The sequence below is a fragment of the Pseudoduganella buxea genome (assembly GCF_009720835.1).
GTDB classification, from domain to species: Bacteria; Pseudomonadota; Gammaproteobacteria; order Burkholderiales; family Burkholderiaceae_D; genus Rugamonas; species Rugamonas buxea.
Genome location: NZ_WNKZ01000006.1, coordinates 57,085 through 112,610, shown reverse-complemented (window position 1 = coordinate 112,610; position 55,526 = coordinate 57,085). Strand labels below are relative to the sequence as shown.

55 protein-coding genes (2 of these 55 only partly in view) are annotated in these 55,526 nt (G+C 65.8%); 33 read left to right on the top strand and 22 right to left on the bottom strand.

What is annotated here, in order from left to right; genetic code table 11:
* Window positions 1-304, bottom strand: partial view of a DNA topoisomerase IV subunit B gene (locus tag GM672_RS04125; protein ID WP_155469252.1) — the beginning only. Its footprint begins 1,691 nt before the window's first position; 304 of the gene's 1,995 nt are visible here — the first part of the coding sequence; the start codon lies at window positions 302-304; its stop codon lies off the left edge, out of view.
* Between the two features lie 380 nt (window positions 305-684).
* On the opposite strand from GM672_RS04125, the gene kdpF reads away from it, so the two are divergent.
* The 7 genes from kdpF to GM672_RS04090 all read left to right on the top strand — a co-directional run bounded on the left by kdpF (window position 685) and on the right by GM672_RS04090 (window position 9,384).
* Window positions 685-774 (top strand): K(+)-transporting ATPase subunit F, encoded by a 90-nt coding sequence (gene kdpF / locus GM672_RS04120; RefSeq protein WP_155469251.1) that lies wholly within the window; start codon window positions 685-687, stop codon window positions 772-774.
* Window positions 771-2,501 (top strand): potassium-transporting ATPase subunit KdpA, encoded by a 1,731-nt coding sequence (gene kdpA / locus GM672_RS04115; protein ID WP_170299920.1) that lies wholly within the window; start codon window positions 771-773, stop codon window positions 2,499-2,501. The genes kdpF and kdpA overlap by 4 nt, the downstream gene beginning before the upstream one ends.
* A 9-nt stretch (window positions 2,502-2,510) precedes the next feature.
* A complete protein-coding gene (gene kdpB / locus GM672_RS04110) occupies window positions 2,511-4,580 on the top strand; it encodes a potassium-transporting ATPase subunit KdpB (protein WP_155469250.1) in 2,070 nt (689 codons plus the stop codon).
* Window positions 4,581-4,591: 11 nt separating this feature from the next.
* Entirely contained in the window at window positions 4,592-5,167 is a 576-nt protein-coding gene (kdpC, locus tag GM672_RS04105; RefSeq protein WP_155469249.1) for a potassium-transporting ATPase subunit KdpC, read from the top strand.
* A gap of 1 nt (window position 5,168) precedes the next feature.
* Window positions 5,169-7,859 carry an ATP-binding protein gene (locus GM672_RS04100; RefSeq protein ID WP_229417544.1) on the top strand — a complete coding sequence of 897 codons (2,691 nt, stop codon included), beginning with the start codon at window positions 5,169-5,171 and terminating at the stop codon, window positions 7,857-7,859.
* Window positions 7,856-8,563 (top strand): two-component system response regulator KdpE, encoded by a 708-nt coding sequence (gene kdpE / locus GM672_RS04095; protein WP_155469248.1) that lies wholly within the window; start codon window positions 7,856-7,858, stop codon window positions 8,561-8,563. Before GM672_RS04100 ends, kdpE begins: the two co-directional genes overlap by 4 nt.
* Before the next feature lie 77 nt (window positions 8,564-8,640).
* Window positions 8,641-9,384 carry a TorF family putative porin gene (locus GM672_RS04090; RefSeq protein ID WP_155469247.1) on the top strand — a complete coding sequence of 248 codons (744 nt, stop codon included), beginning with the start codon at window positions 8,641-8,643 and terminating at the stop codon, window positions 9,382-9,384.
* A gap of 3 nt (window positions 9,385-9,387) precedes the next feature.
* Here GM672_RS04090 and GM672_RS04085 read toward each other — a convergent pair whose 3' ends face one another.
* The 5 genes from GM672_RS04085 to GM672_RS04065 form a co-directional block, all read right to left on the bottom strand.
* Window positions 9,388-9,888 (bottom strand): P-loop NTPase family protein, encoded by a 501-nt coding sequence (locus tag GM672_RS04085; RefSeq protein WP_155469246.1) that lies wholly within the window; start codon window positions 9,886-9,888, stop codon window positions 9,388-9,390.
* On the bottom strand, window positions 9,885-10,178 hold the full coding sequence (locus GM672_RS04080) for a hypothetical protein (RefSeq protein ID WP_229417543.1): 294 nt from the start codon (window positions 10,176-10,178) through the stop codon (window positions 9,885-9,887). Before GM672_RS04080 ends, GM672_RS04085 begins: the two co-directional genes overlap by 4 nt.
* A 145-nt stretch (window positions 10,179-10,323) precedes the next feature.
* Window positions 10,324-11,493: a vWA domain-containing protein gene (locus GM672_RS04075; protein WP_155469245.1), complete on the bottom strand. Its 1,170-nt coding sequence runs from the start codon at window positions 11,491-11,493 to the stop codon at window positions 10,324-10,326.
* Entirely contained in the window at window positions 11,487-12,080 is a 594-nt protein-coding gene (locus tag GM672_RS04070) for a GNAT family N-acetyltransferase (protein WP_155469244.1), read from the bottom strand. The genes GM672_RS04075 and GM672_RS04070 overlap by 7 nt, the downstream gene beginning before the upstream one ends.
* Window positions 12,080-12,943 carry an AAA family ATPase gene (locus tag GM672_RS04065; protein ID WP_155469243.1) on the bottom strand — a complete coding sequence of 288 codons (864 nt, stop codon included), beginning with the start codon at window positions 12,941-12,943 and terminating at the stop codon, window positions 12,080-12,082. The genes GM672_RS04070 and GM672_RS04065 overlap by 1 nt, the downstream gene beginning before the upstream one ends.
* 285 nt (window positions 12,944-13,228) lie before the next feature.
* Between GM672_RS04065 and GM672_RS04060 the strand changes: the two genes are divergently transcribed.
* Together GM672_RS04060 and GM672_RS04055 are read left to right on the top strand one after the other, a co-directional pair.
* Entirely contained in the window at window positions 13,229-13,549 is a 321-nt protein-coding gene (locus GM672_RS04060; RefSeq protein ID WP_155469242.1) for a c-type cytochrome, read from the top strand.
* Window positions 13,550-13,558: 9 nt separating this feature from the next.
* Entirely contained in the window at window positions 13,559-13,900 is a 342-nt protein-coding gene (locus GM672_RS04055; RefSeq protein ID WP_155469241.1) for a c-type cytochrome, read from the top strand.
* 53 nt (window positions 13,901-13,953) lie between these two features.
* On the opposite strand, the gene GM672_RS04050 is transcribed toward GM672_RS04055, so the two are convergent.
* A complete protein-coding gene (locus GM672_RS04050) occupies window positions 13,954-14,385 on the bottom strand; it encodes a DUF1841 family protein (protein ID WP_155469240.1) in 432 nt (143 codons plus the stop codon).
* A 91-nt stretch (window positions 14,386-14,476) separates the two neighbouring features.
* Entirely contained in the window at window positions 14,477-15,088 is a 612-nt protein-coding gene (locus GM672_RS04045) for an RNA pyrophosphohydrolase (protein WP_229417542.1), read from the bottom strand.
* A gap of 213 nt (window positions 15,089-15,301) precedes the next feature.
* Here GM672_RS04045 and GM672_RS04040 point away from each other — a divergent pair, with 213 nt between their 5' ends.
* On the top strand, window positions 15,302-17,038 hold the full coding sequence (locus GM672_RS04040; RefSeq protein WP_155469239.1) for a proline--tRNA ligase: 1,737 nt from the start codon (window positions 15,302-15,304) through the stop codon (window positions 17,036-17,038).
* 50 nt (window positions 17,039-17,088) lie between these two features.
* Window positions 17,089-17,682, top strand: coding sequence for a lytic transglycosylase domain-containing protein (locus GM672_RS04035; protein WP_155469266.1), 594 nt, complete (start codon window positions 17,089-17,091; stop codon window positions 17,680-17,682).
* A 75-nt stretch (window positions 17,683-17,757) separates the two neighbouring features.
* Here GM672_RS04035 and GM672_RS04030 read toward each other — a convergent pair whose 3' ends face one another.
* Both GM672_RS04030 and ffh read right to left on the bottom strand, forming a co-directional pair.
* Window positions 17,758-18,141: an SWIB/MDM2 domain-containing protein gene (locus GM672_RS04030; RefSeq protein ID WP_155469238.1), complete on the bottom strand. Its 384-nt coding sequence runs from the start codon at window positions 18,139-18,141 to the stop codon at window positions 17,758-17,760.
* A 218-nt stretch (window positions 18,142-18,359) separates the two neighbouring features.
* Complete coding sequence (ffh, locus tag GM672_RS04025; protein WP_155469237.1) at window positions 18,360-19,727, bottom strand: signal recognition particle protein; 1,368 nt, start codon at window positions 19,725-19,727, stop codon at window positions 18,360-18,362.
* 215 nt (window positions 19,728-19,942) lie between these two features.
* Between ffh and GM672_RS04020 the strand changes: the two genes are divergently transcribed.
* From GM672_RS04020 to GM672_RS03970, 11 genes are all read left to right on the top strand, one after another.
* Window positions 19,943-21,001 carry a YjgN family protein gene (locus GM672_RS04020; protein WP_155469236.1) on the top strand — a complete coding sequence of 353 codons (1,059 nt, stop codon included), beginning with the start codon at window positions 19,943-19,945 and terminating at the stop codon, window positions 20,999-21,001.
* Entirely contained in the window at window positions 21,001-22,014 is a 1,014-nt protein-coding gene (locus GM672_RS04015; protein WP_155469235.1) for a M48 family metallopeptidase, read from the top strand. Before GM672_RS04020 ends, GM672_RS04015 begins: the two co-directional genes overlap by 1 nt.
* A 121-nt stretch (window positions 22,015-22,135) precedes the next feature.
* Complete coding sequence (locus GM672_RS04010; protein ID WP_155469234.1) at window positions 22,136-23,116, top strand: ABC transporter substrate-binding protein; 981 nt, start codon at window positions 22,136-22,138, stop codon at window positions 23,114-23,116.
* A gap of 10 nt (window positions 23,117-23,126) precedes the next feature.
* The gene (locus GM672_RS04005) at window positions 23,127-23,948 is read left to right on the top strand and encodes an ABC transporter permease (protein WP_155469233.1); all 822 of its coding nucleotides are present in this window, start codon (window positions 23,127-23,129) and stop codon (window positions 23,946-23,948) included.
* A gap of 1 nt (window position 23,949) precedes the next feature.
* Window positions 23,950-24,747, top strand: a complete 798-nt coding sequence (locus GM672_RS04000; protein ID WP_155469232.1) for an ABC transporter ATP-binding protein — start codon at window positions 23,950-23,952, stop codon at window positions 24,745-24,747.
* 111 nt (window positions 24,748-24,858) lie between these two features.
* Entirely contained in the window at window positions 24,859-25,662 is an 804-nt protein-coding gene (locus tag GM672_RS03995) for a cytochrome C assembly family protein (RefSeq protein WP_155469231.1), read from the top strand.
* The gene (locus GM672_RS03990) at window positions 25,659-25,922 is read left to right on the top strand and encodes a PP0621 family protein (protein WP_155469230.1); all 264 of its coding nucleotides are present in this window, start codon (window positions 25,659-25,661) and stop codon (window positions 25,920-25,922) included. Before GM672_RS03995 ends, GM672_RS03990 begins: the two co-directional genes overlap by 4 nt.
* A 19-nt stretch (window positions 25,923-25,941) precedes the next feature.
* Entirely contained in the window at window positions 25,942-27,618 is a 1,677-nt protein-coding gene (locus GM672_RS03985; protein WP_170299919.1) for a two-component system sensor histidine kinase NtrB, read from the top strand.
* Between the two features lie 53 nt (window positions 27,619-27,671).
* The gene (locus tag GM672_RS03980) at window positions 27,672-29,108 is read left to right on the top strand and encodes a sigma-54-dependent transcriptional regulator (RefSeq protein ID WP_155469229.1); all 1,437 of its coding nucleotides are present in this window, start codon (window positions 27,672-27,674) and stop codon (window positions 29,106-29,108) included.
* A 424-nt stretch (window positions 29,109-29,532) separates the two neighbouring features.
* Window positions 29,533-32,469: a ribonucleoside-diphosphate reductase subunit alpha gene (locus GM672_RS03975; RefSeq protein ID WP_155469228.1), complete on the top strand. Its 2,937-nt coding sequence runs from the start codon at window positions 29,533-29,535 to the stop codon at window positions 32,467-32,469.
* A gap of 216 nt (window positions 32,470-32,685) precedes the next feature.
* Complete coding sequence (locus GM672_RS03970; protein ID WP_155469227.1) at window positions 32,686-33,798, top strand: ribonucleotide-diphosphate reductase subunit beta; 1,113 nt, start codon at window positions 32,686-32,688, stop codon at window positions 33,796-33,798.
* A gap of 53 nt (window positions 33,799-33,851) precedes the next feature.
* Here the strand turns inward: GM672_RS03970 and GM672_RS03965 are convergent, their stop codons facing one another.
* Together GM672_RS03965 and GM672_RS03960 are read right to left on the bottom strand one after the other, a co-directional pair.
* Window positions 33,852-34,580 (bottom strand): immunity 52 family protein, encoded by a 729-nt coding sequence (locus GM672_RS03965; protein ID WP_155469226.1) that lies wholly within the window; start codon window positions 34,578-34,580, stop codon window positions 33,852-33,854.
* A 258-nt stretch (window positions 34,581-34,838) separates the two neighbouring features.
* Window positions 34,839-35,594 (bottom strand): nucleotidyltransferase family protein, encoded by a 756-nt coding sequence (locus tag GM672_RS03960; protein WP_170299918.1) that lies wholly within the window; start codon window positions 35,592-35,594, stop codon window positions 34,839-34,841.
* Between the two features lie 955 nt (window positions 35,595-36,549).
* On the opposite strand from GM672_RS03960, the gene GM672_RS03955 reads away from it, so the two are divergent.
* On the top strand, window positions 36,550-37,737 hold the full coding sequence (locus GM672_RS03955; protein WP_188915950.1) for a hypothetical protein: 1,188 nt from the start codon (window positions 36,550-36,552) through the stop codon (window positions 37,735-37,737).
* 161 nt (window positions 37,738-37,898) lie between these two features.
* Window positions 37,899-38,432 (top strand): YggT family protein, encoded by a 534-nt coding sequence (locus tag GM672_RS03950; protein WP_155469224.1) that lies wholly within the window; start codon window positions 37,899-37,901, stop codon window positions 38,430-38,432.
* Between the two features lie 72 nt (window positions 38,433-38,504).
* On the opposite strand, the gene GM672_RS03945 is transcribed toward GM672_RS03950, so the two are convergent.
* From GM672_RS03945 to GM672_RS03910, 8 genes are all read right to left on the bottom strand, one after another.
* Window positions 38,505-39,443 carry a carbohydrate kinase family protein gene (locus GM672_RS03945; protein WP_155469223.1) on the bottom strand — a complete coding sequence of 313 codons (939 nt, stop codon included), beginning with the start codon at window positions 39,441-39,443 and terminating at the stop codon, window positions 38,505-38,507.
* An 8-nt stretch (window positions 39,444-39,451) separates the two neighbouring features.
* On the bottom strand, window positions 39,452-40,612 hold the full coding sequence (locus GM672_RS03940; RefSeq protein ID WP_155469222.1) for a DUF3426 domain-containing protein: 1,161 nt from the start codon (window positions 40,610-40,612) through the stop codon (window positions 39,452-39,454).
* Window positions 40,613-40,627: 15 nt separating this feature from the next.
* The gene (prmA, locus tag GM672_RS03935; RefSeq protein ID WP_155469221.1) at window positions 40,628-41,563 is read right to left on the bottom strand and encodes a 50S ribosomal protein L11 methyltransferase; all 936 of its coding nucleotides are present in this window, start codon (window positions 41,561-41,563) and stop codon (window positions 40,628-40,630) included.
* Window positions 41,560-42,918 carry an acetyl-CoA carboxylase biotin carboxylase subunit gene (gene accC, locus GM672_RS03930; RefSeq protein ID WP_155469220.1) on the bottom strand — a complete coding sequence of 453 codons (1,359 nt, stop codon included), beginning with the start codon at window positions 42,916-42,918 and terminating at the stop codon, window positions 41,560-41,562. Before accC ends, prmA begins: the two co-directional genes overlap by 4 nt.
* Before the next feature lie 97 nt (window positions 42,919-43,015).
* Window positions 43,016-43,489: an acetyl-CoA carboxylase biotin carboxyl carrier protein gene (gene accB / locus GM672_RS03925; RefSeq protein WP_155469219.1), complete on the bottom strand. Its 474-nt coding sequence runs from the start codon at window positions 43,487-43,489 to the stop codon at window positions 43,016-43,018.
* Between the two features lie 88 nt (window positions 43,490-43,577).
* The gene (gene aroQ / locus GM672_RS03920; RefSeq protein ID WP_155469218.1) at window positions 43,578-44,015 is read right to left on the bottom strand and encodes a type II 3-dehydroquinate dehydratase; all 438 of its coding nucleotides are present in this window, start codon (window positions 44,013-44,015) and stop codon (window positions 43,578-43,580) included.
* 104 nt (window positions 44,016-44,119) lie between these two features.
* Window positions 44,120-44,668: a TlpA family protein disulfide reductase gene (locus GM672_RS03915; protein WP_155469217.1), complete on the bottom strand. Its 549-nt coding sequence runs from the start codon at window positions 44,666-44,668 to the stop codon at window positions 44,120-44,122.
* The gene (locus GM672_RS03910; RefSeq protein WP_155469216.1) at window positions 44,665-45,321 is read right to left on the bottom strand and encodes a hypothetical protein; all 657 of its coding nucleotides are present in this window, start codon (window positions 45,319-45,321) and stop codon (window positions 44,665-44,667) included. The genes GM672_RS03915 and GM672_RS03910 overlap by 4 nt, the downstream gene beginning before the upstream one ends.
* 79 nt (window positions 45,322-45,400) lie before the next feature.
* Here GM672_RS03910 and mpl point away from each other — a divergent pair, with 79 nt between their 5' ends.
* The 9 genes from mpl to corA all read left to right on the top strand — a co-directional run bounded on the left by mpl (window position 45,401) and on the right by corA (window position 54,033).
* Window positions 45,401-46,768 (top strand): UDP-N-acetylmuramate:L-alanyl-gamma-D-glutamyl-meso-diaminopimelate ligase, encoded by a 1,368-nt coding sequence (gene mpl / locus GM672_RS03905; RefSeq protein WP_155469215.1) that lies wholly within the window; start codon window positions 45,401-45,403, stop codon window positions 46,766-46,768.
* The gene (locus GM672_RS03900; protein WP_155469214.1) at window positions 46,768-47,361 is read left to right on the top strand and encodes a YqiA/YcfP family alpha/beta fold hydrolase; all 594 of its coding nucleotides are present in this window, start codon (window positions 46,768-46,770) and stop codon (window positions 47,359-47,361) included. Before mpl ends, GM672_RS03900 begins: the two co-directional genes overlap by 1 nt.
* Entirely contained in the window at window positions 47,358-47,948 is a 591-nt protein-coding gene (locus tag GM672_RS03895; protein ID WP_155469213.1) for a chorismate--pyruvate lyase family protein, read from the top strand. Before GM672_RS03900 ends, GM672_RS03895 begins: the two co-directional genes overlap by 4 nt.
* 2 nt (window positions 47,949-47,950) lie before the next feature.
* Window positions 47,951-50,026: a ribonuclease catalytic domain-containing protein gene (locus tag GM672_RS03890; protein WP_155469212.1), complete on the top strand. Its 2,076-nt coding sequence runs from the start codon at window positions 47,951-47,953 to the stop codon at window positions 50,024-50,026.
* A gap of 142 nt (window positions 50,027-50,168) precedes the next feature.
* On the top strand, window positions 50,169-51,020 hold the full coding sequence (locus tag GM672_RS03885) for an energy transducer TonB (RefSeq protein ID WP_155469211.1): 852 nt from the start codon (window positions 50,169-50,171) through the stop codon (window positions 51,018-51,020).
* Between the two features lie 19 nt (window positions 51,021-51,039).
* The gene (gene aroE, locus GM672_RS03880) at window positions 51,040-51,858 is read left to right on the top strand and encodes a shikimate dehydrogenase (RefSeq protein WP_155469210.1); all 819 of its coding nucleotides are present in this window, start codon (window positions 51,040-51,042) and stop codon (window positions 51,856-51,858) included.
* Window positions 51,855-52,568, top strand: coding sequence for a monofunctional biosynthetic peptidoglycan transglycosylase (gene mtgA / locus GM672_RS03875; protein ID WP_155469209.1), 714 nt, complete (start codon window positions 51,855-51,857; stop codon window positions 52,566-52,568). The genes aroE and mtgA overlap by 4 nt, the downstream gene beginning before the upstream one ends.
* Entirely contained in the window at window positions 52,565-52,939 is a 375-nt protein-coding gene (locus tag GM672_RS03870; protein WP_155469208.1) for a DUF4124 domain-containing protein, read from the top strand. Before mtgA ends, GM672_RS03870 begins: the two co-directional genes overlap by 4 nt.
* A gap of 128 nt (window positions 52,940-53,067) precedes the next feature.
* A complete protein-coding gene (corA, locus tag GM672_RS03865) occupies window positions 53,068-54,033 on the top strand; it encodes a magnesium/cobalt transporter CorA (protein WP_155469207.1) in 966 nt (321 codons plus the stop codon).
* 45 nt (window positions 54,034-54,078) lie between these two features.
* On the opposite strand, the gene GM672_RS03860 is transcribed toward corA, so the two are convergent.
* The gene (locus tag GM672_RS03860) at window positions 54,079-54,486 is read right to left on the bottom strand and encodes a cytochrome-c oxidase (RefSeq protein WP_155469206.1); all 408 of its coding nucleotides are present in this window, start codon (window positions 54,484-54,486) and stop codon (window positions 54,079-54,081) included.
* A 158-nt stretch (window positions 54,487-54,644) separates the two neighbouring features.
* A protein-coding gene (hemL, locus tag GM672_RS03855) for a glutamate-1-semialdehyde 2,1-aminomutase (protein ID WP_155469205.1) crosses the window boundary here: on the bottom strand, window positions 54,645-55,526 show its 3' portion. 411 nt of this gene lie beyond the right edge of the window; 882 of the gene's 1,293 nt are visible here — the last part of the coding sequence; its start codon lies off the right edge, out of view; the stop codon is at window positions 54,645-54,647.

The following is a 55,526-nucleotide window of genomic DNA, read 5'->3' as shown; positions in this document are numbered from 1 at the left end:
CCGCGTGCAGGCGGGTGAAGACGATTTCCACCGTCGGCACGTTTTCTTCCGGATGCAGGCCGACGGGAATGCCGCGGCCGTCGTCCTCCACGGTGATGCTGCCGTCCGTGTGCTGGGTCACGACGATGTTCTTGCAATGGCCGCCCAGCGCTTCGTCCGAGGCGTTGTCGATCACTTCCTGGATGATGTGCAGCGGGTTTTCCGTGCGGGTGTACATGCCCGGGCGCTGCTTGACGGGTTCCAGTCCTTTCAGGACGCGGATCGATGATTCGCTGTAGTCGGAAACGGGTTTTTTAGTGGCCATACTGTGTGTTCTTGCAATTCTTGAAATTATTTAAGGCTGACGTCCGCCTGACGCCGATGCCTGCGCATTCTATCCGCAACCGGCCGCCGGCAAGGAGGCCCGGGGCCCCGAAAGGGCGGAAAAGCGACGCCCGAACGCGGCAAAACCTGGGGCAGGGACGAATAATACTGTACAAACATCCAGCACAATCCGTTTTTATATCTTGTTTACGCGCGCCGTTCAAGTCTTTACCCTGTTTTTAGGGGGGCGTCGATAAGCTTTCTGCCATCGAAACGGATGGAGAAATGCATGCAGGATCTCGTATTTGTCGGCCTGGCTGCCCTGCTGGCGGGCCTGGCATGGGCCATGGCGGTGGGGTGCGCCCGCCTGGGGAGCGCATCATGAACGCCCTGTACCTGGCCGGCGCCGTGCTGGCGGCTGCCTTGATGATGTACCTGCTGGTCGCCTTGCTGCGCGCGGAGCAGCTGTGAGCGGCGCCGCCTTGCTGTTGCTGGCCGCCTTCCTGGGCGTGCTGCTGGTGCTGGCCTGGCCGCTGGGGGCCTACCTGGCGAAAGTGGGCGAGGGCGACGCGCCCGTGCCCGGCCTGCGGTGGCTGCACGGGGCCGAACGGGCGCTGTACCGGGCCGGCGGCACGGCCGGTGCCATGGGCTGGAAAACCTATGCCGGCGCCCTGCTGGCCTTCAACCTGGCCGGGACCCTGTTCGTCTACGGCGTGCAGCGCCTGCAGGGCGTGCTGCCGCTGAACCCGCAGGCCCTGCCAGGCGTCGGCCCGGACTCCTCGTTCAACACCGCCGTCAGCTTCGCTACCAACACCAACTGGCAGGGCTATGCAGGAGAGGCCACGATGAGCCATTTCACACAGATGGTGGCGCTGGCCGGGCAGAACTTCTTCTCGGCCGCCACCGGCATCGCCGTCGTGTTCGCGCTGATCCGCGCCTTCGCGGCCCGCTCGTCCGCGTCGATCGGCAATTTCTGGGTCGACGTCACGCGCGCCACCGTCTACGTATTGCTGCCGCTGTCGCTGCTGCTGGCCGTGTTCCTGGCCGGACAGGGCGTGATCCAGAACTTCGACGGCTACCGCACGGCAGCGCTGCTCGATCCCGTAGCCTACACGGTCGATGGCGTCGCGCAGGCTGCCGCCACGCAAACGCTGCCGATGGGACCCGTCGCCTCGCAGGAAGCGATCAAGCTGCTGGGCACCAACGGCGGTGGCTTCTTCAACGCCAATTCCGCCCACCCTTACGAGAACCCCACGGCGCTGTCCAACTTCGTGCAGATGCTGGCCATCTTCCTGATCCCGGCAGCATTGTGCTTCGCTTTCGGGCGCATGGTGGGCGACGTGCGCCAGGGCTGGACCGTGCTGGCGGCGATGACGCTGATCTTCGTGCTGATGACGTTGGCGATCTTCGCGGCCGAGCAGCAGGCCCACCCCGGCCTGCTGTCCCTGGGCGTGGACGCGGCTGGCGGCAATATGGAGGGGAAGGAGTCGCGTTTCGGCGTCCACGCTTCGGGCCTGTTTGCCGCCGTGACGACGGCCGCTTCCTGCGGCGCCGTCAACGCCATGCACGATTCGTTCATGCCGCTGGGCGGCGCCGTGCCCCTGCTGCTGATGCAGCTGGGCGAAGTCGTGTTCGGCGGCGTCGGCTCGGGCCTGTACGGCATGCTGGTGTTCGCGCTGCTGGCCGTGTTCGTGGCCGGGCTGATGATCGGCCGCACGCCCGAATACCTGGGCAAGAAGATCCAGGCCCATGAAATGAAGATGGTGGCCGTCGCCATCCTCGTCACGCCCGTGCTGGTACTGGGCGGCACGGCCATTGCCGTCACGGCCGGCGCCGGCGTGGCCGGCATCGCCAACCCGGGCGCGCATGGTTTCAGCGAAATCCTGTATGCCTTCAGTTCGGCCGCCAACAACAACGGCAGCGCCTTCGCCGGCCTGTCCGCCAACACGCCGTTCTACAACGTGATGCTGGCGCTGGCCATGTGGTTCGGCCGCTTCGCCGTCATCGTGCCGATCCTGGCCATTGCCGGCGCGCTGGCCGCCAAGCCGCGCCTGCCCGCCACGAGCGGCACCATGCCCACGCACGGCGTCCTGTTCGTGCTGCTGCTGACCGGCGTCGTGCTGCTGGTGGGCGTGCTTAATTACGTTCCGGCGCTGGCGCTGGGTCCCGTCATCGAACACCTGCAACTTTTTCAATAAGAGGCCTCCATGTCCCCGCTTAACCCGCCACGCGCCAGGTCGATCCTGTTCGACCGCGTGCTGCTGCTGCCCGCCCTGGTGGACGCACTGCGCAAGCTCGATCCGCGCGTGCAGCTGCGCAGTCCCGTCATGTTCGTCGTCTACGTCGGCAGCATCTTCACCACCGTGCTGGCGCTCGACGCCTTCGATGGCGCCGACTTCGGCTTTACCGCCGCCATTGCCGTCTGGCTGTGGTTCACCGTCCTGTTCGCCAATTTCGCCGAGGCGCTGGCCGAAGGGCGCAGCAAGGCCCAGGCCCAGTCGCTGCGTGCGCTGAAGCAGGCCGTGATGGCGAAAAAGCTGGCCACGCCCCGCCACGGCACCACGTGGCTGCCCGTCAGTGCGGCCGAGCTGCGCAAGGGCATGACGGTGCTGGTCGAGGCGGGCGACGTGATTCCCGCCGACGGCGACGTCATCGAAGGCGTCGCCAGCGTCGACGAAAGCGCCATCACGGGCGAATCGGCGCCCGTGATCCGCGAGTCCGGCGGCGACTTTTCCGCCGTCACGGGCGGCACCCGCGTGCTGTCGGACTGGCTGGTGGTGCGCGTGGCCGTCAATCCCGGAGAGGCCTTCATCGACCGGATGATCTCGATGGTGGAAGGGGCCAAGCGCCAGAAGACGCCGAACGAGGTGGCGCTGACCATCCTGCTGGTGGCGCTGACGATCGTCTTCCTCGTCGTCACCGTGACCCTGCTGCCGTTCTCGCTGTTCGCCACCCAGTCCGCCGGCGCCGGCTCGCCGGTCTCGCTGACGGTGCTGGTGGCCCTGCTGGTCTGCCTGATTCCCACCACCATCGGCGGCCTGCTGTCGGCCATCGGCGTGGCCGGCATGAGCCGCATGATGGCGGCCAACGTCATCGCCACGTCCGGCCGGGCGGTGGAAGCGGCGGGCGACGTCGACGTGCTCCTGCTCGACAAGACCGGCACCATCACGCACGGCAACCGCCAGGCGGCTGCCTTCCTGCCGGCACCGGGCGTCAGTCCCGAGCAGCTGGCCCGCGCCGCGCGCATGGCATCGCTGTCCGACGAGACGCCGGAAGGGCGCAGCATCGTCGTGCTGGCGCGCCAGCAGTTCGACATCCACGAAAAGGACAGCGCGGCCGGCGCCACCTTCGTGCAGTTTACGGCGCAGACGCGCATGAGTGGCGCCGACGTGGGCGGGCGCGCCATCCGCAAGGGCGCGGCCGACACGGTACGCCGCTTCGTCGAAGAGCAGGGCCAGGTCTATCCGGAGCACGTGGCGCGCAGCGTCGAGCAGGTGGCGCGGCGCGGCAGCACGCCGCTGGTGGTGGTCGACGACGGCCGCGTGATGGGCGTGGTCGAGCTGAAGGACATCGTCAAGGCCGGCATTCGCGAGCGTTTCGCCCAGCTGCGCGAAATGGGCATCCGCACAGTGATGATCACGGGCGACAACCGGCTGACGGCGGCGGCCATCGCGGCCGAGGCGGGCGTGGACGACTTCCTGGCCGAGGCCACGCCGGAGCAGAAGCTGGCGCTGATCCGCGAGCACCAGGCCGGCGGCCACCTGGTGGCGATGACGGGCGACGGCACCAACGACGCGCCGGCGCTGGCCCAGGCCGACGTGGCCGTCGCCATGAACAGCGGCACCCAGGCCGCCAAGGAAGCGGGCAATATGGTCGACCTGGATTCGAACCCCACCAAGTTGCTGGAAATCGTCGAAATCGGCAAGCAGATGCTGATGACGCGGGGTGCGCTGACCACCTTCTCCATCGCCAACGACGTCGCCAAGTACTTCGCCATCATCCCGGCCGCTTTTGTCGGCACCTATCCGCAACTGAAGGCACTGGACGTGATGCACCTCGCCAGCCCCGGCTCGGCCATCATGTCGGCCGTGATCTTCAACGCCCTGATCATCGTCGTGCTGATTCCCCTGGCATTGAAGGGCGTGCGTTACCGGGCCGCCAGCGCCGCCACGCTGCTGCGCCGTAACCTGCTGGTCTTCGGCCTGGGCGGCATCGTGCTGCCGTTTGCCGCCATCAAACTGATCGACATGGCGCTGGCCGCCCTGCATCTGCTCTGATAGGAGACACCATGATTTCTCAATTACGTCCCACCCTGGTGGTCTTCACCGCGCTGACCGTGGCCTGCTGCGTGGCCTATCCGCTGGCCGTCACGGGCGCGGCCCGCGTCCTGTTCCCCGGGCAGGCCGCCGGCAGCCTGGTCGAGCAGGGCGGCAAGGTGTTCGGCTCACGGCTGATCGGCCAGTCCTTCACGTCGCCGCGCTACTTCTGGGGCCGGCCATCCGCCACGGCGCCGATGCCGGGCAACGGCGCCGCCTCTGGCGGGTCCAACCAGGGGCCGCTCAATCCCGCGCTGATGGAAGCGGTGCAGGGCCGCGTGGACGCGCTGCGCGCCGCCGACCCGGGCAACACGCGGCCCGTGCCGGCCGAGCTGGTGACGGCATCGGCCAGCGGCCTCGATCCGGACATCGGCATCGCCGCCGCGCGCTGGCAGGTGGCGCGGGTGGCGCGCGCCCGCGGCCTGCCTGCCGCGCAGGTCGAGGCACTGGTCGAGCGCCATGCCAGCACGCCGCCGCTGTCTTTCCTGGGCGGGACCACGGTCAACGTCCTGATGTTGAACCTGGCGCTGGACGGCCTGCGCAAGTAAGATGCTGCATCCCCCATTTCGCCTTTCGACGATGAACGACAGCCACCGGCCCGACCCCGATGCCTTGCTGGCCCAGGTGCAGGCGCAGGAACAGCGCGCCGCGCGGGGCCGGCTGCGCGTCTACTTCGGCGCCTCGGCCGGCGTGGGCAAGACCTACGCCATGCTGGCGGCCGCACGCAAGCTGGCCGGGCAGGGCATGGCGCCGCTGGTCGGTGTCGCCGAAACGCACGGCCGCGCCGAGACGGCGGCCCTCCTGGAGGGGCTGGAACTGCTGCCGCCGAAAACCATGACGCACCGGGGCAAGGCCTTGCCGGAATTCGATCTGGACGAGGCCTTGCGTCGCCGCCCGGCGCTGGTGCTGGTGGACGAGCTGGCCCACTCGAACGTGCCCGGCTCGCGCCATCCGAAACGGTGGCAGGACATCGACGAGTTGCTCGGCGCCGGCATCGACGTCTTCACCACCGTCAATGTGCAGCACCTGGAAAGCCTGAACGACGTCGTCGGTGGCATCACGGGCATCAAGGTGCAGGAAACCGTGCCGGACACGGTGTTCGACGGGGCCGACGAGGTGGTGCTGGTGGACGTGCCGGCCGACGAGCTGCTGGCGCGGCTGGGGGAGGGCAAGGTGTACGGCCACGAGCAGGCCGGCCGCGCCGCCCGCCATTTCTTCCGCAAGGGGAACCTGATCGCGCTGCGCGAGCTGGCGCTGCGCCGCATGGCCGACCGGGTGCAGGGCGACGTGCAGGCCTACCGGGTCGAGCAGGCCATCGACCCGGTGTGGAAGACGGGCGCCGTGCTGCTGGCCTGCGTCGGCCCCGGCCCGGGCGCGGAGCACGTGGTGCGCAGCGCCGCGCGGCTGGCGGCGCAACTGAACAGCCGCTGGCAGGCCGTGTACGTCGAAACGCCTGCCTTGCAGCGGTTGCCAGCCGAACGGCGCGAACGCATCCTGCAAACCCTGAAGCTGGCGCAGGACCTGGGCGCCACCACGGCCGTGCTGGCCGACGGCGACGTGGCGAATGCCATCGCCCGTCACGCCCACGCACACGGCATCTCGAAGATCGTCACGGGCCGCGGCCCCGCCCTGTGGCGCCGCCTCGCCACTTTGGCCCCCGCCGCGGACCTGATCGCCGCCGCACCCGGCGAACACCGCCCGCTGCCCCCTGCCCGGCAAAGTTTCCTAAAAAATGGGGACAGACCCCATTTTTCGAGCAATGTTGCCGCCGTCGGCGCCACGTGCGCGTTGGCGCTGGTGCTGCTGCCGCTGGCCGGCCTGCTGGAGACGGTGAATATCGCCATGCTGTTCCTGCTGCTGGTGCTGCTGGTGGCATACCGGCTGGGGCGCACGCCGGCGCTGCTGGCTTGCGTCACGGGCGTGGCGGCGTTCGACTTCCTGTTCGTCGCACCCACGTTTTCCTTTGCCGTCAGCGATTTCCAGTACCTGATCACGTTCGCCGTGATGCTGACGGTGGGCCTGCTGACGAGCCACCTGACGGCCGGCCTGCGCTTCCAGGCCAAGGTGGCGTCGCACCGCGAGACGCGGGCCCGGGCCTTGTACGAATATGCCCGCGAGCTGACGGGCGTGCTGCAGACGGAGCAGGTGTTCGAAATCACGCAGCGCACCCTGGCCGCCGCCTTCCGCGCCAAAGTCACACTGCTGCTGCCCGATGCCGACGCCCGGCTGCGCGCTCCGGAGAGTGTGCCGGAGATGAGCTTGCCGGATATGGCCATCGCCCAGTGGGCCTTCGACCACGCCGAGCCGGCCGGCTTCGGCACGGGCACCCTGCCGTCCTCGCCCGTGTTCTACCTGCCGCTGGTGGCGCCGATGCGCACGCGCGGCATCCTGGCCCTCGAACCGGGCGAGCGGCGCTGGCTGCTGGTGCCGGAGCAGCGGCGCCAGCTCGATACCTTCGCCGCGCTGGCCGCCATCGCGCTGGAGCGTGTGCACTATATCGACGTGGCCCAGCAGGCGCTGGTGCAGATGGAGTCGGAACGCTTGCGCAATTCGCTGCTGGCGGCGCTGTCGCACGACCTGCGCACGCCGCTGACGTCCCTGGTCGGCCTGGCCGAATCGCTGGTGCGCTCGAAACCGGCGCTGGCGCCGGTCCAGCTGGAACTGGCCGACGCCTTGCGCGACGAAAGCCTGCGCCTGGCGACGATGGTGGCCAACCTGCTCGACATGGCCCGCATCGAAAGCGGCGCCGTGCAATTGAACCTGCAATGGCAGGCGCTGGAGGAAGTGGTCGGCAGCGCGCTGCGCGCCAGCCGCCCGCTGCTGGCCCATCACCGTGTCGCCACCGCCTTGCCGGCTGACCTGCCGCTGCTGCGTTTCGACGCGGTACTGATCGAGCGGGTGCTGTGCAACCTGGTGGAGAACGCCGTCAAGTACACGCCGCCGGGCAGCACGATTACCATCGCGGCCGTGGTGGCCGGTCCCGTGCTGCGCGTGACCGTCAGTGACGACGGTCCCGGCCTGCCGCCCGGCCAGGAAGAGAGCATCTTCGAGAAATTTACCCGCGGCGAACGGGAATCGGCCCGGCCCGGCGTCGGCCTGGGGCTGGCGATCTGCCGCGCCCTCGTCGCCGCGCACGGCGGCACCATCGCCGCCCGCAATGCGCCTGGCGGCGGCGCGGCCATCGACTTCACCCTGCCGCTGGCTACCCCGCCGGCGGCGCCCGAGGAACTGGAACCATGAACGACACCGGTATCAAGCCGACCGCGCTGCTGATCGAGGACGAGCCGCAGATCCGCCGCTTCGTGCGCATTGCGCTGGAAGAGGAGGGCTGGCACGTGCAGGAAGCCGCCACGATGAGCCGGGGCCTGATCGACGCCGGCACGCGCAAGCCCGACCTGGTGATCCTCGACCTGGGCCTGCCCGACGGCGACGGCATCGACCTGATCGCCGACCTGCGCAGCTGGTCCTCCGTGCCCGTCATCGTGCTGTCGGCCCGCGTCGGCGAAGACCAGAAGATCCGCGCCCTCGATGCCGGTGCCGACGACTACCTGACCAAGCCCTTCGGCGTGGGCGAGCTGCTGGCGCGGGTGCGGGCGATGCTGCGCCGCCGGCGCGCGCCGGGCCAGGATGCGGCCGGTATCGTGCAGTTCGGCGATGTGCGCGTCGACCAGCGCGACCGCCTCGTCACCCGCGCCGGCCAGATGGTGCACCTGACGCCGACGGAGTTTCGCCTGCTGGCGGTCCTCGTCAACAATGCCGGCCGCGTCGTCACGGCGCCGCAACTGCTGCGCGAGGTTTGGGGACCGTCGAACAGCGAGAACGGCCACTACCTGCGCATCTACATGGGCCACCTGCGCCAGAAGCTGGAACGCGATCCGGCCCAACCCGTCCACCTGCTGACCGAAACCGGGGTCGGCTACCGATTGCTGCTGGCCCCTTCCTGACCGGCAGTCCACCCTGACGAAGTCCCGGCACCCCCGACGGGGCGGGCTTCGCTCATCCATCACTTTGAAAGACCATCATGAAACGATTGATTTCAGGCCCTCGGCTGGCCTTCACCTATGCCGCCGCCCTTGCCATCTCCCTTGCCGCCGGCAGCGCCGCCCAGGCCCAGGACATCACGTTCAACGCCGCTGCCGTATCGGATTACCGCTTCCGCGGCATTTCGCAGACGCGCCTGCAGCCGGCGCTGCAGGCTGGCGCCGACTGGGCCGACAGTGCCTCCGGCCTGTACGCGGGCACGTGGCTCTCGACCATCCGCTGGACCCATGACGCGGGCGGCGGTGGCGCCGTCGAGTGGGATGTCTATGCCGGCAAGCGCGGCGAGTTGGGCAGGGGCTTTGCCTATGACGCCGGGGTGCTGGCCTATGCGTATCCAGCCAACGGCCTCGATCCTTCCGCCAACACGGTGGAGCTGTACGCGCAGGTGGGCCGTGGGCCGGCAAGTTTGAAATACTCGCACGCGGTGACGAACCTGTTCGGCTTCGCCCACAGCCGGCACAGCGGCTACCTGGACGCGTCCTTCAACCCGGCGCTGGGCGCGGGCTTCACGCTGAACCTGCACGCGGGGCGGCAGCAGGTGCGCAGCCACGCTGCCTCCAGCTATACGGACTGGAAGGTGGGCGTGACGAAGGACTTCGGCTTCGCCACGGTGGCGCTGGCGTGGGTCGGCACCAATGCCGGCAAGGCGGCCTACGCGTCGCCCGTGAACGGCAAATTCACGGGCCGCGGCGCGGCGGTGCTGGCGGTGTCGCGCACGTTCTAGCAATCAGGCGGGGAAGACGGCGGCGTACAGGGAATCGTCGCCGCTTTCTTCGAGCAGGCGGGCGGCGGGCAGGCTGCGGCACAGGAAATCGCCCACGGCGCCGGCACCGGCCGGCACGATGACGATGCGCATCCCGGGATTGAACAGCCGGGCGTTGCCGATGCGTTCGGCCAGGCGCGCCGCGGCCGGTCCGTCGCCGTCCAGGCCATCGGCCAGCACGACGACGACGTTGGCGCCGATCAGCGCGGCGCGGCTGCCCAGCGAATCGCGGTTGGCCGCATCGACGACGATGTCCTGGTAGCGCTGACCCAGGTTTTCCAGCTCGGCCTGGACGCCCTTGCCGCTGACGGCGCGCGCCGTCACGTGGCCGTTGCCGTGCAGGTGACAGGGATCGGCATCCATCAGCAGCACCTTGCGGCCGCGCGTGCCGCGCAGTACGGCCAGGCGTTCGGCCAGGGCATCCTTGGCGGCATGGCCGCCTTCGCTGACGACAGTGACGATCATGCCGGCACCACGCGGCCGAGTTGTGCCGACGGCAGCGCGCGCGTCACGGCGTCGACGATCTTCTGCACGCCCGGCTCGGCCACGCGCAGCCATACCTGCATGCGCGTGGCATGGTCGATCGGCTGCATGCGCATGAACGACAGGCGGTTGCCGCAGGCGCGTGCGACCAGCCGGCGCAGTTCGAGCACGCGGCCCGTCTCGACGGTGATCAGCATCAGCCGGGAAGCCGGCGGCACCAGCGCCAGCGCAGGGACAAAGGCGGAAACAAGGGTGGGGCGAAGGGTTTTCATGGCTCGCTATCGTGGTTGAGGAGATTCCACGATAGCGATTTCGGCGTAGTCGCCTTGTATAGAGTGCCTGCGGCGGTATAAATATGCTGTAAACCCCGAAGAAAAGCGGGTCCGCCGCCGGGCCCGACCCCGGTCCTTCAAGCCTTCACTTGCTCAGCACCCGCATGGCCCGTTCCAGCCCGTCGAGCGTGATGGGGAACATCCGGTCGTTCATCAGCTGGCGGATCACGCCGATGGACTGGCGGTACTGCCACAGGCCTTCCGGCTCCGGGTTCAGCCACGCAAACTTGGGGAACGCGTGGGTGAAGCGGGCCAGCCATTCGGCGCCGGCTTCCTCGTTGTTGTATTCGACGGAGCCGCCCGGCTGCAGGATTTCGTAGGGGCTCATGGTGGCATCGCCGACGAAGATCAGCTTCGTGTCCGGCTTGTACTTGCGCAGGACATCCCAGGTGGGGAAGCGTTCGGCGTTGCGGCGGCGGTTGTTCTTCCACAGGTAGTCGTAGACGCAGTTGTGGAAGTAGTAGAACTCCATGTTCTTGAATTCGCTCTTCGAGGCGGAGAACAGTTCCTCGGTGCGTTCGATATGGTCGTCCATCGTGCCGCCCACGTCGAACAGCATCAGCACCTTGACGTTGTTGCGGCGCTCGGCCTGCATCCTGATGTCCAGGTAGCCGGCGTTGTTGGCCGTGGCGCGGATGGTCTGGTCCAGCGCCAGTTCCTCCTCCGCCCCTTCGCGGGCGAAGCGGCGCAGCCGGCGCAGCGCCACCTTGATATTGCGCGTGCCCAGTTCGCGCTCGGTGTCGTAGTCCTTGTAGCTGCGCTGCTCCCACACCTTCACGGCCGTGCGGTTGCCGCCCTTGCCGCCGATGCGCACGCCTTCCGGATTGGTGCCGCCGTTGCCGAAAGGGGAGGTGCCGCCCGTGCCGATCCACTTGCTGCCGCCTTCGTGGCGCTCCTTCTGCTCCTTCAGCAGTTCCTGCAGGCGGTCCATCAGCTTGTCGTAGCCGAATTTTTCCAGCGCCGCCTTTTGTTCGTCGCTCAGTTCGCGCTCCATGCGCTTGACCAGCCAGTCCAGCGGAATGGCGCTGCTGGTCTCGAAGGCGCCGTTGATGCCCTTGAAGTACTGGGCAAAGGCGCGGTCGAACTTGTCGTAATGGGCCTCGTCCTTCACCAGGGTCAGGCGCGACAGGTAGTAGAAATCGTCCATCGACTGGGTGATGACGTTCTGCTGCATGGCCTCCAGCAAGGTCAGGAATTCCTTGATCGAGACGGGAATCTTGGCGTCCTTCAAGGTGAAGAAGAAATCGATCAGCATGGGCGCTCCCTGGCCAGCAGATAGTCGAGCTGGGCGCGCACTTCCGGCCACTCGCCCCGCACGATGCTGTAGACGACAGTGTCGCGCACGGTGTCGTCGCGCCGCAGGGCATGGTGGCGCAGCACGCCGTCCCGTTTCGCGCCGAGGCGCTCGATGGCGCGCTGCGAGGCGTGGTTGAAGTTGTCCGTCCTGAAGCCCACCACGGCACAGCCCAGGGTGTCGAAGGCGTGGCCCAGCAGCAGGCGCTTGCAGGTGGTGTTGACGTGGCTGCGCTGGCGGCTTTGCGCATACCACGTGTAGCCGATCTCCACGCGGTCCAGCGCCGGCACGATGTCGTGGAAGCTGGTGGTGCCGATGACGGTGTCGCCGGCAGTGTCGATCACGGCGAACGCCAGCCGGCCCGGGCGCATCTCCAGCGCCGTGGCGATATAGGCTTCGACGTTCTCCGGCTCCGGCACGGAGGTCACGCGCAGGCGCCACAGCTCGCCGTCGCGGGCGGCGGCGCGCAGGCCGTCCGCGTGCCGACGCTCCAGCGCTTCGAGCCGGATGCCGTTCGCGGCCAGGGTGGTGGGGGCGACGTCGATCATCAGCGGTTGGTGCGCGACATGTAGACCAGGCGTTCGAACAGGTGCACGTCCTGCTCGTTCTTCAGCAGCGCGCCGTGCAGCGGCGGCACCACGGCCTTGCTGTCCTGGCTGCGCAGCGCTTCCGGCGGGATGTCCTCGGCCAGCAGCAGTTTCAGCCAGTCGAGGAATTCGGAGGTCGAGGGCTTCTTCTTCAGCCCCGACACGTTGCGCACTTCGTAGAAGGTCTGCAGGGCCTGGGCCAGCAGTTCCTGCTTCAGGTCGGGGTAGTGGACCTTGACGATGGCTTCCATCGTGTCCTTGTCGGGGAACTGGATGTAGTGGAAGAAGCAGCGGCGCAGGAAGGCGTCCGGCAGTTCCTTCTCGTTGTTCGACGTGATGATGACGAGGGGGCGGTGGCGCGCCGTGACCATCTCGCGCGTTTCGTAGACATAGAATTCCATCCGGTCCAGCTCGCGCAGCAGGTCGTTGGGGAATTCGATGTCGGCCTTGTCGATCTCGTCGATCAGCAGCACCACCGGTTCCGGCGCGGTGAAGGCCTGCCACAGCACGCCCTTGACGATGTAGTTGTGGATGTCGCGCACCCGCTCGTCGCCCAGCTGCGAATCGCGCAGGCGCGACACGGCGTCGTATTCGTACAGGCCCTGCTGGGCCTTCGTGGTCGACTTGATATGCCACTGCATCAGTGGCCGGTCCAGCGCGGCGGCCACTTCCTCGGCCAGCATGGTCTTGCCGGTGCCCGGTTCGCCCTTGATCAGCAAGGGGCGCTGCAGGGTCAGCGCGGCATTGACGGCAAGCTTCAGGTCCTTCGTGGCGACATAGGTGTCGGAGCCTTCGAAACGCTGGTGGGTGTGATCGGCGTGCATGAAGTGGGTTCCAGGAGTGGCAGAAAAAGAACAAGTATAGGGCACGCGCGGGGCATGCGCAGGCCAAGTCGGTGCGGAATCGCGACAGTTACCCGACGATAAGGGGTGGGCTCGACGGCTGAGGCTGGCGTTCCGGCAACTTTGTGGACGCTCCGAAACACCTAGGTTAGAATCGAAGATTGGTAGTGTGAAAGTCAAGTATTTGCGTAAGCAGCAAGGGGGACCGCGAGACGGTTCTGCCCAAAGAGTCCCCTCCGATTACCTTTTTTGATTCATCAGCCACCCATGACCAAACTCTTCGCAGTTCTCGCGCTCGCCGGTGCGGCCAACGCCGCGATGGCGGCCGACGTTGTCGGCAACGCCTCGGCAGCCCGCTCCAAGATTGAAATGTGTATCGGTTGCCATGCCATCCCCGGCTACAAGGCGACTTTCCCCGAGGTGTTCCAGGTGCCGAAGCTGGGCGGCCAGAATGCGAAGTACATCGAAAGCGCGCTGAAGGCCTACCAGAAGGGCGACCGCAAGCACCCGTCGATGAAGGGTATCGCCGTCAGCCTGTCCGACCAGGACATCGCCGACATCGCCGCCTATTACGCCTCGCAGAAATAAGGAGCAACCATGAAAAAACTCACCGTTGCCCTGATGCTTGCCTCGGTCTCGCTGGCCGCCACCGCGGGCGGCAATGTCACGGCCGGCAAGGCCCTGGCGGAAAAATACGCCTGCGCCACCTGCCACGGCAAGGACTTCAACTCGCCGATCGACCCCAGCTATCCGAAGCTGGCCGGCCAGCACCGCGACTACCTGGAGCACGCGCTGGTGGCCTACAAGCGCGCGGACGGCGCCAATGGCCGCAACAATCCCATCATGACGGGCCTGGTCAAGCCGCTGTCGAACCAGGATATCAAGGATATCGCGGCCTACCTGCACAGCCTTCCCGGCACGATGGTGGTGCGGCGCTGAGGCTTGCCTGCCTGATGTGAAAAAGCCCGCTGCCGCGGGCTTTCTTGTATCGGCTAGCGGTTCGCCCGCTGTTTCACGGCCTCGATATACGCCTCGCCATCGGGCGGCAGTCCGCTGCGCTGCGACTTCCAGATCATCTCGCCCAGGCACTCCATGATTTCGTGCTGCGCCTCGTGCGGCGAGTCCAGTTTTTTGGCGAGTGCTTCGTAGGCGGCGCGGATGCCGCGCGGCGAGTCGATCGATATCTGTTCGGAAATCGACAGGTGCATCGACAGGTGCAGGAAGGGATTGGCCTGGCCCCCTTCGACGGAGTAGTCGCGCGTCAGGGCGATGTCGACGTCGGCCAGCGCGTCGGCGTATTCGGGGTGGTCCTGCACCCAGTCGAGCGCCATCGCTTCGAGGGGCGTGAGGATTTCGCGTGCGGCGTTCTTGCGGAACACTTCGCAGAAAAAGCGGCGGACGTCGTGGGAAGAAGGGGTGAACATGGGTGCGGCTCCTCAGGCGGGGCCGATATTGTAGAACGAATCGGGGCAGGGCGCAGGCCGTGGCCCGGCACCTGCCCCGATATCGCGAACTTCAGCGCTTGGCCGTGGCCAGCGCCGGGCCGTCGCAGGCGGCGACCTCCTGCGGCGGCCCGTCCTTCTGCTGCCCCTGCTGGCCGCGGCCATGCGGCTGGCGCAGGTAGCGCGCCGAATGACGCCGTTCGCCATGCGGCGGCCAGGTCAGGAAGCGTGACAGCTCCTGCAGCGCGCGCTGGTAGACCTCGCGCTTGAATTCGATCACCACGTCCAGCGGCACCCAGTATTCATGCCAGCGCCAGGCGTCGAATTCGGGGTGATCCGTCAGGCGCAGGTTGACCTCGCTGTCGCGCGCACACATCCGCAGCAGGAACCAGATCTGCTTCTGGCCCCGGTAGTGGCCCCGGATCTCGCGCTTGATGAAGTGATCCGGCACCTCGTAGCGCAGCCAGTCGCGCGTGCGGCCGACGATCTTCACATGTTCCGGCCGCAAGCCTATTTCTTCTTCCAGCTCCCGATACATCGCCTGCTCGGGCGTCTCTCCGTACTTGATACCGCCTTGTGGAAACTGCCATGAGTGCTCGCGCACCCGCTTGCCCCACCACACCTCGTTATGGGCGTTGAGCAGGATGATGCCGACGTTGGGGCGAAAGCCTTCCCGATCGAGCATGTTGCACCTCAAAACTTTCTGCGGCCTTGCGATCCTCTTACACGTTTGCCCACATTTGGTGACTATCCGCCCGCCAGCCGCGCTTTCGGTGGGTGAAAGCGGCCGGGAGACCCGCAATTGAACGCATTTGTACAAAGAATGGACGCATCAGCCAGCTAATCCTTTAAAATTAGGTTGATTATAACCCTCTCTTTTTGAAAAGAATTCACTGTTATGCGTGCTTCCCGGTTTTTTATTTCCACTCTCAAAGAAGCGCCTTCCGACGCGGAAATCGTCAGCCATAAACTGATGATGCGGGCGGGCATGATCAAGCGTATCGGCTCGGGGATCTACACCTACATGCCGATGGGCCTGAGGGTGATCCGCAAGGTCGAAGCCATCGTGCGCGAGGAAATGAACCGCGCCGGGGCGATCGAGCTGCTGATGCCGCTGGTACAGCCGGCCGAGCTGTGGCAGGAAACGGGCCGCTGGGACAAGATGGGGGCCGAACTGATGCGCGTCAAGGACCGTCACGGCCGCGAGTTCGCCATCCAGCCCACGTCCGAGGAAGTCATCACGGACGTGGTGCGTTCGGAGATCAAGTCGTACCGCCAGCTGCCGTTGAATTTTTACCACATCCAGACCAAGTTCCGCGACGAACGCCGGCCCCGTTTCGGCCTGATGCGCGGGCGCGAGTTCACGATGAAGGATGCCTATTCCTTCGACCGCGACCTGGCCGGCATGCAGCATTCCTACCAGGTCATGTTCGACGCCTACACCCGCATCTTCACGCGCTTCGGCCTGCGCTTCCGCGCCGTGGCGGCCGACAATGGCGCCATCGGCGGCACCGGTTCGCATGAATTCCACGTCATCGCCAGCACGGGCGAGGACGCGCTGGTGTACTGCCCCGACTCCGACTACGCCGCCAACATGGAAGCGGCCGAAGCGCTGCCGACCGGCACGCGCGCCCCCGCCACCGCCGAACTGGCGAAGACGTCGACGCCTGACGCATCGAAATGCGAGGACGTCGCCAAGTTGCTGGGCATCGACCTGTCGAAGACCGTCAAGACCATCGCGCTGACGACGGAGCAGGAAGCGGACGGCAAGGTCACGAAGCAGCACTTCATGCTGCTGCTGCGGGGCGACCATGAACTGAACGAAGTCAAGGCCGGCAAGGTGCCGGGCCTGACGGGCACCTACCGCTTCTCGACCGAGGAAGAAATCCGCGACGTGTACGGCTGCGTGCCCGGCTACCTGGGCCCGATCGGCACCAAGGGCGCCGTCACCGTGGTTGCCGACCGCACGGTGGCCAATATGTCCGACTTCGTCACGGGCGCGAACGAGGCACACTTCCACTACACGGGCGCCAACTGGGGCCGCGACATGGCCGAACCGCACATCACGGCGGACCTGCGCAATGTCGTCGAAGGCGACCAGTCGCCGGACGGCAAGGGCGTGCTGGCGATCGAGCGGGGCATCGAAGTGGGGCACGTGTTCCAGCTCGGTACCGCGTACTCCGAATCGATGAAGGCCACCTTCCTCGACGAGAACGGCAAGCCGGCGCCGCTGCAGATGGGCTGCTACGGCATCGGCGTGACGCGCGTGCTGGGCGCCGCCATCGAGCAGAACTTCGATGACAAGGGCATCGTCTGGCCGACGTCGATCGCGCCGTTCGAACTGGTGCTGTGCCCGATGGGCATGGACCGCAGCGAACTGGTGAAAGAGGAAACGGAAAAGCTATACGCCGCCGCGCTGGAAGCGGGCATCGACGTCATCGTCGACGACCGTGGCCTGCGTCCGGGCGCCATGTTCGCCGACTGGGAGCTGATCGGCGTGCCGCACCGCATCGTGATCGGCGACCGTGGCCTGAAGGAAGGCCAGCTGGAATACCAGGGCCGCCGCGATACCGAGGCGACCAATGTGCCGCTGGCCGACATCGTCGAATTCATCAAGGGCAAAGTACGGCAGTGAGCACGGTGAGCCAGGGCGGGCGCGAACGGCGACGCTGGTGGGCGCGGCCCCTGCGCTGGTGGCATACGGCCGCCTTCGCGACCGGCGTGCTGTGCGCGCCGTTCGGCTTCGCCGGCAACCAGAAGGAGGAAGCGCTGGCCGATTCGGTCAGGCTGGCGCTGTCCAACGCCATCGCCGATGCGCGTCCGCCCAAGCCCACCTTCGCCAATCCGGCGGACCGCCAGCGCTACGAAGAGTGGCTGGCGCGCACGTCCGAGCGGCTGCGCCGCAAGCTGCCGGACGAACAGCACCGCATCGAGTTCCTCGAGACGGCGTGGTACGAAGCGCGCCGCGCCGGCCTCGATCCCGGCCTGGTACTGGGCCTGGTGCAGGTGGAATCGGCGTATCGCAAATACGCCATCTCCATCGTCGGCGCGCGCGGCTACATGCAGGTGATGCCGTTCTGGACCAACGTCATCGGCGACCGCGACCGCCGCAAGCTGTTCAATATGCAGACCAACCTGCGCTACGGCTGCGCCATCCTGCGCATGTATATCGACATGGAGGGCGGCAACCTGTACCTGGCCCTGGGCCGCTATAACGGCAGCCGCGGGCGACCGGAATATCCGAACGCGGTGCTCAAGGCCTGGAACAACTGGAAGTAGGCACGTGGCGGCGCGGGCGAAAAAAAGCCCCGGTCGAACCGGGGCTGTCGCTGACGGCGTTCATGCCGCGCTTGATCATTTCAGGTGATCGGAAATCAGTTTGGTCATCTCGAACATCGACACCTGCGCCTTGCCGCCGAAAACCGCTTTCAGCTTGTCGTCGGCATTGATCATGCGGCGATTGGCTGCGTCCTGCAGATTGTGCTTCTTGATGTAGTCCCACACTTTCTTCGTCACTTCCGTGCGCGGCAGTGGGGAGGCGCCAACCACCGACGACAGGTCAGCCGAAGGAGTCATCTCTTTCATGAACGCTGCATTGGGCTTGCGTGCCGCGGGTGCTGCCTTTTTCGCTGCGGGCGTGGCTGCAGCTTTCGCTGGAGCGGCGGCCTTCTTCGCCGGAGCCGCTTTGGTCGCGGCCTTCTTGGCTGGTGCTGCCGGGGATTTCTTGGCTGTTGCCATATTCGAGCCTCCTTAACAAACACATGGAAAATTGCGCAATACAATCGCACGGCTAATATTGGTGGGGATTGTACAAGTATGCAAGCGTTTTTCGCGTTTTTTGTGGGAAACGACACGTAAGAGAACACCAACATAAACAAAAACCGCCGGAACGGCGGTTTTTTTATCGCGGTGCGGCAGAAAGCCCGCCAGTTCAGGCGAAAACGCCCGGCATCGAATCAGCGCAATCCCGGCATCATGCCTTTCATCGAGCGCATCATCTTCATCATGCCACCGCCCGAAAGCTTCTTCATCATGGTCTGCATTTGCTCGAACTGGTTCAGCATGCGATTGACTTCCTGCACCTGCACGCCGGCACCGGCGGCGATGCGGCGCTTGCGCGTGGCCTTGATCAGTTCCGGCTTGGCCCGCTCGGCCGGCGTCATCGAATCGATGATGCCGACCATGCGGCGCACCTGCTTGTCCGCCTGGTCCATGTTGGCACCGCCGGCGGCCTGCTGGAACTGGGCCGGCAGCTTGTCGACCAGGCTGGCCATGCCGCCCATCTTCTTCATCTGGCCCAGCTGGGCCTTGAAGTCGTTCATGTCGAACTTGCCGCCGGACTTGACCTTCGCCGCCAGGTCGGCCGCCGCCTTCGCATCGACGCCCTTGCGTGCTTCTTCGACCAGGGCCAGGATGTCGCCCATGCCCAGGATGCGGTTGGCCATGCGGGCCGGATCGAACGCTTCCAGGCCGTCAAGCTTCTCGGACACGCCGGCGAACTTGATCGGCTTGCCCGTGATGTGGCGCACGGACAGCGCCGCGCCGCCGCGCGAATCGCCATCGAGCTTGGTCAGCACGATACCGGTCAGCGGCAGTGCATCGTTGAAGGCCTTGGCCGTGTTGATGGCATCCTGGCCCAGCATCGCGTCGACGACGAACAGCGTCTCGATCGGCTTGATGGCGCCGTGCACGGCGGCGATTTCCTTCATCATCTCTTCGTCGATACCGAGGCGGCCCGCCGTGTCGACGATCAGCACGTCGTGGTAATGCTTCTTCGCCCAGTCCAGCGCGGCCAGCGCGATGTCGACCGGCTTGTCGGTGGACGAGGACGGGAAGAAATCGGCGCCGGCCTGGCCCGTCACCGATTGCAGCTGGGCGATGGCGGCGGGGCGGTAGACGTCGGCCGACACGGTCAGCACTTTCTTCTTCTTCTCTTCGCGCAGGTACTTGGCCAGCTTGCCGACGGTGGTGGTTTTACCGACACCCTGGAGGCCGGCCATCAGGATGATCGCCGGCGGCTGCTGGGCAAAGCTCAGCTGGGACGCTTCCGGTCCCAGGTCCGCGCCCATCAGGGCGCCCAGTTCGCGCTGCACCACGCCCACCAGGGCCTGGCCGGGCGACAGCGAGGACAGCACCTCTTCGCCCAGCGCCTTTTCCTTGACCTTGGCGATGAACTCGCGCACGGCCGGCAGGGCCACGTCGGCCTCCAGCAGCGCCAGGCGTACTTCGCGCAGCATCTCGGCGGTATTCGCCTCGGTCAGGCGGGCCTCGCCGCGCATGGTCTTGACGACCTTGGCGAGGCGTTGAGTCAGATTGTCTAGCATGATGAACCTGTGATTGGATGGTCGGCCGGACGGCCGCAAAGTCGGCTGTCATTTTAACCGATCGTGTGGGCCCGCCGGCATGGCAGCCTGCGGCACGGACGCTTCCTCTCCAATTGTCACAGCCGTGCACACCCGGCGCCGCCGTTTGAGCTTTCTCATTGACAACTTTTTGCCGGAGAGGCATCGTGCACGTTTGTCCAATCAGGAGCACGAACATGTCCGCCGTTTTCGAATCCGTCGCACCGGCGACGAACAGCGAGGAACGCATCACCTTCAGCGCGACCGGCAGCGAGTACTTCCGCATCTGGATCGTCAACCTGCTGCTGTCCATCGTCACCCTCGGCATCTATTCGGCCTGGGCCAAGGTGAAGCGCAACCAGTACTTCTATGGCAGTACCCAGTTGGCCGGCAGCAGCTTCGAATACCACGGCAATCCCGTCGCCATCCTGAAGGGCCGCATTGCCGCACTGGTGCTGTTCGGCGGCTATCAGCTGGCTTTTCAGTATTCACTGGCGGCCGGTATCGTCATGCTGGTCGTGTTCCTGGCCGCGATGCCATGGATGATCTGGAAGAGCCTTCAATTCGGGTTGTACAACAGCAGCTACCGGGGTATCCGCTTCGGCTTCGGCGGCAGCCTGAAAGACGCCTACTTCCATTATTTGCTGCTGCCGGTGGTGTCGGTGTTCGCGCTGGGCCTGATGTACCCCTTCCTGCACCACCGCATCAAGCGCTTCCAGCACACGGAAAGTCGCTACGGCCGCACGCCCTTCTCGTTCGATGCCACGGTCGGCGCGTTCTACAAGGCCTACTTCGGCATGTTCCTGCTGCTGGTGCTGGGCGGCGGCCTGATCACCGTCGCCGCCATTGTGCTGGGCAAGATGCTGCAGCCGACGATGGGGCATATGTCGGCCGCGATCGGCAAGGGCGCCGGCCTGACCCTGGTCTACGTCTACCTGTTCTGCCTGATGTATGCCTTCATGGCCATGATCCAGAACCTGATCTGGAATCACACGCAACTGGGGCCGCACCGCTTCCGTTCGACGATGAAGGGGCCGCGCCTGGCGTGGCTGTATGTGAGCAATACGCTGGGCATCATCCTGACCCTGGGCCTGTTTATCCCGTTCGCCCATGTGCGCGCGCTGAAGTACCGCCTCGAATCGACGGCGCTGATCGTCTCCGGCAGCCTCGATGACGTGGTGGCGGGCAGCCAGGGCGATGTCGGCGCCGTCGGCGACGGCATGGCCGACCTGGCCGGCTTCGACCTGGCGCTGTAATGACGCACGACGCACAGGCCGGCGTGCCGGGCCGCTACTACGACGGCCAGACGTCGCGCGCCTGGCGCGTTGTGCTGCGGGTGCGCGACGGCCATGCCTGCATCGACGGCGAGACGGAACGCTGCGCGCCGCTGGCCGAGGTGCGCGTGTCCGAGCGCAGCGTCCACGCGCGGCGCCGGCTGACCTTCGCCGACCTGGCCAGCTTCGAGGCGGACGAGCAGGGCGCCTTCGACGCGCTGCTGGATGCCACCGGCCACCGCGACAGTGTCGTCGTGCGGCTCCAGCAAAGCTGGCGCCTGGCCGTCGGCGCGCTGGTGGCCACCGCCGGCGTATTGGTGGTGGGCTACCTGTTCGTGCTGCCGGCGGCGGCCGACCTGATCGCGCGCGCGCTGCCCGTGTCGGTCGAACGCCAGATGGGCGACGGCGTGCTGGCCGTGCTGGACCGGCACGCCTTCGCTCCGACCCGGCTGACCGAGGCCCGGCGCGGCGAGCTGGCACGCGACTTCGCGCGGTTGGCGCCACCGGTGGAAGGCGCACCGGCCTACCAGCTGCTGTTCCGGCGCAGCCGCATCGGCCCGAACGCCTTCGCGCTGCCGTCCGGCGAGATCGTGCTGACCGACGAGATGGTGCAGCTGCTGGGCGACGACAAGGCCGTCATGGCCGTGCTGGCGCATGAACTGGGCCACCTGCACGCGCGCCACCTGACGCGCCGGCTGATCCAGGGTTCCGTCGTGGGCGCCACGGGCGCCGTGCTGTTCGGCGACGTCAGCACCGTCGTGGCCGGGCTGCCGGCACTGGCGCTGGACCTGCGCTATTCGCGCGAGGCGGAGCAGGAAGCGGACGATTACGCGGCCGACATGCTGCGCCGGAACGGCATCGCCGGCAAGCACCTGGAAAGAGTGTTCACGGTGCTGGAAGAAGTGGAAAAGGAGCAGGCCGGCATGCCGGCGTATCTGTCCAGCCATCCCGCGTCGAGCGAGCGGCTGGCGCGGCTGCGGGCCCGCAACCGCTAAAGGGTTGATGCGAGGCCTGCGCGGCCGGGAATCCTTGGTATGATTCCCCGCGCAAGCCAAGCAAGAGGCCGGCACGGCAAAGGCGCCGGCACGAACATGTGTGTTATCTGAGGAGAGACGGATGAAAGTGACATCGACGACGCTGGCGGCCGCCCTGGCGCTGGCCGCGCTGACGGCCCAGGTGCCTGCGCAGGCGCAGGAAGTGGTCCGGCTGGGCAACCTGAAATTCGCCCATTACGGCGCCGTTTCCTATATCAAGGAAATCGCGCCCAAGTGCGGCATCAAGGTCGAGGAACATATCTTCGCCAAGGGCCTGGACGTGATGCAGGCCATTATCGCCGGCGAACTCGATGTCGGCACGACGGCGTCGGAGGCGGCGATCTCCGGCCGCGCTGGCGGCGCCCCGGTCTACGTGGTGGCCGGCTTCGCCAAGGGCGGCGCCCGCCTGGTCGGACGCAGCGACCTGCAGCTCAAGTCCATCAAGGACCTGAAGGGCAAGCGCGTCGGCGTCACGCGTGGCGGCATCCAGGAAGTGCTGCTGCTGGCGGAGCTGCAGCAGGCCGGCCTGACGGCTTCCGACCAGCCGGGCAAGGATGTGCGCCTTGTGTTGCTGGCCTATGCGGACCTGAACCAGGCCCTGCTCGGCAAGAACATCGACGCCATGATGCAATCGGAGCCGCAGTCCTCGCAGGCCATCAACAAGGGCTTCGGCAACGAGATCATGAAGCCTTACAACACCCCCATCGGCGAGCCGGTGCGCACCATGGTGATGACGGAAAAATTCTACAAGGAGCGCCGGCCCGTGGCCGAGAAGTTCATGCGCTGCTTCGTCGAAGCGACCAAGACCTTCATCGACAACAAGGCCACGGCCGAGAAGTACGTGCGTGAAGTGATCTTCAAGGGCCAGATCACGAAGGACGACTTCGAGGATGCCATCGGCAATTCGCCGTACAGCTACGACGTCACGCCCGAGCATATCCAGATCACCACCGACATCATGGTCAAGACCGGGGTGGGGCGCATGAGCAAGCCACCCGTGGCGAAGGATTGGGTCAAGACGGACTTGCTGGAGCAGGCCAAGAAAAGCCTGGGCGTGAAGTAAGGAGGCCATCATGGCACGGATCGATTGGCGGGAAATCGGCGTCGGGCTGGTAGTGCCGGCGGTAGTGATTCTGTTGTGGCATACGGCCGCGCACCTGCAGTGGGTCAATGCGCAGGTGCTGCCGTCGCCGGGCGCGGTGGTGGCCAAGTGGGTCGAGTACCTGCTGCCGCTGCAGCCCTACGATGCGGCGGCCGGCTCGAAGCTGGCGTGGATGTTTTCCGGTGAGCTGGTGCAGGATTCGCTGGGCAGCCTGTACCGGGTGGTGGTCGGTTTCGCCGTCGGCGCCGGGCTGGCGCTGCCGATCGGCCTGGCCATGGGCGCCAGCAAGCATGCGTACGCGTGGCTCAATCCCCTGGTACAGCTGCTGCGGCCGATCCCGCCGATCGCCTACATCCCCCTGTCGATCCTGTGGTTCGGGCTGGGCAACCCGCCCGCCATCTTCCTGATCGCGCTGGGCGCCTTCTTCCCCGTGCTCATGAATACCGTGGCCGGCGTGCGCCACGTCGACGGCATCTACCTGCGTGCGGCGCGCAACCTGGGCGCCTCGGGGCTGACGATGTTCATGCGTGTGATCCTGCCGGCCGCCGTGCCGTACATCCTGTCGGGTGTACGCATCGGCATCGGCACGGCATTCATCGTCGTCATCGTGGCCGAGATGATCGCCGTGCAGAACGGCCTGGGCTTCCGCATCACGGAAGCGCGCGAGTACTTCTGGTCGGACAAGATCATCGCCGGCATGCTCACCATCGGCGTGATCGGCCTGGCCATCGACATTGCCGTGAACAAGTTGAACAACCACCTGCTGCGCTGGCACCGCGGCCTGGAGAACTGACATGAGCGAAGCGCATATCGTCGTCAAGGACGTCAACAAGGTGTTCTCCACGCCGGGGCGCGACGTCGTCGCCCTGAAGGACATCAACCTGGAGGTGCCGCGCGGGCAGTTCGTCTGCCTGCTGGGGCCTTCCGGCTGCGGCAAGTCGACCCTGCTGAACGCCATCGCCGGCTTCGCGCTGCCGTCGTCCGGTACCATCCTGGCCGACGGCCAGGTCGTCACGGCGCCGGGTCCGGAGCGGGGCATGGTGTTCCAGGAATACGCGCTGTTCCCGTGGATGACGGTGGAAGACAATGTCGCCTTCGGCCTGGAGATCAAGAACCAGCCCAAGGCGCAGATCCGCGCCACCGTCGACAAGCTGCTGCAGATGCTGTCGCTGCAGGACTTCCGCAGCCGCTATCCGAAGGACCTGTCCGGCGGCATGCGCCAGCGCGTGGCCATCGCCCGTGTGCTGGCACTCGATTCGCCCATCATGCTGATGGACGAGCCGTTCGGCGCCCTCGACGCGCTGACCCGCCGCAACCTGCAGGACGAGCTGCTGCGCCTGTGGGCGGAACTGAAGAAGACCATCATTTTCGTCACCCACAGCATCGAGGAGGCGATCTACCTGGCCGACCGCATCGTCGTCATGACCTACCGGCCCGGCACGATCAAGAAGGACATCGTCGTCGACCTGCCGCGCCTGCGCGACCCCGCGGCCGCCGAATTCAACGCGCTGAAACGCGAGCTGGGCCAGCTGGTGATGGAAGAGCAGCAGCGCCACCACAACGACGAACTGCGCATGGCCGCCGTCGATTAGTTGCCCAAAAAATGGGGACAGACCCCATTTTCGCGGCAACTTTTTCTGTCAAGGCAGCATGTCGCCACCGGGTGGGCCCATCGTTTGCGGCGCCTATAGTAAACTGCGTTGATGCAGACAAATTTTCTGATCGCAGCCGCGTTGCTGTATCTGGTGTGTGCCTTCCTGCCTGCCGCCAAGGGGCGCATGATTGCCGTCCTGACGCCGGTGGCGTGGCTGGCCCATGGGGCCGCGTTATGGTTCGACGTGATGGTGCCCGGCTCGCTGCGGCTGGGGTTTGCCGCCATGCTGTCGTCGGCGCTGTGGATTTCCGTGGCCGCCTACTGGATCGAGAACCGCAACTTTCCCCTCGACGGCCTGCGCCGCATGGTGATGCCGTGCGCCGCGGCGGCCGTGGCGCTGCAGGGCGTGTTTCCCGGCGCGCTGATTGCGCTGCAAGGCCGCTCGCCCATGTTCGGCTGGCATATCGCCGTCGCCACCCTGGCCTACAGCACCTTGACAATCGCCGCCTTCCACGCCGTGCTGATGGCATTGCAGGAGTCGCGCCTGCACACGCGCACGGGCAGTCCCGGCTTCCTGGCCGCGGCGCTGGACCAGCTGCCGGCCCTGCTGACGATGGAAAAGCTGCTGTTCCGCCTGATCGGCTTCGGCTTCACTCTGCTCAGCCTCACGGTCCTGTCGGGCATCGTGTTTTCCGAGCAGCTGTTCGGCCAGGCGCTGAAGTGGGACCATAAATCCGTCTTCACCCTGCTGTCCTGGCTCCTGTTCGCCGCGTTGCTGGCGGGCCGCCACTTCCGCGGCTGGCGCGGCAAGACGGCATTGAGCTTCACCCTGGCCGGCTTCGCCACCTTGCTGTTGGCGTATGTCGGCACCCGCTTCGTCCTGGAAGTGGTTTTGCATCGAGGTTTCGCATGACACGTATCCTGTTCTGGGTAGCGCTGGCCTTCCTGGTCATCGCCGCCGTCCGCGCCAAGCTGCGCGCCAACGCCCGCCGCCAGCAGACGGCCCAGTCCCAGCACCAGGAGCGGGCCGCGCGCCGGCCGGCGGCGCCACCGGCCGTGACGGCCGAGCCCATGCTGTGCTGCGCCCACTGCGGCATGTATTACCCGGCGTCCGAGAACGTGCCGGCCGCGGGGCGCGACTACTGCAGCGCCGCCCACACGCCGGCGCACTGAATTCCGCCGCGCCGATCCGGTGTCCGCCACCCTGCCCACCTTGTCGGCCCACGCGCGCGACACCTTCTGGCGTTCGCTGCAGACCCTGAACGGCACCCGCGTCGTCATCGCGCTGGTGCTGCTGGTGTATTTCAGCCTGGATGGCTCGGGCCTGCGCACCGCCGGCGACCTGCGCCACGCCACCGTGTGCGGCGCCTACCTGGCGCTGGCCGCCGGCTTCGTGCTGGCGGGTGCCTGGTATCGCCGCCGCTTCATGGTCCAGATGCTGGCCCAGGTGGCCTGCGACCTGGCCGTCATTTCGCTGCTGTATGCCGCCGGTGGCGGCGTGCGCAGCGGCCTGGCGATCCTGTACCTGTTCCCGCTGGCCGGCTGCGCCATCCTGGCGCCGCTGCTGCTGGCGCTGTTCTGCGCCGCCCTCGTCACCCTGTTCCTGCTGGGCGACAGCGCCTGGCGCGTGCTGACGGCCGAAGGCGACCCCGCGCTGCTGCAGGCCGGCCTGTTCGGCGCCGCCTTCTTTGCCGCCGTGCTGGTGGTGAACCGGATGGCCGCGCGCCTCATCGGGCAGGAAGAACTGGCCGTCCAGCGCGGCATCGAGATCGGCGCCCAGCAGGCCGTCAACCGGCTGATCATGTCGCATGCGGGCGACGGCATCGTCATCGTCGGGCCGGACGGCCAGATCCACGCCGGCAATCCGGCCGCGCAGCAGATGCTGGGCGTGGCCGGCGCGCTGGGCCTGCGCCTGGGCGCGCTGCCGTCGCTGCATGCCATCGCCCAGGCCTACGAGGACTGGCGCCTGGACGCCGCCCAGTCGACCGCCTTCGTGACGATCAAGCCCTACACCGACCCGGCCATGCACGACATGACGGCGGCCTGGGATGGCCGGCGCGATCTGGCGGCCCACCTGAAGCTGCGTTTCGCCGCCGCCGAGACGGGCGAGGCGGGCATCGAGCGCAACGTCATCTTCCTGCAGGACGTGACGGCCATCGAAAACCAGGCGCAGCAACTGAAGCTGGCGTCGATGGGGCGCCTGACGGCCAGCATCGCCCATGAGGTGCGCAACCCCCTGTCGGCCATCGGCCACGCCACGTCGCTGCTGGCCGAGGACCTGCACACACCCGTGCACCTGCGCCTGCTCAAGATCGTCGGCGACAACGTCGCGCGCGTGAACCGCATGGTGGAAGACATCCTGCAGCTGTCGCGCAAGGCGCACAGCCATGGCGAGCCGCTGGCGCTGGCCCAGCTGGTGGCGGATTTGAAAAGCGAATTCGACGAAGTGCATGGGCTGGACGGGGCCGTGCTCGATATCGGCCGGGTCAGTGCCGTCGCCGTGCGCTTCGACCCGCTGCACCTGCGCGAAGTGCTGCTCAACCTGCTGGGCAATGCGGTGCGCTATGCCAGCCGCGAGCCGTCCAGCATCCGCCTGTTCGTCGTGGCGGCCAGCGGCCGGCCGCTCGAGCTGCACGTGCAGGACGACGGCCCCGGCATCTCGCCGGAAGTGCGGGCCCACCTGTTCGAGCCGTTCTACACTACCTCGTCGAAGGGCACGGGCCTGGGCCTGTATCTGGCGCGCGAACTGTGCTTGAATAACGAAGCCATGCTCGATTACGAGTACCGCTTCGACCGGGGCGCGGCCGGCGCCGGACGCAGCTCCAGCGGACGCTTCGTCATCACCTTCGCCCGGCCGGGCGCGCAATAAGCCGTCCTCACCGGCATTCCCCTTATATATATGTATCGGCAAAGGCATAACGCATGAGTTCTCCCCGGGTCCTGGTGGTCGACGACGAAGACGACCTGCGCGAGCTGCTGGAAATCACCCTGCTCAAGATGGGGCTGGACGTCGACAGTGCGGCCGACCTGCGCCAGGCGCGCGACTTCCTGGCCGGCGGCGATTATGGCCTGGTGCTGACGGACATGCGCCTGCCCGACGGGCTGGGACTGGAACTGGTGCGCGAAGTGACAAGCAGCGGCCGCGCCACGCCGATTGCCGTCGTCACGGCCTTCGGCAGTGCCGACAACGCCGTCGTCGCCCTGAAGGCGGGGGCCTTCGACTACATCAGCAAACCGGTGCAGCTGGACCAGCTGCGCCAGATGGTGCAGTCGGCCCTGAAGCTGGCCACGCCGGCCCCCGCGGCGCGCGAGGCGGCCGTGGACAGCCGCCTGAAGGGGCAGTCCGCCGCCATGCAGGCACTGCGCGCCCAGATCGGCCGGCTGGCCCGTTCGATGGCGCCGATCGCCATCACGGGCGAATCCGGCTCCGGCAAGGAGCTGGCCGCGCGCGAGATCCACGCCCAGGGCGCGCGGGCGGACAAGCCCTTCATCGCCGTCAACTGCGGCGCCATTCCCGAGGCCCTGATGGAGGCCGAATTCTTCGGCTACCGCAAGGGCGCCTTCACGGGCGCGGCCGACGAGCGCGACGGCTTCTTCCAGGCCGCCAACGGCGGCACCCTGATGCTCGACGAGGTGGCCGACTTGCCGCTGGCCATGCAGGTCAAGCTGCTGCGGGCGATCCAGGAGCGGCGCGTGCGCAAGATCGGCGCCACGGCCGAGGAACCGGTGGACGTGCGCATCGTCAGCGCCACCCACCAGGACCTGGCCCGCTGTGTCGAACAGGGCAAGTTCCGCCAGGACCTGTTCTATCGCCTGAACGTCATCGAGCTGGCGCTGCCGCCGCTGCGCGCCCGGCTGGATGACCTGCCCGTGCTGACGGATGCGATCCTGGCGCGCCTGTCCGGCGGCGGCCAGCCGGCCGTGCTGGGGCCCGGCGTGCTCGATGCACTGCGCGGCTACAGCTTCCCGGGTAACGTGCGCGAGCTGGAAAACGTGCTGGAAAGGGCTCTGGCCTTCGCCAACGACGGCGTGATCCACGTCGAGGACCTGGCCCTGAAGGGCGCGAAACTGGCCGCAACGGAAGGGACCGTGCCGACGCAGGCCGAAGTGCCGCCGCCGCCAGGCGGGCCGGCATCGCTGCCGCCGGCGCCTGCCGCCACCGCGCCGCAACCGCCGCTGCCGGACCTGACGGTGCTGCCGTCGAACCTGCCCGAATACCTGGAACGGGTCGAGCGCGAAATCATCGTGCGGGCGCTGGCCCAGACCCAGTACAACCGCACGCAGGCGGCCCAACTGCTGGGCATCAGCTTCCGGCAGCTGCGCTACCAGATGCAGAAACTGGACATCCAGGAGCCTTGATGGGGTCGGGGGCGAGCTCGGCAGCGGCCCGGCGCATCGACTATAATGCCGGTCCGCCTGGCACCAAGCCTGCCATGTGGACAGTGTTTGACGCATAAGCTTGTCGCCATGTCATCGGGTCTGCACAAGCTTTCGGCAGCGCGCGGAAGGGGCGAAAATTGGTGTTAGTACTCGCTCACTTGATAGGGCCCGTCGTTTGAGGCACATCAAAAAGTCAACCGAAACTTCGACGTTCTGCTAACTTTTTTTCGCCCTGTAGCGCTTGTAGAAGCCCTTCGCTCTCACTACAATTAGTGCAAGAAATTGCGCTAGTCACTAAATCTAGTGACAAACTTAGTCGAACCTTACTGAATACTAAAAGCTGCCGCGAAGCAATTCGTTCGGTATGCCCCTTTTTTTGCACGCCGTTTTCCGGGGAGCCTCAATGCAATCTAACCAAGACATCACCACCAATCCGGCCTCGCAACTGCCGGTATCCGCTGCCGTGACCGGTGGCCAGGCAACGTCGGGCGCGCTGGGCGACTATCGCATCATCCGCCGCAACGGCGCCGTCGTCGCCTTCGAACCGTCGAAGATCAAGGTCGCCATGACGAAGGCCTTCATCGCCGTCCAGGGCGGGCAGGGCGCCGCGTCCGCGCGCATCCGCGAACTGGCCGAGCAGCTGACGGAAAACGTGGTGAATGCCCTGGTACGCCGCCAGCCTTCCGGCGGCACCTTCCATATCGAAGACGTGCAGGACCAGGTGGAACTGGCGCTGATGCGCTCGGGCGAGCATGACGTGGCCCGCGCCTACGTGCTGTACCGCGCCAAGCAGATGGAAGAGCGCCGCGCCAAGAAGGCCGCCGCCGGCACCGCCGACGTGGCCGAACCGGAACTGCACGTGACGGAAAACGGCCAGCGCCGTCCGCTGGTGATGCAGGAAGTGCGCGACCTGATCGCTGCCGCCTGCTCGGGCCTGGAAAAGCACGTCGACGCCGACGCCATCCTGGCCGAGACGGTCAAGAACCTGTACGACGGCGTGCCCGTCGAAGAGCTGCACAAGTCTGCCATCCTGGCCGCCCGTGCGCTGATGGAAAAGGACCCGGCCTACTCGCAGGTCACGGCCCGCATCCTGCTGCACACGATCCGCAAGGAAGTGTTCGGCAAGGAAGTGCCGCAGGCGCAGGCCGCCGCGGAGTACATCGACTACTTCCCCCAATACATCGCCAAGGGCATCGCCGCCGAGCTGCTGGACACCAAGCTGGCCGAGTTCGACCTGGCCAAGCTGGCCAAGGCCATCGTCGCCGACCGCGACCTGCAGTTCGGCTATATCGGCCTGCAGACCCTGTACGACCGCTACTTCCTGCACGTGCGCGACGTGCGCATCGAGATGCCGCAGGCCTTCTACATGCGCGTGGCCATGGGCCTGTCGCTGAACGAGACGAACCGCGAAGCGCGCGCCATCGAGTTCTACAACCTGCTGTCGAGCTTCGACTTCATGTCGTCGACGCCGACCCTGTTCAACTCGGGCACCCTGCGTTCGCAGCTGTCGTCGTGCTACCTGACCACCGTGTCGGACGACCTGGAAGGCATCTACGACGCCATCAAGGAAAACGCGCTGCTGGCCAAGTTCGCCGGTGGCCTGGGCAACGACTGGACCCCCGTGCGTGCGCTGGGCGCCCACATCAAGGGCACCAACGGCAAGTCGCAAGGCGTGGTGCCGTTCCTGAAAGTGGTCAACGACACGGCCGTGGCGGTCAACCAGGGCGGCAAGCGCAAGGGCGCCGTCTGCGCCTACCTGGAAACCTGGCACATGGACATCGAGGAATTCCTCGACCTGCGCAAGAACACGGGTGACGACCGCCGCCGCACCCACGACATGAATACGGCCAACTGGATTCCCGACCTGTTCATGAAGCGCGTGATGGAAAAGGGCACGTGGACGCTGTTCTCGCCGTCCGAGACGCCGGACCTGCACGATAAAGTAGGTAAGGCATTTGAGCAGGCCTACACGGGCTACGAGGCGGCCGCCGCCCGCGGCGAGATCCGCGTCTTCAAGAAGATCGAGGCGCTCGACCTGTGGCGCAAGATGCTGTCGATGCTGTTCGAGACGGGCCACCCATGGATCACCTTCAAGGACCCATGCAATATCCGCTCGCCGCAGCAGCACGTGGGCGTCGTGCACAGCTCGAACCTGTGCACCGAGATCACCCTGAACACGGGTCCGGACGAGATTGCAGTGTGCAACCTGGGTTCAGTCAACCTGCCGGCCCATATGAAAGAGGGCAAGCTGGACCACGTCAAGCTGCAGAAGACCATCCGCACGGCCATGCGCATGCTCGACAACGTCATCGACATCAACTACTACGCCGTCGACAAGGCCCGCAACGCGAATATGCGCCACCGTCCGGTCGGCATGGGGGTGATGGGCTTCCAGGACTGCCTGCACATGATGCGCGTGCCGTACCAGTCGCAGGCGGCGGTGGACTTCGCCGATACGTCGATGGAAGCGGTGTGCTACTACGCCTACTACGCCTCGACCGAGCTGGCCGAGGAGCGTGGTCACTACGCTTCGTACAAGGGTTCGCTGTGGGACCGCGGCATCCTGCCGCAGGACTCCGTCAAGCTGCTGGCCGAGGAACGCGGCGGCTACCTGGAGCAGGACATGTCCTCGTCGATGGACTGGACCCCGCTGCGCGAGCGCATCAAGCAGTTCGGCATGCGCAACTCGAACTGCGTGGCCATTGCCCCGACGGCGACGATCTCGAACATCATCGGCGTGTCGGCCTGCATCGAGCCGACCTTCCAGAACCTGTACGTGAAGTCGAACCTGTCGGGCGAGTTCACCGAGATCAACGCCTACCTGGTGCGTGACCTGAAGGCGCGCGACCTGTGGGACGAAGTCATGATTGCCGACCTGAAGTACTTCGACGGCTCGCTGACCAAGATCGACCGCGTGCCGCAGGACCTGCGTGACATTTATGCAACCGCGTTCGAAGTGTCGCCGACCTGGCTGGTGGAAGCGGCATCGCGTCGCCAGAAGTGGATCGACCAGGCCCAGTCGCTGAACATCTACATGGCCGGCGCCTCGGGCAAGAAGCTGGACGAGACCTACAAGCTGGCCTGGCTGCGCGGCCTGAAGACGACCTACTACCTGCGCACCATCGCCGCCTCGCACATGGAGAAGTCGACGTCGAAGACGGGCGCGCTGAACGCCGTCTCGGCCCACTCGCCGGCCCAGTCCTTCGCCGCCGGCAGTGCCGCCGCCCCGGCCGTGCCGACCCACTCGGCACCGGAAACGGTCCAGCAGGTGGAAGAGGGCGCCGCGTGCTACCTGCGTCCTGGCGACGCCGGCTTCGAGGAATGCGAAGCCTGCCAGTAAGCTGCCATAAGGTGGCAGCAGCTTGAATGCTCGACGGGCGCCGGCACTTGCCGCACGCCCGTCGAGTCGCCATCTGATAGAACACGGCCACCTGGTGGCCGACCCCCAACCCGATCGAATGATCCAGGAACGGACCAGCAGCTGTCGACCCGGCCCTTGCTCGCCGAACCACGGCACATTCGAGGATTCACACACAAGAACTGAAGGATATTGACCATGCTCTCCTGGGATGATGAAGCGGCCACCGCGCCACGCCAACCACAACTGCCGACCGGCGCCGCCGGTGAAGAAGTCACCGCCGACCTGGTCGCCAAGCGCGTCAACGCGGACGACAAGCGCATCATCAACGGCAAGACGGACGTGAACCAGCTGGTGCCGTTCAAGTACAAGTGGGCATGGGACAAGTACCTGGCCGGCTGTGCCAACCACTGGATGCCGCAGGAAGTGAACATGCAGCGCGATATCGAGCTGTGGAAGAACCCGAACGGCCTGACCGAGGACGAGCGCCGCCTGGTCAAGCGCAACCTGGGCTTTTTCGTGACGGCCGACTCGCTGGCCGCCAACAACATCGTGCTGGGCACCTACCGCCACATCACGGCGCCGGAATGCCGCCAGTACCTGCTGCGCCAGGCCTTCGAGGAAGCCATCCACACCCACGCCTACCAGTACATCGTCGAGTCGCTCGGCCTGGATGAGCAGGAAATCTTCAACGCCTACAACGAAGTCAAGTCGATCCGCGACAAGGACCAGTTCCTGATCCCGTTCATCGACACCCTGACCGACCCGGCCTTCACGACCGGCACGACGGAAAGCGACCAGACCTTGCTGAAGTCCCTGATCGTCTTCGCCTGCCTGATGGAAGGCCTGTTCTTCTACGTGGGCTTCACGCAGATCCTGGCGCTGGGCCGCCAGAACAAGATGATGGGCGCGGCCGAACAGTACCAGTACATCCTGCGCGACGAATCGATGCACTGCAACTTCGGCATCGACCTGATCAACACGATCAAGCTGGAAAACCCGCAGCTGTGGACCCCGGCCTTCCGCGACGAGATCAAGGCCCTGTTCCTGCAGGCCGTGGAACTGGAATACGCCTACGCCGAAGACACGATGCCACGCGGCGTGCTGGGCCTGAACGCCACCATGTTCAAGGGCTACCTGCGCTTCATCGCCAACCGCCGCGCCGTGCAGATCGGCCTGGAGCCGCTGTTCGACCAGGACGAGAACCCGTTCCCATGGATGAGCGAGATGATCGACCTGAAGAAGGAACGCAACTTCTTCGAGACGCGCGTCACCGAGTACCAGACGGGTGGGGCGTTGAACTGGGATTGATTGGTTGAAGGACTGTGAAAGGCTCCCGTGAGGGGGCCTTTTTTATATGGGCATCACAAATCGGCGTATCGCGGCAGCAGATCCTGGTCGACCAGGCGGATTTCGATGTCGTTGGCAGTCTTGATGTGCTCCGGATTGTCGAGCGAAAACGGTTCGTCCACGACGCTGACGATGATGGTGCCAAGCTGCTCCTTGCTGTTTCGCATGACCGGCACCAGCCTTCGCGCCTCCGGCACGTCCTGCGCCGTGAGCTTTCGCGGTAGATAGAGCATCCAGCTCACGCCGGGGCGGTCCCTGAATACCCTCTTTTCGTTGTACCAGAACGGGCCGAAGGTTGCGAACAGCGCGGGCCAGATCGTGACGGCAGCCTGGAGCCACGCCGCGGCGGTTTTCCAGTCGGCCACCTCGGGTCTTAGCCTGAGCCTGAAACTGACGGCGTCGGGACGGCCAATGACGTTACACCGGGAGCCGAGTACTGCGCCTTCCTCCTCATTTCTCCTTCCGTTCCAGACTGAAATGGAGCGGATGTCATGCGTATTTTTTGTCTTGGTCTCGATTACCGCGAGCGCCTCGGCTGTCGGTCCATGCGGGTCAAAGGCCCGGTACAGAAGCGCGTCGTCGATATCTTTATCCGACGTCAGCCACCAGTCTTGTAATACCGGCGAGTAGGCGTGTATGGCGCGGGAAAAACGAAAGAGCTCGCCCAGTTGCTCAGCAACGGTAGGAAGCTCCTTGCGGTGGCGCCAGTATTGAAGTTCAAGCGCGGGAAGCGATGGGGTCATGGCGGGTGTCGTATTGGTCGGGTGGGTTGCCTGGGGGCCAGGATGGAGTGACGCTGACGCCAACAATCCCACGAAATGCCAGCGTCGATGTGCAGCGTGCTCAATGCCGGCTGGACTAATTCGCTTGTCCAGTCGATCACGCCCAATCGGCGGTTCCCTTGCTGGCGGTGGAAGTGCTCGACACGCTGGATTGATTCCCCATAGTCTCGCACTATCGAAAGCCCCCACTTGCTGCGGGCTTTTTTTATCGGCGTGCGTTCAGGCGAATGGCGCCTTGTCGCTCCGCCACGCCGCCGGCGCCGGCGCATGGAAGCCTTCCAGCAGCCAGCCGCCATGGGGCGCCAGCGCGCGCCGAGCCGCCTCGATCAGCACCGCCTTGGCCATTCCGGGATCGGCCGCGAGCCTTCCCATCCCTTCTTCCAGCGCCGCCGCCAGGTCCGGCGTCGCTGTCTTCAGGCGCCGCGCCAGGTGCTTGCCCGTTCCCGTCCAGTGGCCGCCCGCGCGCAGCGCGAAGGTGGCGAGCGTGTCGTACAGCTTGACGGCGATGGCCAGGGTTTCGTCGGACCGTTCGCTGTCCTGCAGGTCTTCGACCAGGGTCGTGATGGCATAGCGGCGGGCGGCCAGGGTGGCGGCGTCCCAGGCCGGTGGGCCGGCCGCATACAGTTGCCGCGCGTACTTTCCGAGCGCATCAAAGGTGAGGTTGGGAGGCAGCACGGCCACGCCGTCGATGACCATCATCGCCAGCGGTATCGTGCCGTTGGGGGCGTCGATGCGGCGGCAAAAATAGTCGAAGGTGGCCGGATCGTGGCCGAACAGTTCTACAGTCTGGCCGTCCACCTTGAGCGTGTCGCGCCAGGCGCGGTCGACCTTTTCGAACAGCAGCAGCAGGTCGATGTCGGAGGTGGGCGTGGCCTCGCCGCGCGCGATCGAACCGCCGATGATGGCGGCCGTCGCGTGCGGCCAGCGGGGCAGCAGTCTCGTTCGGACCAGGGCGATGGCGGTGTCGATGTGCATGGGGCGTCTATCCATATTCGGTTTGATCTGATCAGTGTAGCGGTCATCGGGCATCGCCGCGGGGCCGCTGGATCGTCACCGTTCATCGCGTCCTCGGCCGTCGCCGAAGACCTTCAATTTACTGGCTCGCCTTGGCGCGTCGATGCGAACTTCAACATGCGGGGACAGTCCCTGCGCGCGGCCGGTCGCCTTCACTGGCCCATGGTTGTCGCCGAATCACTACTGCACACGGGGACGCGGCGCGATGGCGTCGCGTGTGCGCACGGCGTCGCGCGATGGCACGCACCGGTTCGCTCGCGCTTTGCATACGGCCTGTAGGTAAAGGCGCGGCGCGAAGCGGTGTGCGGCGTGAGCACGGCGGTGGACACGCTGTTCGCGGCGCGGCGCGGCTCGGCATTGGCCATTCAATGTGCGCTACCTCGCAAAGCGTCGCAAAAAAAGAATGCGAAAAGCATTCGTGCCCGTTGCGCATCAATAAGGTTTTCGTGTACTTTACGAACTTGAAAACGCGTGAATATGCAAGCGCTCTCTTTTGGAGTGTGTTGTTACCGCAAAACGAAAAAAAACAGGACATAAAGTTCGCACGGATATGCACTACAACCACACCGTTATCTGGCAAGCCGCCTCGCCTGAACCTAGTCAGGTCGGGCGGTTTTTTCTTTGAACGCCGCTAACGAGATGTGAAGCGATGTCGGGCGTCGCGGGCCGAATGCCTGCGCCAGGTGCTGAATCTTCGCGCTGCCCAGGAGACACGTAAGAACAAGAATTCAGAGAAGGCCGGCCCGGGACCGCACGGTCCGCGCTGGCCGGATCGATTGGCTGAAGTGCTGCAGTCGTGAGGAGCTGCAGCAGTTCAGCCGGGTGCCGAATTCATTAGCGCAAACATCGACATGCTTGCGCCGATGAATAATTCGCCCGCCTTCCCCAACGGGAAGGCCGGACGGGTTTCAATCATGTGCGTATTTTCATCCCGGATGAAGGAGAAATAAAAATGGCTACCGCCGCTAAGAAAACCGAAGTCAAGAAGCCAGCCGCCACCAAGGCCGCTGCCCCAGCCAAGAAGGCCACGACCGCCAAGTCGGCCACCAAGACCGCCGCCGCCAAGCCGGCAGCTGCAAAGAAAACCACGGCCGCTGCTAAAGGTACCGCCGCAGCCGCGAAGAAAACCACTGCCGCTGCAAAGCCGGCAGCGAAGAAGGCCACGGCAGCTGCCAAGCCAGCAGCCAAGAAGTCCACCACGGCAGCCAAGCCTGCGGCCAAGAAGACTACGGCAGCGGCCAAGCCGGCAGCCAAGAAGTCCACCACGGCAGCCAAGCCGGCGGCGAAGAAAACCACCGCGGCAGCAAAACCTGCAGCCAAGAAGACCACGGCAGCAGCCAAGCCGGCAGCGAAGAAAACCGCCGCAGCAAAGCCTGCAGCGAAGAAGACCGCGACCAAGGCAGCTGCCAAGCCGGCCGCCAAGAAAGCTGCAGCCAAGCCAGCAGCGAAGAAGGCCGCAGCCAAGCCAGCCGCCAAGAAAGGCGCAGCCAAGGCCGTAGCCAAGGCAGGAGCAAAGCCAGCCGCGAAGAAAAGCGCGACCAAGGCCGCCGCCAAGCCAGCCGCAAAGCCTGCAGCCAAGAAGGCCGCAACCAAGGCCGTAGCCAAGCCGGCAGCCAAGGCCGCGTCGAAAGCCGCAGCGAAACCAGCAGCCAAGAAGACCGCGACGAAGGCCGCCGCCAAGCCAGCAGCAAAGCCGGCCGCGAAGAAAACCGCCACCAAGGCAGCGTCCAAGGCCGTAGCCAAACCAGCTGCCAAGCCAGCGTCCAAGGCCGCAGCCAAGCCAGCAGCCAAGCCAGCAGCCAAGCCAGCGTCCAAGGCCGCAGCCAAGCCTGCATCGAAGGCCGCAGCCAAGCCAGCCGCTGAAAAGCCGGCAGCGAAACCGGCCTCCAAGACCGTAGCCAAGTCGGTCGCCGCACCGAGCGCCGCTCCAAGCGCCGCATCGGCACCGGCCGCGCCAAAGGCGCCGGCGAAGAAGGCCGCAGCGAAGAAGGAAGCCAAGCCAGCCGCCGCTCCGGCAGCCGCCGCAGCTTCCACGCCGGCCGCGAAGACCGTGCTGGCACCAGCTGCCGCATGGCCTTTCCCGACCAGCACCCGTCCTAACTGAGATGGCGGCCCGGCGTGGCTGGGGGCGATGCTGCCCCTGGCCGCGTCAACCGCGTCTTGTAGACGGCCTGATGGGCGTAAATACCGCTGTGTGAGACAATCGCACAGCGGTTTTTTTACGCACGCTCCAGCCTCATGGCCTGGAGCCTGACTTATTGGAGAATGCTCGTGCTTAGTATTGTGATGCTGATCGTCGATACCGTCGCCGTCCTGCTGGGCAGCGTCCTGCTGCTGCGGTTCTGGATGCAGGCCACCCGCGTGCGGCCGCCGTCGTCGGTAGCGCAGTTTACGTTCCAGCTGTCGGACTGGCTGGTGCGCCCGATGCGCCGCATCGTGCCCGGCGTGGGCGGCTATGACTGGGCCAGCCTGCTGGGGGCATTCCTGATCGTGCTGCTGGCGTCGTCCGTGATGTTCATCGCCGGCGCCCCGGTGGAGATGGTGCTGAAGGTGGCGCTGTACCGCTTCCTGCAGTGGATCCTGTACGGCTTCATGATCCTGCTGGTGATCGAGGCGATCTTCAGCTGGATCAATCCGCAGGCGCCGCTGGCGCCGTTCATACGGGCCCTGAACGAGCCCCTGCTGCGGCCGATCCGCCGCGTCGTGCCCCTGGTGGGCAACCTGGACCTGTCGCTGCTGGTGGCCCTGGTGCTGCTGCAGATCGCCCAGCTGGTGCTGCGGATGGTGTTCGGGATGTAGCGCAGGGCATCGACGTAAAAAAACCGGCGCGAGCCGGTTTTTTTGTGCACGGTGTTTGACCTGCAATGCCGGTCAGTAGCGGTAGCCGAAGGCCGCTTCGAAGCGGTGGCCGATTTCCTCTTTCGTCAGCACGTGGTTCTGCGCGCCCTTGTGGGCGATCTTGATGGCGCCCAGCAGGCTGGCCAGGCGGCCCGTCGTTTCCCAGCCCAGGTCGTGCGTCAGGCCGTACAGCAGGCCGGCGCGGTAGGCGTCGCCGCAGCCGGTGGGGTCGAGCACGGCGTCGGCCTTGACGGCCGGGATGTCGATGCTGGTGCCCTTCGTGTAGATCTCCGAGCCCTTTTCGCCGCGCGTGACGATCAGCGCTTCCAGGCGGTGCGCGATATCGGCCAGGGTGAGGCCGGTGCGGTCGACCAGCAGCTCGATCTCGTAGTCGTTGCAGGTGACGTAGGTGGCCTTGTCGATGAAGTCGATCAGCTGCTCGGCCGTGAACATCGGCATCTGCTGGCCCGGGTCGAAGATGAACGGGGTACCCAGGCGCGCCAGGTCCTGGGCGTGCTTGAGCATGCCCAGGTGGCCGTCCGGCGAGATGATGGCCAGGCGCGCCGGACCGGCGTCCTCGATATTGTTCTCGTGGGCGAAGGACATGGCGCCCGGGTGGAAGGCGTTGATCTGGTTGTTGTCCGAGTCGGCCGTCACGAAGCACTGGGCGTTGTAGGCGTCCTTCTTGATCAGGATGTTCGCCGTCGAGATGCCCAGCTTCTGCAGGCGCTCCAGATAGGAGGCGCAGTCCTGGCCCATGACGCCGACGATGCGCGGGTCGCCGCCCAGCAGCTTGAGGTTGTAGGCGATATTGCCGGAGCAGCCGCCGAACTCGGTGCGCATGGTCGGTACGAGGAAGGACACATTGACCTTGTGCAGCTGGTCGGCCAGCAGGGTGTCGCCGAAGCGGCCCTCGTATTGCATGATGACGTCGATGGCGAGCGAGCCACAGATCAGGGAAGTCTGGTTCATTTGGGTTCTCAGGGGTAGAAGATGGCGATGTGGTAGCCCGATGCCTTGAGCCGGTCCAGCTGGAAGTACAGTTTCACGCCCTGTTCGCTGCGGGGCGCGAAGCCGGCCGCCAGGGCAGCCGGGCTGGCCAGGTAGTCGCGCGGGGCGAACACGCGGCGCAGCACGGGCTTGTCGGCCGCGTCGTTCAGGGTCAGTTCGAGATGGGGCCAGGCCTGCACCGTGGACGAGCCGTTGCGCAGCACGGTGGCGAAGCTGAAGGTGCTGTCGGCCAGGGTTTGCAGCTCGCCCTGTTCGACGGCCAGCGCGTCGATCTGCATTGGCAGGCCGACCTTGCAGCCGAACGGCGCGCACAGGGCCGCCAGGGCCGGCTGCAGGGCAGGGTAGCGGGCCGCCAGCGGGTCGCGGAAGGTGGTGCCCACCTGGACCAGCAGCAGCACGGCCAGCAGCGGCGTGCCCCAGCGCAGGGCGATGCGGGCGATATGGCCGAGATGCTGGCGGCGCTTGGCCTGGCGTACGAATTCCGGCTCGTCCTCGTCCCGGGTCTCGTCCTGGCGCTCTTCCTGCCCCTCGTCCTGGCGGGCGTCCTCCCGGACTGGCACGGTTCCGCTGCCGGCCGCCAGCAAGGCACTTTCCGGCGCGCCCGTCAGTTCGGCCGCCGTGGCCTCGTCGGCGGCGCGGTCGGCCTCCCCGGTGTCGTCCCGGAGGCCGTCGTCCAGCACAGGGGACGCCGGTTCGGGCGCGAAGTCGTCGTCCGCATGGTGGCCGTCGTCCAGCGCGACGGCGACGATATGTTCGGACGGCAGGTCGATATCGGCCCGGCTGTCTTCCGCTATGGGTTCAGGCGAGGGGTCGGGGTCGGACGAAGGTTCCGGCTCGGGCTCCGGTGCGGGGACCGCCTCCGGCTCGGGCTCGGGCTCGGGTTCCGGCTCCGGCGTCTCGTCCAGGTCGAGCTCCAGGTCCAGCGCCGTGGGCGGGGTGTCAGGAAGGGGATGGGAAAGCGGCGGGGTAAGCAGGGGCGAAGGTGGCGCCGCAGGCTCCAGCAGGGCGGCGTTGCCGTCGAAGACTTCGTTGCAGGCGCCACAGCGCACGATGCCCCCACGCAGTTTCAGCTGGTCGTGGGCGACCCGGAAAACCGTACTGCAGTGGGGGCATTTGGTGGCGAGCGCCATGCGGCAGACGGACCCTCAGCGCGCCGCGGGCGCGCTGTCGCTGCCCAGGCGGCCGTGCAGGGCCACCCAGCCTTCATGTTCGGCCCACACGCCCATCTTGATGAACGGCGCATAGGCCGCCGCCACTTCCTCGGCCTGGCGTGCCAGCACGCCCGACAGGATCAGGGCGCCGCCCGGGGCGACGCGGCCCGACAGCATCGGTGCCATCAGCTTCAGGGGCGAGGACAGGATATTGGCCACGACGATGTCGAACTTCGCTTCTGCATGGGCCGATTGCGCGAACTCTTCCGGCACGAAGTATTCGATGTCCGAGACCTGGTTGCGCGTCGCGTTGTCGCGCGCCGATTCGATCGCCTGCGGGTCGATGTCGACGCCGGCCACCTTGGTGGCGCCCAGCTTGCGGGCCACCATGGCCAGGATGCCGGAACCGCAGCCGTAATCGAGCACGGACTGGCCCGGCGCCGGATGCGCTTCCAGCCACTCCATGCACAGCTTCGTGGTCGGGTGGCTGCCCGTGCCGAAGGCCAGCCCCGGGTCCAGTTCCAGGATCAGCGCGGACGGATCGGGCGCTTCGTGCCAGCTCGGCACGACCCAGATGTTCTTGCCGATGTGGATGGGTTCGAACTGCGATTGCGTCAGGCGCACCCAGTCTTCGTCGTCCACCTTGCGGGTGGTGAAGGCCGGTGCGGCGGCCAGGCCGATGGCGGCTGCCGCCTCGGCCACGATCGCGGCCTGGTCGGCGTCGACGTCCGTCAGTGCGACGACGCGGCTGTGCTCCCAGGCGGCCTGCTTCGGCTCCATGCCCGGTTCGCCGAACAGGGGTTGCTCCTGTTCGGTGCCTTCGTCCGCGTCCTCGACGGAGACGGACAGGGCGCCCGCCTCGATCAGGGCGTCGGACAGGGCCTCCGCGTGGTCGCGCGCGACTTCGATGACGATTTCAGTCCAGCTCATGAACCCGCCTTGGGCATTTCCGCCAGTCGTTGTTCCAGGTAGTGGATATTCGTGCCGCCTTCGATGAAGCGGGCATCGACCATCAGCTCGCGGTGCAGCGGGATATTGGTCAGGATGCCTTCGACGACCATTTCCGACAGCGCGATCTGCATGCGGCGGATGGCCTGCTCGCGCGTGGCGCCGTAGGTGATCAGCTTGCCGATCATCGAATCGTAGTGCGGCGGTACATAGTAACCCGCATACGAATGGGAGTCCACGCGCACGCCCGGGCCGCCCGGCGTGTGCCAGGACGTGATGCGCCCCGGCGACGGGGTGAACTTGAACGGGTCCTCGGCGTTGATGCGGCACTCGATGGCGTGGCCGGACAGCATCACGTCGCGCTGGCGGAAGCGCAGCTTCTCGCCGCAGGCGATGCGGATCTGTTCCTGCACGATGTCGATGCCGGTGATCATTTCCGTGACCGGGTGTTCGACCTGCACGCGCGTGTTCATCTCGATGAAGTAGAACTCGCCGTTCTCGTACAGGAATTCGAACGTGCCGGCGCCGCGGTAGCCGATCTTGCGGCAGGCTTCGGCGCAGCGGTCGCCGATCTTCTCGATCAGCTTACGGGGAATGCCCGGTGCCGGTGCTTCCTCGATGACCTTCTGGTGGCGGCGCTGCATCGAGCAGTCGCGTTCGCCCAGCCAGACGGCGTTGCGGTGTTCGTCGGCCAGGATCTGGATCTCCACGTGACGCGGATTTTCCAGGTACTTCTCCATATAGACTTCCGGATTGCCGAAGGCCGAACCGGCTTCCGCCTTCGTCATCGTCACGGCGTTCAGCAGGGCCGCTTCCGTGTGCACGACACGCATGCCGCGGCCGCCGCCGCCGCCGGCGGCCTTGATGATGACGGGATAGCCGATCTTGCGGGCGATCTGCACGATCGCCTTCGGGTCGTCCGGCAGGGCGCCTTCGGAGCCGGGCACGCACGGCACGCCGGCCTTGATCATGGCCTGCTTGGCCGACACCTTGTCGCCCATCAGGCGGATCGAGTCGGAGCGGGGGCCGATGAAGACGAAGCCGGATTTCTCCACGCGCTCGGCGAAGTCGGCGTTCTCCGACAGGAAGCCGTAGCCGGGGTGGATCGCTTCGGCGTCCGTCACTTCGGCGGCGCTGATAATGGCGGGCATGTTCAGGTAACTCAGCGCCGACTGGGCCGGGCCGATACAGACCGATTCGTCGGCCAGCTTGACGTATTTCGCGTCCTTGTCCGCTTCGGAGTGCACGACGACGGTCTTGATGCCCATTTCGCGGCAGGCGCGCTGGATACGCAGCGCGATTTCACCGCGGTTGGCAATGAGGATTTTTTCAAACATGGCTAGTTCTATCTTTGCGAACACCCGGACGGGCCGGGTGCTCTTTGTAGACGGGGAGATACTTACCTGGGCGGCCGCGGGCCGCCGCCGGCGGTCGTTAGCCGATCACGAACAGGGGCTGGCCGAATTCGACCGGCTGGCCGTTCTCGACGAGGATCTGGGTGATGGTGCCGGACTTGTCGGCATCGATTTCATTGAGCAGCTTCATCGCTTCGATGATGCACAGGGTATCGCCTTCCTTGATCGACTGGCCCACTTCGACGAATGGTGCCGTGCCGGGGGCGGAGGAGCGGTAGAAGGTGCCGACCATCGGCGACTTGACGACGTGGCCGGTAGGCTCGGCGGCGGCAGCCGGCACGGCCGGGGCGGCGGCAGGTGCCGGCGCTGCGCCCGGGGCGGCAGGTGCGTACTGGGCCGGTGCGCCGTGCGACGGCATCATGACGACCTGGTTCTGCGGCATGGCGGAGGATTTGACGATGCGTACCTTGCTCTCGCCTTCGGTCACTTCAAGTTCTGCAATATCCGATTCGGCAACCAAGTCAATCAACGTCTTGAGCTTGCGTAGATCCATCTGAGACTCCGTTTTATCTTGTTTTGGTAAGGGTTTGCGTAGCTGCCCTTTTGGGGTGGAACGCGAAAATGCGAGCAGATCGCGTAGATTAACTGCATTTTAGCGCAAAGTCGATCGCATAGCGGTACCCCTCGATACCGAGTCCGCAGACCGTGCCCTTTGCGATCGCACTGAGATAGGAATGGTGGCGAAAAGCTTCGCGCTGATAAATATTCGAGATGTGCACTTCCACGAACGGGATGGCGACACCGGCCAGGGCATCGCGCAGCGCGACGCTCGTGTGCGTGTAGCCGCCGGGGTTGATGACGATGAAGTCCACCCCTTCGCCGCGTGCGGCGTGGATCCGGTCGATCAGTGCACCTTCATGATTGCTCTGGAAGGAAGCGAGCTGGGCGCCTGCCGCTGCCGCTTGTGCCTGCGCTGCCTGTTCCACTTCGGCCAGGGTCGTGGCGCCGTAGATCTGTGGCTCGCGCGTCCCCAGCAGATTCAGGTTGGGGCCGTTCAGCAGCAGCAAGTGTTTTGCCATGTTCCTGACCATAGTCCGCGAAAGTTCCGCATTTTGCCGCCAAGCGCGACCATTGGCAAGCAAAAAGAACATGTCAAAAATGCCATAAGTTAGCGCAAACTCGACTACAGCGCGGCCAGGTCCTTTTCCAGCAGATCGAATTTCAGGCGTCCCAGATAGGTCTTCCTGACCTGCCCGTCGGCCCCGATCAGCACCGTGTACGGCAGGCCGCCCTGGGCATTGCCCAACTGGCGCGACAGCTCCGTGCCGGCCACGCCGGCCACGTAGACGGGATAGGCGATCTTGAACTTCTGCGTGAAGTCGGCGATGTTGGTGGGCGAGTCGATGCCGATGCCGATGACCTGGAGGTTCTTGTACTTGCCACCGGCCTGCAGGGCCGATAACTCCGGCATTTCCTGCACGCACGGGCCGCACCACGGGGCCCAGAAATTGACCAGCAGGGGCTTGCCTTTCCATTGCGCCAGCGCCTGTTGCACACCCTTGTCGTCGGCCAGCGACTGGGCGAACAGGGCATCGACGGGGGCGCTGACGCCGGGTTGAACCGTACTGGTCAGGGGGGGCGGCGCAGCTTTCTGCCGGGTGCCATACCAGGCCCCCGAAGCCGCAAACAGGATGGCGATGGCGCCATAGGCCAGCAAGTGAGATTTCTTCATTCGTTTCCGTGTTCGGTATTTTTAGTATTGTCTGAAATAACGCCCGCTTCGACCAGGGCGCGCACTTCGGCCAGGTCGGCGCGCACGGGGCGTTCGCCGCTTTTCTGTTTCCGGGCGCCGCGAAGGTCGTGTTCCTCGTACAGTTCCGCGTGCACGCCTTCACCCTGCCACAGGAAGCTCACCGTCTCGACCGGGTCGTGGCGGGCACCCTTGAAATGGCCCGTCTCGCCGATATCGATGGTGACGTTCCTGTTCAATAAATAGATCTGCACGGCCTTGGCGCTGTCGGCGAACAGCTGCAGGTGGATGTCGTCGTGCGCGCCGGCCGAGCCGTTCAGCACGGCGCCGGTGAGGAAGGGGTTGAAGTCGGCCAGCTGCTCCATCACGGCCAGCGCCGCCACGCGCAACTGCTGCAGGCGGGCCGGCTGCGTGTCGGCATTGAACAGCGCGTGGTATTGCCGCACTTCTTCCTCGACCTGGGCATCGTCGGGCAGCAGGTCGCGCTTGCCCGCGTTGGTCTCGCCCAGTACCTGGCGCGCCGCCTTGCGCTTGGCGCTGCCGTAGTCGGCGCCGTCCTGGGCCACCAGGCGCGCCGCAAGCGTGGCGATGCGGGCGCGCACCTGCGCGATGTCGTCGTGGGGGTTCTGCATCATGAGCGTGATGATACTCTGAACCGGTGCCGGGCCGCGCGTCGGGTAAAATCCCGTTCCACTACTATCGACCGCGACGAACATGCATATCCATATACTCGGCATTTGTGGCACCTTCATGGGGGGCCTGGCCGTGCTGGCCAAGGAAGCCGGCCACAAGGTGACGGGCTGCGACGCCAATGTCTACCCGCCGATGAGCACCCAGCTGGAGGCCCAGGGTATCGAACTGATCCAGGGTTTCGACAAGGAGCAGGTGGGCCTGAACCCGGACCTTTATGTGATCGGCAATGTGGTGTCGCGCGGCAACCCGCTGGTGGAAGAAATCCTGAACCGCAGCCTGCCCTATGTGTCCGGCCCCCAGTGGATCGGCGAACATATCCTGCGCAATAAATGGGTGCTGGCCGTGGCCGGCACGCACGGCAAGACGACGACGTCGGCCATGCTGGCGTGGATCCTGGAAGACGCCGGCTACGCGCCCGGCTTCCTGATCGGCGGCGTGCCGATGAATTTCGGCGTGTCGGCCCGGCTGACGGGCCCCGGCGCGGACTCCGAGTTCTTTGTCATCGAGGCGGACGAATACGATACGGCCTTCTTCGACAAGCGCAGCAAGTTCGTGCACTACCACGCCAAGACGGCCATCCTGAACAACCTGGAATACGATCACGCCGACATCTTCCCCGATCTGGCCGCCATCGAGACGCAGTTCCACCACCTGGTGCGTACGGTGCCGGGCATCGGCCGCGTCATCGTCAACGGCGACGAGGAATCGCTGCAGCGGGTGATCCGGCGTGGCTGCTGGAGTGAGAAGGAAACCTTCGGCGGCGGCGATACTACCAACTGGACGATGAAGGAACACCCCGACGGCAGCTTCGACGTGCTGTTCAACGCCAGGTTCGAAGCCACCGTCGACTGGAAGCTGACGGGTAAACATAACCGCAGCAATGCGCTGGCGGCCATCGCGGCGGCGCGCAACGTCGGCGTGCCGATCGCCCAGGCCGCCAAGGCGCTGGAAAAATTCGAGAGCGTCAAGCGCCGCATGGAAGTGCGCGGTGTCGTCAACGGCGTGACCGTCTACGACGATTTCGCCCACCACCCGACGGCCATCGAGACCACCGTGGGCGGCCTGCGCCAGAAGCTGGGTGCCGGCACGCGTATCCTGGCCGTGCTGGAACCGCGCTCGAACACGATGAAGCTGGGCGCGATGAAGGATGCGCTGCCGGGCAGCCTGAAGGATGCCGACCTGGTGTTCGGCTTCGGCAGCGAGAAGTCGCTGGGCTGGAGCCTGGGCTCGGCGCTGGCGCCGATGGGGGCGACGGCGTCGGCCTACGAGGACCTGGACCTGATGGTCAAGGCCATCGTCGGCCATGCGCGCCCGGGCGACCATGTGATCGTCATGAGCAACGGCGGCTTCGGCGGCGTGCACCAGAAACTGCTGGAAGCGCTGGCCTGATGGGTGCCGGGGCCACGATCCTCTACCTGCACGGCTTCCGTTCCTCGCCCCGGTCGATGAAGGGCCGGCTGCTGGCCGAGCGGATGGCGGCGCTGGGCCGCAGCGGCGACTACGTCGCGCCGCAGTTGCCCGCCTCCCCCAAGCTGGCGATGGAGCAGGCCATGGCGCTGGTGGCGCAGGTGCTGCCCGATGCCCTGTGCATCGTCGGCTCCTCGCTGGGCGGCTACTACGCCACGTGGATGGCCGAACGGCTGGGCTGCCGCGCCGTGCTGCTGAACCCCGCCGTCACGCCCCTGCGGGACCTGGAGCGCCACGTCGGCGTGACGACGATGTACCACAGCGACGAGCCCTTCGAGTTCAAGCGGGGGTATATCGACGAGCTGCGCGCCTTTGCCGTGCCGGCCATCACGCGCCCCGAGCGCTACTTCCTCGTCGCCGCCACCGGCGACGAGGTGCTCGATTACCGCGACATGGTGGCCCACTACGCGGGTGCACGCCAGCACGTCATCGAAGGGAGCGACCACGGCATCGCCGAATTTGCCGACTACGTGGACGAGGTCCTGGCCTTCGGCGGCGTGCGCGGCGCCGCATGAGGGAACGCTCGCTGCGCCAGGCCAACTGGCATGGCCACGTGCTGGCCGTGAACGCGCCGGCCGGGCTGCGCCGCTGGCTGACGGCGGGCGGCTCGCTGACGGCGCAACTGAAGAACCACAGCGACAGCTTCCGCGTGCAGGTGCTGCACCAGCACGTGGCGACCTGCCTGGCCGACGAGGCGCGCGCCATCGGCCTGCACCGCCCGGGCCGGGCCTGGGAAAGGGAAGTACTGCTGCGGTGTGATAATAGACCGGTGGTATTCGCCCACACGGTGGTGCCGATGAGCGCCGACGCTTCCGACTGGCCCCTGTTTTCCGCGCTGGGCGAACGCTCGCTGGGCACCACGCTGTTCGGCGATCCACGCGTGACGCGGGGCACCCTGGAATATGCGCGGCTGCGGGCCGGTCACCCGCTGGCGCAACGGGCGCGCGCGGCGCTGGCCACGGCCGGCCACGCCCTGCCCGACGAACAATTGCTGTATGCGCGGCGCTGCCTGTACCGGCGACGCCAGGGCAGCCTCCTGGTGACGGAGGTCTTCATGCCGACGGTCGCCGCGCTGGTCCCACGAACATTGAATACGAGATGAACATGAATGTCTTTTTTGAAGAATCCGGCGATTTCAAGGTCGGTACCGTGCTGTCCCAGGCTGGCGAGGCCTACCAGGTGGAGCTGGCCAGCGGCAAACGCAGCAAGGTAAAGGCCAAGGACGTGCTGCTGCAGTACGAGAAGCCGGCGCCGGACGTGCTGCTGACGGAGGCGAAAGCCGTGGCGGCCGATGTCGACCTCGATTTTCTGTGGGAAGTGGCGGGCCAGGAGGAATTCGGCTTCGCGGAACTGGGCACGGAATACTTCGGCCACGCGCCGCTGCCGCACGAGGCGGCGGGCCTGATCCTGGCACTGCATTCGGCGCCCGTGTACTTCTACAAGAAGGGGCGGGGCCGCTACAAGGCCGCGCCGGAACAGTCGCTGCAGGCCGCGCTGGCCGGCATCGAGAAGAAAAAGCAGCAGGCCATCGTGCAGCAGCAGTATGTCGATGAGCTGAAAGCGGACAAGCTGCCGGCGCCGATGGCCGGCATCGTCCAGCAGCTGCTGTTCAAGCCGGACAAGAACACCATCGAATTCAAGGCGCTGGATGCGGCCTGCAACGAGCTGCACACGACACCGGCGCGCCTGATGCTGGCCGTTGGCGGCATCGGTTCGGCCAAGGACCTGCACATGGCGAAATTCCTGTTCGAGAATTTCCCGAAAGGCCACGGTTTCCCCGACGTGCCCGTGCCGACGGTGCGTGCCAAGCTGCCGCTGGCGGCCGTCGAAGCCTTCTCCATCGACGACGTGACGACGACGGAAATCGACGATGCCTTCTCGGTGGTGCACCTGGAGGACGGCAATGTCCGCATCGGCATCCACATCGCCGCGCCGGGCCTGGGCATCCGCCCGGACGACGCCATCGACAAGATCGCCCGGGCCCGCATGTCCACCGTGTATATGCCCGGCGACAAGATCACCATGCTGCCGGACAGCATCGTCAATGCCTTCACCCTGGCCGAAGGCAAGACCTGCCCGGCACTGTCGCTGTATGCCACCCTGAATCCCGCCGACTGGACGGTCGTTGCCACGGAGACGAAGGCCGAGCTGGTGCCGATCGCCAACAACCTGCGCCACAACGACCTCGATGACGTCGTCAACGAGGACACCCTGGCCGACGGCAGCGGCGAGTATCCCCGCAAGGCGGAACTGACCCTGCTGTGGGGCTGGGCGCGCCACCTGGAAGCGGGCCGCATGGTCAAGCGCGAAGGCTTCGGCCTGAAGCCGGAACAGAACAACCGCGTCGACTTCAATTTCTACGTGGAAGACGACGTCGTGACGATTTCCCGCCGCAAGCGGGGCGCGCCGCTGGACAAGATCGTCGCCGAGCTGATGATCTTCGCCAACAGCACGTGGGGCAAGCTGATGCACGATCACGGCGTGCCGGGCATCTACCGCAGCCAGGGCCAGGGCGTGGGTGGCTGGGCCGCCAAGATGCAGGTGCGCATGGTGACGCACGCGGCGCCGCACCAGGGCCTGGGCGTGGACCAGTACGCGTGGAGCACGTCGCCGCTGCGCCGCTACACGGACCTGGTCAACCAGTGGCAGATCCTGGCCTGCGCCGAAAACGGCGTGACGGCGCCCCTGGTGGCGCCGTTCAAGCAGAAGGACGCCAACCTGTTCGCCATCGTCTCCGCCTTCGACGCGGCCTACGCGGCCTACGCCGACTTCCAGGCCAATATGGAACGCTACTGGTGCCTGCGCTGGCTCGGCCAGGAGGACAAGCGCCAGGTCGAAGCCGTCGTGCTGAAGGACGAAGTGCTGCGCCTGACGGACATTCCGCTGATCATCCGCCTGCCCGGCATGCCGTCCGTGGCACGGGGCGCCGCCGTCAAGCTCGACGTGCTGCGCTGGGACGAAGTGGACCTGTCGATCGAAACGCGCCTGCTGGAGATCCCGGCGGACCAGGCCCCGGCCGGCGACGTCGACTTCGAGGAAGACGAGGGCGAGGAAGCAGCCGGCGCGGAAGTACCTGGTGCGGCCCTGGTCGGCGAAACCGTGCCGGAGCTGGTACCCGACGCCGACCAGCCGGCCGACGAAAAGGCGGAAGTAGCCGCCGCCGAGCCGCCTGTTGCCTGAAAAATGGGGACAGACCCCATTTTTCGAGCAATTATTTCCTCGAAACAGGGGGCTGTCCCCGGTTTTACGCGCGTAGAATGACGCATTCCGCCTTGCCTTTTGCTGCCTGCCTGTGAAGTCTCTTCAAGAAAACCGGTTCCTGATGATTGCCCTGGCCGTCTCCGTGATGGCGCATGCGGCAATGCTGGCGGTGCGTTTCGCGGCGCCGAAGGAGTTCAAGATCGCGCCCACCGATCCCACGCTGGAAGTCATCCTCGTCAACGCCAAGCACGCCAACCGGCCGCTGAAGGCCGATGCGCTGGCCCAGGCCAACCTGGAAGGCGGCGGCAATGCCGACAAGGGCCGCTCGAAGTCGCCCCTGCCGGACATGCGGCGGATGGAGGACGGCGACAGCATCAAGGCGGCGCAGAAGCGCATCGACGAACTGCAGGCCAAGCAGGATGCCCTGATGACGCAGGTGAAGAAGACGCCGTACCGGGCCGCGCCCGTGGCGGAGGAAAAGAAGCCGGACCCCGTGCCGAGCGGCGCCGACCTGGTGGAAAGCAGCCGGGCCATCGCGCGCATGGCGGCCGAGATCACGCAGCGCATCGAGGACGAGAACAAGCGCCCCCGCCGCACCTACATCACACCCAGCACGCAGCAGGTGGGCTACGCGATGTACTACAAGACCTTCCAGCGCAAGGTGGAAGAGGTGGGCACACTGAACTTCCCGCAGAAGAACGGCCGCAAGCTGTATGGCGAGCTGGTGCTGCAGATTCCCATCTTCCAGGACGGCACCTTGTATATGAAGGAAGGCGGCATCAAGGTGCAGACCAGTTCCGGCAACCCGGCGCTGGACGAGGCGGCGATCAATATCGTGCGCCGCGCCTCGCCGTTCGGCAAGTTCCCGCCAAATATGCTGTCCTCCGACAAGGACGACCTGTGGGTGATCATCACCCGCTTCAAGTTCACCCGCGAGGAAAAACTGGAAACCAACCTGAACAGTTCAAACTGACAGGAATCGACAGGACAATATGGACCGCTATTGCGTTTTCGGCAACCCGATCGCCCACAGCAAATCGCCCGACATCCACGCCGCCTTCGCCGTCCAGACGGGCCAGCAGCTGGAATACACCAAGCGTCTGGCGCCCGTCGACGGCTTTGCCGCGGCCGTGCAGGCCTTTATCGCCGAGGGCGGCAAGGGCGCCAATGTGACGGTGCCGTTCAAGCTGGAAGCGCACAAGCTGGCCGGCGCGCTGACGATCCGGGCCCAGGCCGCCGGCGCCGTCAACACCTTGCTGTTCGACGAGCACGGCATCACGGGCGACAACACGGACGGTGCCGGCCTGGTGGCCGACATCCTCGTCAATGCGGGCGCGGCCATTGCAGGCAGGCGCGTGCTGCTGCTGGGCGCCGGCGGGGCCGCGCGCGGCGCCGTGCTGCCGCTGCTGGAACAGCGCCCGCGTGAACTGGTCATCGCCAACCGCACGGTGGCCACCGCCGACGCGCTGGTGCGGCAGTTCGCCGCGCTGGGCGGCGAGGGCGTGCTGTCCGCCTGCGGCTTCGGTGACATCGCCGGCAGCTTCGATATCGTCGTTAACGCAACATCGGCCAGCCTGCAGGCCGAGCTGCCGCCCATCGCCCCATCGGTATTTCACCCAGGCACTCTTGCTTTGGATATGATGTACGGCAAGGAACCGACCGTTTTCCTGACCTTCGCGGCAAGCCATGGCGCCGTGCCGCGGGACGGCCTGGGCATGCTGGTCGAGCAGGCCGCCGAAGCCTTCCTCGGCTGGCGCGGCGTGCGCCCGCAGACGGCGGCGATATTGGAAACCATGCGTCAAACACTATGACAAACGTGCGCAAGTCCCCGGGCCGCTGGGCCTGGGTCAAGTGGGTGTTCATCGTCCCCATCGTCATCGTCCTGGCCGTGCAGGCCTATTTTTTCGTCCAGATCTGGTGGTGGGTCGACCATAACCCGACGATGACGGCTTTCATGCGCCAGCAGCAAGCCGCAATGCGCGAGAAGGATCCGAACGCGACCGTCAAGCAGCAGTGGGTGCCGTACGAGCGCATCTCGAAGAACCTGAAGCGGGCCATCATCGCTTCGGAGGACGCCAATTTCTCCGACCACGACGGCGTCGACTGGGACGCGCTGGAAAAGGCCTTCGAGCGCAACGACAAGCGGGGCAAGGTGACCCATGGCGGCTCCACCATCACCCAGCAGCTGGCCAAGAACCTGTTCCTGTCCGGCTCGCGCAGCTACCTGCGCAAGGGCCAGGAACTGGTCATCACGTACATGCTGGAAGCGCTGATGGACAAGCAGCGCATCTTTGAAATCTACCTGAACGTGGTGGAATTCGGCCGCGGCATCTACGGCGCCGAGGCGGCGGCGCGCTATTACTACCGCATTCCTGCGGCCAAGCTGGGCGCCTCGCAGGCGGCCAAGCTGGCCGTGATGCTGCCCAACCCCCGCTACTATGACGCCCACCGCAATACCAATTACCTGAACCGGCGCACGGCCACCATCCTGCGCAGGATGGGGTCGGCGGAGCTGCCATGAGGCGCCGGCAAGCGGGCTTGAGCCTGGTGGCGGTCGCCCTCGCGATGGCGGCCCTGGCGGCGCTGGCCATGGCCGCGCTGTTCTCGATGCGCCATGAGCGCAACCTGTTCGCCGAAGGCTGGCGCAAGGTGGCGGGCCCGGGCGCGCCGGCCATTGCCGCACAGGCATCCGGGCCTGAATCCTCCACCGCGCCGCTGCGCAAATGCACCATCGACGGACGGACCGTCATCTCCAATACGGAGTGCGGCCACCGGGGCAAGGTCATCGCCATCCACGATTCGCACGGCATCGAAGCGCCGAAGGCGCCGCCGGCCCCGGCCGAGCCGCAGCAGGGCTTGCGCGAGAAGATGCTGGAACGGGCCATGCCCTAAGCCTTTTCTAAGCCCCGGGGTACAAAAAGGTGCCAGGCGGTATGGTCTGGGCCCGGCCTTTGCGGGTACACTTGCGCTGTTTTGAATTTTGCGCCCCGCGCGCCTGATCCACCCGGCTGAGAGTGCCTATGATCAATGTATTCGTTTTACAAAATGGCCGGCTCAACCAGGTGCCCATCGAGACGCGCGAAGACCTTGAACAAGTGGCACCGGTCTGGGTCGACCTAACCGACCCGAACGACGACGAACGGGCCTGGGTCAAGGCCATCTACGGCGTGATCCTGCCCGGCGAAGACGAAGTCAAGGACATCGAAGCGTCGGCCCGTTACTACGAAGCGGAAAACGGCGACCTGCATCTGCGCACCGACTTCCTGCTGGAAGAAGACGACGGCCCGTCGCGCGTCGTCACCGTGGCCTTCATCCTGGCCCGCAAGATGCTGTTCTCCGTCCACACGGACGACCTGCCCGTGTTCCGCCTGGTACGCATGCGCGCCCGCTCGCGCCCCGGCTCGATCGCCGACTACATGGACGTGCTGCTGGACCTGTACGCCACCGACGCCGAATATTCCGCCGACGCCCTGGAAGGCATCTACCAGAACCTGGAAGAAGTGTCGGGCCGCGTGCTGCAGGAAGAATTCACCGACAAGGACGCGGCCGATGCGCTGTCGGCCATCGCCCACGAGGAAGACTTGAACGGCCGCATCCGCCGTAACATGATGGACACGCGCCGCGCCGTCAGCTTCCTGATGCGGGGCCGCCTGCTCAATTCCGAGCAATTCGAGGAAGCGCGCCAGATCCTGCGCGATATCGAATCGCTGGACGGCCACACTTCCTTCCTGTTCGACAAGATCAACTTCCTGATGGACGCCACCGTCGGTTTCATCAACATCAACCAGAACAAGATCATCAAGATCTTCTCCGTGGCCAGCGTGGCCTTCCTGCCGCCGACCCTGATCGCCAGCGTCTACGGCATGAACTTCAAGATCCTGCCGGAACTGGAATGGACCTACGGTTACCCCTGGTCGCTGGGGCTGATGATCACCAGCGCCATCGCCCCGTTCCTGTACTTCCGCCACCGCGGCTGGCTCAAATAAACCGGGGACAGTCCCCTGTTTAAAAGCAACAGCCCCAATCCGGTGTCATTGCGCGCGCAGGTTGAGGAACAGGTTGGCGGCAAAGGCGACAATCGACGCGGCGGCCATGATTTCGGCCGCGCCCAGGTAGGGGATGGCGCCCTTGTCGCCCGTCAGCAACAGATACGCCAACGCGCCCATCATCACAGGCAGGGCCAGGTTCAGCGTCCAGAAGTGGATGCGCGCCAGCGTGCTGTGGCCCGCCTGCGGAAACACCGTGTAGATGATGCCGGCCAGCGCCAGGGTGGTCCAGCCCAGCAGGTTGACGTGCACGTGCACGGGGCGCAAGGTGAAGTCCTGGCTGGCGCCCATCACGAGGCCCATGCCCACCCCCACCAGCAGGTACAGCACCGCCAGCTTGATCCAGATGATGCCGGCCGCCGGCGGCGGTGATGTTCGATGGGTGGTATGCATGCCGGGCTCCCGTGCAGTAGTTGGAAGCTGGCGATTGTAAGGAAGGCAGGGGCGCGAAATGTCGCGATATTGTCATGCACTCTGCATGCAATCGTCATTGCACGGCGTCGCCTTCGTGCCCCGCGCCGTGGCGCGAGGCGCCGGACCTTATGTGGCCGTCATGCCGCCTTCATGGCGCGGAACACCTTGCGGGCCGCGTCGATGGTGGCGTCGATGATGGCGTCGTCGTGCGCGGCCGAGACGAAGCCGGCCTCGAAGGCGGCGGGCGCGAAGTACACGCCTTCGTCCAGCATCGCGTGGAAGAAGGTGTTGAAGCGGGCCCGGTCGCCGGCCATCATCTGGGCGTAGTTCGACGGCGGCTGCTCGCTGAAGTACAGGCCGAACATGCCGCCTTCGTAGTCCGCGCAGAACGTCACGCCTTCCTGGAAGGCGGCATCGGTCAGGCCTTCGGCCAGGCGTTTCGCGCTGGCGGTCAACTTGTCGTAGAAGCCGGGCTGCTGGATCAGCTTCAGGGTCGTCATGCCGGCCGCCACGGCGATCGGGTTACCCGACAGCGTGCCGGCCTGGTAGACCGCGCCCAGGGGCGCCATATGGTTCATCAGCGCCGCGCTGCCGCCGAAGGCCGCCACCGGCAGGCCGCCGCCGATCACCTTGCCCAGCGCCGTCAGGTCCGGCTCGATGCCGTAAAGTTCCTGGGCGCCGCCCAGGCGCACGCGGAAACCGCACATCACTTCATCGAAGATCAAGAGGGCGCCGTGCTGCGTGCACAGGGCGCGCAGGGCCGCGAGGAACTCGGGCGATGCCTTGATCAGGTTCATGTTGCCGGCCACGGGTTCGACGATCACGCAGGCGATCTCGCTGCCGAAGTTGGCGAAGGCCTCCTCGATCTGGGCTACGTCGTTATAGTCCAGCACCAGGGTGTGCTTGACGAAGTCTTCCGGCACGCCGGCCGACGTCGGGTTGCCGAAGGTGAGCAGGCCGCTGCCGGCTTTCACCAGCAGCGAATCGGCGTGGCCGTGGTAGCAGCCTTCGAACTTGAC

What these genes read in the sequence shown, in the direction of transcription:
- kdpF (WP_155469251.1), top strand. Translation starts at nt 685, where the DNA reads ATGAACGCCCTGTACCTGGCCGGCGCCGTGCTGGCGGCTGCCTTGATG.
- kdpB (WP_155469250.1), top strand. Translation starts at nt 2,511, where the DNA reads ATGTCCCCGCTTAACCCGCCACGCGCCAGGTCGATCCTGTTCGACCGC.
- kdpC (WP_155469249.1), top strand. Translation starts at nt 4,592, where the DNA reads ATGATTTCTCAATTACGTCCCACCCTGGTGGTCTTCACCGCGCTGACC.
- GM672_RS04100 (WP_229417544.1), top strand. Translation starts at nt 5,169, where the DNA reads ATGCTGCATCCCCCATTTCGCCTTTCGACGATGAACGACAGCCACCGG.
- kdpE (WP_155469248.1), top strand. Translation starts at nt 7,856, where the DNA reads ATGAACGACACCGGTATCAAGCCGACCGCGCTGCTGATCGAGGACGAG.
- GM672_RS04090 (WP_155469247.1), top strand. Translation starts at nt 8,641, where the DNA reads ATGAAACGATTGATTTCAGGCCCTCGGCTGGCCTTCACCTATGCCGCC.
- GM672_RS04085 (WP_155469246.1), bottom strand. Translation starts at nt 9,888, where the DNA reads ATGATCGTCACTGTCGTCAGCGAAGGCGGCCATGCCGCCAAGGATGCC.
- GM672_RS04080 (WP_229417543.1), bottom strand. Translation starts at nt 10,178, where the DNA reads ATGAAAACCCTTCGCCCCACCCTTGTTTCCGCCTTTGTCCCTGCGCTG.
- GM672_RS04075 (WP_155469245.1), bottom strand. Translation starts at nt 11,493, where the DNA reads ATGCTGATCGATTTCTTCTTCACCTTGAAGGACGCCAAGATTCCCGTC.
- GM672_RS04070 (WP_155469244.1), bottom strand. Translation starts at nt 12,080, where the DNA reads ATGATCGACGTCGCCCCCACCACCCTGGCCGCGAACGGCATCCGGCTC.
- GM672_RS04065 (WP_155469243.1), bottom strand. Translation starts at nt 12,943, where the DNA reads ATGCACGCCGATCACACCCACCAGCGTTTCGAAGGCTCCGACACCTAT.
- GM672_RS04060 (WP_155469242.1), top strand. Translation starts at nt 13,229, where the DNA reads ATGACCAAACTCTTCGCAGTTCTCGCGCTCGCCGGTGCGGCCAACGCC.
- GM672_RS04055 (WP_155469241.1), top strand. Translation starts at nt 13,559, where the DNA reads ATGAAAAAACTCACCGTTGCCCTGATGCTTGCCTCGGTCTCGCTGGCC.
- GM672_RS04050 (WP_155469240.1), bottom strand. Translation starts at nt 14,385, where the DNA reads ATGTTCACCCCTTCTTCCCACGACGTCCGCCGCTTTTTCTGCGAAGTG.
- GM672_RS04045 (WP_229417542.1), bottom strand. Translation starts at nt 15,088, where the DNA reads ATGCTCGATCGGGAAGGCTTTCGCCCCAACGTCGGCATCATCCTGCTC.
- GM672_RS04040 (WP_155469239.1), top strand. Translation starts at nt 15,302, where the DNA reads ATGCGTGCTTCCCGGTTTTTTATTTCCACTCTCAAAGAAGCGCCTTCC.
- GM672_RS04030 (WP_155469238.1), bottom strand. Translation starts at nt 18,141, where the DNA reads ATGGCAACAGCCAAGAAATCCCCGGCAGCACCAGCCAAGAAGGCCGCG.
- ffh (WP_155469237.1), bottom strand. Translation starts at nt 19,727, where the DNA reads ATGCTAGACAATCTGACTCAACGCCTCGCCAAGGTCGTCAAGACCATG.
- GM672_RS04020 (WP_155469236.1), top strand. Translation starts at nt 19,943, where the DNA reads ATGTCCGCCGTTTTCGAATCCGTCGCACCGGCGACGAACAGCGAGGAA.
- GM672_RS04015 (WP_155469235.1), top strand. Translation starts at nt 21,001, where the DNA reads ATGACGCACGACGCACAGGCCGGCGTGCCGGGCCGCTACTACGACGGC.
- GM672_RS04010 (WP_155469234.1), top strand. Translation starts at nt 22,136, where the DNA reads ATGAAAGTGACATCGACGACGCTGGCGGCCGCCCTGGCGCTGGCCGCG.
- GM672_RS04005 (WP_155469233.1), top strand. Translation starts at nt 23,127, where the DNA reads ATGGCACGGATCGATTGGCGGGAAATCGGCGTCGGGCTGGTAGTGCCG.
- GM672_RS04000 (WP_155469232.1), top strand. Translation starts at nt 23,950, where the DNA reads ATGAGCGAAGCGCATATCGTCGTCAAGGACGTCAACAAGGTGTTCTCC.
- GM672_RS03995 (WP_155469231.1), top strand. Translation starts at nt 24,859, where the DNA reads ATGCAGACAAATTTTCTGATCGCAGCCGCGTTGCTGTATCTGGTGTGT.
- GM672_RS03990 (WP_155469230.1), top strand. Translation starts at nt 25,659, where the DNA reads ATGACACGTATCCTGTTCTGGGTAGCGCTGGCCTTCCTGGTCATCGCC.
- GM672_RS03980 (WP_155469229.1), top strand. Translation starts at nt 27,672, where the DNA reads ATGAGTTCTCCCCGGGTCCTGGTGGTCGACGACGAAGACGACCTGCGC.
- GM672_RS03975 (WP_155469228.1), top strand. Translation starts at nt 29,533, where the DNA reads ATGCAATCTAACCAAGACATCACCACCAATCCGGCCTCGCAACTGCCG.
- GM672_RS03970 (WP_155469227.1), top strand. Translation starts at nt 32,686, where the DNA reads ATGCTCTCCTGGGATGATGAAGCGGCCACCGCGCCACGCCAACCACAA.
- GM672_RS03965 (WP_155469226.1), bottom strand. Translation starts at nt 34,580, where the DNA reads ATGACCCCATCGCTTCCCGCGCTTGAACTTCAATACTGGCGCCACCGC.
- GM672_RS03960 (WP_170299918.1), bottom strand. Translation starts at nt 35,594, where the DNA reads ATGCACATCGACACCGCCATCGCCCTGGTCCGAACGAGACTGCTGCCC.
- GM672_RS03950 (WP_155469224.1), top strand. Translation starts at nt 37,899, where the DNA reads ATGCTCGTGCTTAGTATTGTGATGCTGATCGTCGATACCGTCGCCGTC.
- GM672_RS03945 (WP_155469223.1), bottom strand. Translation starts at nt 39,443, where the DNA reads ATGAACCAGACTTCCCTGATCTGTGGCTCGCTCGCCATCGACGTCATC.
- GM672_RS03940 (WP_155469222.1), bottom strand. Translation starts at nt 40,612, where the DNA reads ATGGCGCTCGCCACCAAATGCCCCCACTGCAGTACGGTTTTCCGGGTC.
- prmA (WP_155469221.1), bottom strand. Translation starts at nt 41,563, where the DNA reads ATGAGCTGGACTGAAATCGTCATCGAAGTCGCGCGCGACCACGCGGAG.
- accC (WP_155469220.1), bottom strand. Translation starts at nt 42,918, where the DNA reads ATGTTTGAAAAAATCCTCATTGCCAACCGCGGTGAAATCGCGCTGCGT.
- accB (WP_155469219.1), bottom strand. Translation starts at nt 43,489, where the DNA reads ATGGATCTACGCAAGCTCAAGACGTTGATTGACTTGGTTGCCGAATCG.
- aroQ (WP_155469218.1), bottom strand. Translation starts at nt 44,015, where the DNA reads ATGGCAAAACACTTGCTGCTGCTGAACGGCCCCAACCTGAATCTGCTG.
- GM672_RS03915 (WP_155469217.1), bottom strand. Translation starts at nt 44,668, where the DNA reads ATGAAGAAATCTCACTTGCTGGCCTATGGCGCCATCGCCATCCTGTTT.
- GM672_RS03910 (WP_155469216.1), bottom strand. Translation starts at nt 45,321, where the DNA reads ATGATGCAGAACCCCCACGACGACATCGCGCAGGTGCGCGCCCGCATC.
- mpl (WP_155469215.1), top strand. Translation starts at nt 45,401, where the DNA reads ATGCATATCCATATACTCGGCATTTGTGGCACCTTCATGGGGGGCCTG.
- GM672_RS03900 (WP_155469214.1), top strand. Translation starts at nt 46,768, where the DNA reads ATGGGTGCCGGGGCCACGATCCTCTACCTGCACGGCTTCCGTTCCTCG.
- GM672_RS03895 (WP_155469213.1), top strand. Translation starts at nt 47,358, where the DNA reads ATGAGGGAACGCTCGCTGCGCCAGGCCAACTGGCATGGCCACGTGCTG.
- GM672_RS03890 (WP_155469212.1), top strand. Translation starts at nt 47,951, where the DNA reads ATGAATGTCTTTTTTGAAGAATCCGGCGATTTCAAGGTCGGTACCGTG.
- GM672_RS03885 (WP_155469211.1), top strand. Translation starts at nt 50,169, where the DNA reads ATGATTGCCCTGGCCGTCTCCGTGATGGCGCATGCGGCAATGCTGGCG.
- aroE (WP_155469210.1), top strand. Translation starts at nt 51,040, where the DNA reads ATGGACCGCTATTGCGTTTTCGGCAACCCGATCGCCCACAGCAAATCG.
- mtgA (WP_155469209.1), top strand. Translation starts at nt 51,855, where the DNA reads ATGACAAACGTGCGCAAGTCCCCGGGCCGCTGGGCCTGGGTCAAGTGG.
- GM672_RS03870 (WP_155469208.1), top strand. Translation starts at nt 52,565, where the DNA reads ATGAGGCGCCGGCAAGCGGGCTTGAGCCTGGTGGCGGTCGCCCTCGCG.
- corA (WP_155469207.1), top strand. Translation starts at nt 53,068, where the DNA reads ATGATCAATGTATTCGTTTTACAAAATGGCCGGCTCAACCAGGTGCCC.
- GM672_RS03860 (WP_155469206.1), bottom strand. Translation starts at nt 54,486, where the DNA reads ATGCATACCACCCATCGAACATCACCGCCGCCGGCGGCCGGCATCATC.